Here is a 57,671-nt window from a genome sequence, read left to right as displayed (position 1 = left end):
ACAGATTTCATCAAGATTGTATTGATTTACAACACTAAAAACACCATTATCATTAGATAATAGTAAATCTCTATAGTAATCATATTGTTTTAATCTCTTATTCAGCTCCGCTGTCAGCTCCGCTGTCAGCTCCGCTGTAGATGATTGAAAAGTATCCAAAATCTCGACAATCTTTTTTTGTACCTCCACAACAGGTATGGCTATTTCAATTTTTATTAAACTTTGAAAGTTCATGTACTTAATAGAAGATTTGATTACATTAGTCCTTACTTTTACATTTTCATTATTTTTTAAATAGTAATAAAGAAATTTAGTTAATATCAAATTTTCATCTTTGCTTTTCAGTATGTAACATAGTTTTCCTGCATAAAAATTTTCGTTTAAATATTTCACGTGCCCTGCGTTTTCACCATGCGAAGTAATTGAAATTCATTCTCCCGAGTTGTTGAATTTGTCGATTTTTCCAAAGTAATCAATTGACGAATTTACAACATTATATTTTCCATTTTTATTTAGATCTTTCTTTGCAATATTGCCTTTATTCCCAAAAACACAAATATTCTCGAGCAACTCTTTTTTTAATGTACAAGATGACATTAGTTTATTTATCTCTTTTTCAAACATTAGTTATTAAACCCTTCGATTTCTTCGATGATTTTGCTGATTTCTTCTCTCAACTTTTCTTGTTTAGCGACAATTTCAGCTATTTCTTTGTTCAAAACTTGTATATCGATTGGCTCTTTAGTATCTTTTGGTTCAACATAATTAGAAACTGAAAGATTGTACTTTTTATCTATAACTTGAGATTGCGGAACAATATTTGAAAAGTGTTTTGTAACTTCTTTATTTAAGTAAGTATTTAAAATTTTGTCAATATTTTCTTGACTTAACTTGTTATTATTTTTAACCTTTACAAATTCATTTGATGCATCAATAAACTGGATGTTGGTATCTTTTTTGGCTTTATTCAATACTAGGATTGACGTAGCAATAGATGTTCCAAAAAATAAGTTTTGTGGCAATTGAATAATTGCATCAACCAAGTTTTTTTCTATTAAATATTTTCTGATTTTTTGTTCTTCTCTAGCACGATGCAAAACTCCAACCGATAAAACTATTGCTGCTATTCCATCAGAAGATAAATAATGAATTGCATGCATTACAAAAGCTAAGTCTGCATACATTCTCGGAGCAAGTGCTCCAGCAGGGGCATAGCGTTCATCCTGGATAAGTGTTATATCTTTATTTCCGTCTCATTTAAGTGAGTAAGGAGGGTTAGACACGATAACATCAAAAGGGCCTTCATCTTTTAATACTGAGCCTTTAAGTGTGTCCCCTAATGCAATGTGGAATTGATTGAATGGAACTTTGTGTAAAAACATATTGATTCTACATAAGTTATATGTTGTTGGATTAACTTCTTGACCGTAGAAGCCATTAACCTTGTCAATACCTAGCAATTTAATTGCTTGTAATAAAAGTGAACCAGAACCACAACACATGTCATATATTTTGTTGATTTTCGTTTTGTTCTTGATTGCTAGTTTTACTAGAAGTTGACCAACTTCTTGTGGCGTATAGTATTCACCACCACTTTTTCCTGCATCTGATGCATACATTCCCATTAAAAATTCATATGCATCCCCAAATGCATCGATGGTATTTTCTGAAAATTCTCCGAGTCTCATGTCTCCAATACCATCTAACAACTTGATGATCTTGTTATTTCTTTCTGCGACTGTTGTACCAAGTTTAATGTTGTTAACATCAAAATCATCAAAAAGACCTTTGAAATCTTCTTCGCTACTTGTTCCTTTAGATGAATCTTCAATACTTTTGAAAATGTTTGCAATTAAGGTATTTAAATTTTCATTTTGTCTTTCGTTTTTACGAACGTTTGCAAAAAGATGCGAAGGTTTTATGTAAAAGCCAATTTCTTCAATAGATGCTTCTTTGAATTCTTCATCTGCAAGTTTATCATCATAGTTAGCATAATCAAAATTTGGATCGCTGTCTTGTTCATTTTCATTCCATCAGCTTGTGATATGCTCTGAAATGTAACGATAAAACATTGTTCCTAATACGAAGTTTTTAAATTCTCATCCATCTACTTGACCACGCAAGTCATTGGCAATTTTTCAGATCGCTTTATGTAATTCAGCTCTTTCTATTTCTTTCTTGTTATCCATAGTGTACTCCTAGTTTTGTAGGCTAATTTTTTGTAAAAAATTAGTCACAAAAAAGTTAACACTTTTTTTTTTTTTTTTGGAAAAGGTCTATTTTTTTGACTTTTTTCAAAAAAAATTAACCTATAGGTTAAAAAAACTACATTTTAAGTGTTTTTGTGTTCGGCAAAATAGCAACGTCTTGTTGCTATGCGATCCTCTTTTTTTGAAAAAAATGACAAAAAAGCAACCAACTGGTTGCTTAAAATCAGTAATTTATTAGTTTAGAAATTCATTTATTAGATCTTGTTCAGAAATGATTTTAGTGCCTAATTGCTGAGCTTTTTCATACTTAGAACCCGGATTCTCACCAACGACTAAATATGATGTTGATTTTGTTACAGTATTTGTTACTTTAGCACCCCTACTAATTAGCATTTTTTCAGTTTCTTTCCTACTTTGACTTAAAGTTCCAGTAATAACAAAAACTAAATTTGCTAATTCTAAAGACTTAATATTTTTTTGATGTTCTAAATCTAGTCCGCAGGCAAGTAAATTGTTAACCATTGCAACATTTTTTTCATTAGCAACAAAATTCTTTAACGAATCAACCGTTTTTTGCCCGATTTCATCAAAATTAATCAGCTTATCAAAATCAAAAGTCAAAAAGTTACTGAATTTTTGCACTTCCGAAGCAATAAAGTAAGCATTTTTTTCACCAATGTGTTTAATAGAAATACCATGTAACAGTCTTGCTAAAGAATTTTGGCAACTCTTTTCGATACTTGCTAGAATTTGGTCAACACTCTTTTTCCCATATCCTTCAATTTGAATCAATTCATCGTAATGATCTTTTAAAGAGTAAAAATCATAGTAATCAGTAACAAGATTTTTATTAAATAACATTTCTACTGTTTTTTCACCTAAAAAGTCAATATTCATTGCTCCTTTTGAAGCAAAATGAATCAATTTTCTTAGTCTAACCTCAGGACACATATCATTAGTACAAAATTGATCAATTAAGGTTTCGCTATCATCTAGCAGTGAACCACACTTAGGACAATATTTTTGTTTTTTGTAACTGGTCGAACCTTTTTGCTTCACTGTTCCAATGACTTTAGGAATAATTTCGCCAGCTTTTTTAATATAAACTAAATCACCAATGTCAATTTTTAACTTATTAATGTAATCATAATTATGTAAAGTTGCAGCACTGATAGTCGATCCTGATAAAAAGACTGGTTCAAGTTTAGCATTATAGGTAATAAAACCAGTTCTTCCTACTGTAGTAAAAATATCTAAAATAACAGTTGTAGCAACATCAGGTTCATACTTAAAAGCAATCGCTCAGCGAGGGAATTTTTGAGTTTGACCCAATAAGTCATACACATTAAACTCATTTACCTTTATAACTACACCATCAGTTTCATAGTCTAAAGTCTTTTTGACTTCTTTAAATTCATTAATCCAAGTCAAAATTTCTTCCAGATTGTAAACTTTTTTACCTTCTTTTGTGACTGGAAAGTTGTGTGTGTGTAAAAAATCACGAACTTCATCAATGGTATAAAGATTATGCTTGGTTGCGTCGTTTATAGCATAACAATATACTGATAATTTTCTTTGTTTCGTAATTTGACTATCTAATTGACGCAGTGTTCCACTTGCCCCATTTCTGGGGTTAACAAGAAGCTTCTTGTTTTCTTGTGCTAATTGTTTATTGATTTGTTCGAATTGTGAAAGTTTTAAATAAACTTCACCACGAACTTCTAATGGCTGTAAGTAATCAATTTGTAAAGGAATTTCTTCGTTTACCAATAAATTGTGAGTAACATCTTCACCAACTGTTCCATCTCCACGAGTTACTGCTCGAATTAATTTTCCATTTTCATAATGTAAAGAAATCGAGAGACCATCAATTTTAGGTTCAATGAAAAAAGTTGATTGCGAATTAGCCTTTTCAACATTTTCAATTCAACGCTTTAGTTCATCTTTTTCATACGCTTTTTGCAATGAAAGCATAGGTTTTGCATGCTGAAATTTAGCAAAAGCATTTGATACTGAAGCCCCAATGCGATTTGTGGGACTGTTTTTTAGTTCCTGTTCAGTTAATAAATAAGCGAACTGAGTTTCCAGTTCTTTAAGTTTAACTAAAGCAACATCATACTCAGCATCGCTTACTAATGGATCATCATTATCAAAATAGGCGTTGTTTCAAATTTGAATTTGTTGTTGTAATTCTAATATTTCCAGGCGAATATCTTTTTCTTTTTTTGTCATCATTATACCTTAACAAAAGTTTGTAATCATCAATGTGGTAATGATTGCGACTGTACTTGGAAGAAAATAACCATAGTTGAAATACCCATTAAAATTACAACTGCTAAAAAGTCAATTCAAACTGGTTTAATCAAACGATAGTGTGTTCTTTTTTGGTAAGGATTATAACCTCTAACTGTCATCGCATCACTCAAGTCGTTTGCTTTGGCAAAAGAAGAAACGAATAAAGGAATAATTAAGGTTAACATTGACTTAATTTTCTCTTTTGTTCTTCCGTTTTTAAAGTCAACTCCCCGTGAAGATTGAGCTTTCATGATTCTGCCCGCTTCATCTAATAAAGTAGGAATAAAACGTAAAGCGATGTTAATTATCATTGTAATAATTTCACTTGGAAATTTTAATAACTTCAAAGGATAAAGTAAGTCATTAATTGCTTTTGTAAGTAGAACTGGTTTAGTTGTAAAAGTTAGGATTGTAGTTGAAAGAATGATTCCATAAATTCTTGCTGTGATACTTGCTGCTCGCATTAGTGAGAAACGAGTAATTTGGAAAGCACTATTAGGTCCGCCTGGTGCTCAATATGTGTCATTTACCAAAATCAAACCATTGTAATTTACATAAGCATCAACATTACTCTCACCACTCAAAGGAACATAATTTATACCTGCCCCTTTAATGGTAAAAAAGTTGATTAGCGCTAAGACTAGACCGATATAAATTGGTAAACGAATCTTTTTAATTAATGAGCGTACTGAATGAGTAGCCAGTAAATAAGCACAAGCAATGAAAACTAACAAAATCCCAAGAGTAACAAAATGATCGACTAAGAAGAATAAAATGATGAATAAAATGTTTGCAATAAATTTCAATCTCGGATCCATTTTGTGGATAGGAGTATTAAGATTGACATATTTTCCTATAATGGCATTCATTTATTCTCCTTTCAATTGTCTTTGTCTTTGTTTTCAGTTGTTAATTGCTTGAGCTAATTCATTAACATTAGTTACTTTTCCAACTCTTACTCCTCTTTGTTCTAATTTACGAACAAAAGTTAGCAATTGTGTTGAACGCAAATTGTTTTCAACTAAACATTGTTCATCATTTAGAATGCTGTAGGTGTCACCATCACGAATAATTTCACCATTCTTAAACAAAATGGTTCTTTTAGTTCAACGTAAAGCATTATCTAAATCATGAGTAACAATAATGATTGTTTTGTTTTCTTTAACATGTAAGTCATAGAAAAGTTGCAACATTTGTTCAACCCCAGCTGGATCTAGTCCAGCAGTTGGTTCATCAAGAATTAAGAATTTCGGTTCCATTGCCAAAATTCCAGCAAGGGCAACACGACGTTTTTGTCCACCACTTAAATTAAAAGGTGAACGAGTCAAATAACTTTCAGGCAGTCCAACAATTTTGATGTATTTTTTCGCTAATTCTTTTGCTTTATTAACATCCATACCCATTGAAACAGGGCCAAAAATAATATCTTTTTCAATAGTTTTTTCGAATAATTGATATTCAGCAAATTGGAATACTACTCCAACTTGTTTTCTCAGTGCTTTAATGTTTTTAATTTTGCGTTTAGTATTAACAATTTCAATATCCATTGTTACCAGTTCAACATCTTCTGGTTCAGGACTTGTTTTTGTTTTTCTAAATTTAGCAAACAAATTCTTTTTTGATTTTTTAAGACTTGTAACATCTTTAAAAGTAATTTTTCCACTATCTGGAATTAGTAATGCATTAAGGTGTTCGATAAAAGTAGTTTTTCCACTTCCTGTATGTCCGATGATAGAAATAATTTCACCTTCAGAAATATCTACGCTAATATCTTTTAAAACTTGAATGCGAGTAGGTAATTTTTTATCAAATTCTTTTGAAATATTGTCAACTTTTATTTGCATATTGCTTCAATTAACTCCTGTTCGTTATAAGTTGGTTCTACGCCATCAACTAACTCACTAAGCTTGTAGATAAAAGGTGAGTCAATTTTTGCAATTTCCACAATTTCTTTGTTATTTAAGATATCTTTTGGACTTCCTGAAGCAATTAGTTTTCCACCGCTAAAAACTAACAATTCATCACACAATATTGCTTCATCCATATCATGAGTAACAGAAATTAAAGTTTTATTAGTTTCACGATGCAAATTATGAATAATTTCCAAAATTTCATGTTTTCCTTTAGGATCAAGCATTGAAGTTACTTCGTCAAAAATAATAACATCAGGATCAAGAGCAAGAGTTGAAGCAATGGCAACTCTTTGTTTTTGTCCACCACTTAAATTTTGTGGCTCACGATCTAAACTATCCTGCATTGAAACCAAAGTTGTGTATTTTTCAATCTTTTCTTTCATTTGTTCACGCGGAACTAGTTTGTTTTCTAAACCAAAAGCAATATCATCTTCAACTGTCGCTCCAATAAATTGGTTGTCTGGGTTTTGAAAAACAATTCCGATTTTTGAACGAATCTTTTGCAAGTTTTCTTTTGAGTACAAAATATCGTCAATGTAAATTTGACCTTCAGTAGCTTTATAAATTGCACTTATTAGTTTCGAAAGAGTACTCTTTCCACTTCCATTGTGTCCTAAAATACCCACATAGTGGCCAGTTTTAATTTCTAAATTTACTCCTTGTAAAGCGAAAGAATCACTTTCAGGATATTTATAATACAAGTCTTTAATTTTTATCATGACTAATATTATACAAGTTATACTCTTTTTAAGAGTATACAAGCAATAAAAAAGTTGCTAGACTTGCTAGCAACAACTTAGTTAGTTTTGATTCTAGTGAATAAGATTTCGCTAACTAAGCATTTTTTGTTGTCAAACTTGCTAAAATCATATATTTTTTCAAAACTTAACTCGTTCTGAGCTAAAAATTTGTTGATTTTCTGACTTTTATTGTTTAAAACAACACTTAACATAACATTAACTGCATACACTCCATTTAAAAGTACACACAACACATCATTTAAACGTTCTAAATTGTCTTTTAGTTTTCAAGGTGTAGTCTTGTCAATATATAAATTCAATTCTTTTGAAAGTGCAATTGCAGCTTTTAGTGCTTTATCAGACTCAAAATTATCAAAATGTTCTTGGTATTCAACAAAACTTGATGCAATTTGTTCATACATTTCTAAATCAATAGACTCTAATGATTGCTTTTTGTAAACAATTCCATTGTCAAAAGACTGATTTAGCATTGCTACTGTACGGTTTAATAAGTTACCAAAGTTGTTAGCAAGATCAGCATTTAGTGTATTAATGAAGTTGTTTAGTTCAAACACTCCATCGTTATTGATATTAATTTGCGACATGAAGAAATATTTTGTTTCTTCGACACCATAGTTTTCAATTAAAAAGTAAGGATCTACAGTGTTACCTTTAGATTTTGACATTTTTCCTTCAGGAGTAACAATTCAACCATGAGTCAAGATGCAAGTTGGCAATCTTAAATCTAAACTTTTCAAAAAGATAGGTCAATAAATGCAGTGAAAACGAGTAATTTCTTTACCTACAACATGGACAATTTCATTACCGTTTTGTCAGTATTTAACATAGTTTGTCTCATCATCTGTTAAATATCCAAGTGCAGTTAAATAGTTAAATAAAGCATCTAATCACACATAGATAACGTGTTTAAACTGTGAAGGAGTAACAACACTTATTCCTCAATCAAAAGTAATTCTTGTTACGCTCAAGTCTTCTAAACCTTTTTGAATGAAATTATTTAAAAGTTCATTTTTAACCTTATTTGAAGTCATAAAGTTAGGATTTTCTTGGTAAAAAGCCTCGATTCAAGTACTGAATTTTGACATTTCAAAAAAGTAAGTTTCTTCTTCGATTTCAACTAATTCATGTTTTGAAGATGGGTGATAGAATTTACCATCAATTTCAAGTGCTTGTGAAGGTGTAAGGTATTCTTCATCACTTATTGAATATAACCCTTTATATTTTCCTAAACGTATTAAACCTTTTTCTAGCATTTTTGCAAAAATCTTACGAATTGCGTTTTGGTGATTTGGGGCAGTAGTTCTTGAGAAAAAATCGTATTCGATTTGACTATCTTTTCATAACTTTTTGAATTGTTCAGCTTGTAAATCAACAAAGGCTTGAGGCTCAATACCTTGAGCTTGAGCACTTTTTTGAATTTTTTGACCGTGTTCATCGATACCAGTTACAAAAAATGTGTCATATCCTTGCATTTTTTTGTAATTTGCCAAGGTTTTAGCAATCGTTGTTGTGTAAAAATGACCGATATGTAAATTTCCATTAGGATAATAAATAGGTGTTGTAATGTAAAATGTCTTGTTTTTCATTGCTTTCTCCATATTCTTTTAATTATAGATTAAAACGCTAGTTTATAAACTAGCCAGGATATAAAAAAATAGGCTTTTTGTGCCTATTTTAAAAAGGTTTTTACATCCAATTTTGATTTATTCTTTGAATGAAAATTTTTGTAATTTACTATTGCGTATCAAACATTATTAGCAACAATTAAACTTAACAAAACTGGTAAAATTACAATCTGATATGATAATCAAAAACCATTAGTAAAAAACATTATTGGTTTCAAGATTACGGCTAAGAATAACATCAAGAATGTAGTTGGATAGTAAATAAGATCGATGATTTTTAACTTATCTGTTACATCTCAAACTGTTGGACGACGATTTTCGCGCACTTTTTTAACAAAGTATCAAATCAAAATTGCCAATACTAAGATCATTACGACAAAAGCAAAGGTACTAAAAATTTGTGTTGCTAAAAGTCATTTATCTAGTTTGTCAAAAAGTATGGCTTGTAATACTAAGTTAACAAGTTTGATAACAAAAAAGCTAATTAAAAATACTAAGAATAAATTAGCGATAAGTGATTCCGTTTTTCTTCAAACGGTAGATTTTTTCACTTTTAGTGTTTCAAAGGCTAGAAATGAACCTAACACCGAGTACGCAAAAATTGCGATTATTGGTGCAAAAATTCCCAAAACAGCCATTGGTTCGAATATTAATATAAAAAACAAGCTGATGTTGATAGCTAAGATACTAATTCAATTAACTTTAAATATCTTACTTAGATCAATTTTTGTAGTGTGCATTTATCTATTTATTTTTAGCAGCACGTGCAGCTCTTCTTTGGTCACGAGCACGTTCTTTAGCTAGTTTTTTAGCTCTTTTTTCAGCTCTAACTTTGTTTCTTTGTCTGATTTCAATACGCATTTTCCCTCCTAATGTTGTTAATTTATTTAAAAATTATACTAATTTTTTTTGTTGTTTTTTTCGAGATTGTTGGCTTTTTCAATTAAGGCATCAACATTAAATCAATCTATTATTCCGACATTATCCTGATTTGATTTTTGGTGTTTTGGCTCGTTTTCTTCTTTTTGTTCACTTGCTATTTCTTCACTTGATAAAGGCTCATCAAAAATGAATGTTTCCATAACATCTACATCTAAATTATCATTTTCAGATTCATCAAGAATTTTAGTTTTGGAATTTTTATCTGGACTAATAAATACATTTTTAATAAATCTACCAACGTTTAAATCATTAATTTTGACAGCACCAAAACTTTCTTTTGGCTGTGAAGCGGGAATATCTTCAACTAATCATCTTTGCAATTTATTTTCTTGCGATGTGTACCAGAACTCAATTCCTGATTCATAAGTAGCAATATCTTGAATTACAATTGGTTTGTTTTTTAGGATGTAGTAGAAAACTTTTGGTACATTGACTCTTTTAACATCAACAATATTTTTAGCCAATGCTTTTTTGAATTGTCCTTGTGAAGTTGATAACAATAACTTGTCATTTTCGTTCATTACTAGCACTTTGGCAACATAATTATCGTTTAGTTTAGTCATTTGCACTCCACTTGCTTTAAGACTATATAGAGGTATTTGACTATTTTCAAAATATTGGTATAGTCCGTCGGAAAGCAAGACAAAAATATTGCTTTGTGGACTCACAATTTGAGCTGCAACTAATTCATCACTTTCATCTTTTAGTTTGATAGCAAGGAATTTACGATTAGTTTGTTGACTCAATTCTTCAAGGTTAATTTGCTTTGCTACTCCATATTTTGAAACTAGTAAAACATTATTATTTTGACGGGCATTTTTGAGATTATAAATAGCAACAATTTTTTCACTGCCTTCTAAACGAGCATAGTCACTTGCATGGGTACCCAGTTCTTTTCAACCGTTTTCTTTTAGGTCGAAACCATTGATAACAAAATAATTACCTTGTGATGTGAAAAATAATAATTGTGATAGTGAGTTAATTTCTTGTCCAAAAATAACAAAATCGTTTTCTTTTAAATTGTAAGTATCAAAAGAGTTAGCATTAAAAATTTTGCTGCTTAAACGTTTTATATAACCATCATTTGATACAAAAACATAGAAATCTTCATTTTTTGCCAGTGCTTTTGTGTTTATTTCTGTTTCAATCTTGACATGCGAAATTTCACTTCTTCGTGGTAAAGCATATGTTTTCTTAATGTCGTGTAAAAGATCAATTAAGAATTTTTTGAATTCTTGCTCATTAGTTAGAAGTAAGTCTAGGCGATTAATTTGTTCTTGAAGTTCCTGGCGTTCTTTTTGATACTCTAATTGATCCATTCTAGACAATTTATATAAACGCAATTCGGCAATAGCTGTTGCTTGTAATTCAGTAAATTTAAACTCACGCATCAAGGCTTCAATTACACCTTTTTTGCTGTTGTCTGACTCACGAATCAGCTTGATTACTGCATCACTTATTTCACTAACTCTAATCAATCCTTCAACAATTTCTAGACGGCGCGAAATTTTTTCAAAATCATATTTTAAAGCGTCTGTTTTACAGCTAAATAAGTGTTTTAAGAAGATATCAAGAAGTTGTCTAATACCTAAAAGTTTTGGCGCATTATCGCAAATTGCCACCATGTTGTAATTGAAATATTTTTTAAGATCAGTCTTTTCAAACAAATAGTTAAGAATTGCTTGTGCATTTGATTCGGTTTCTAACTCAATATAGATACTGATTCCATTTCTTGAAGACTGGTCACGAACTTCTTTGATTCCATTGATAGTTTTATTAAAAATAAGATTATCAATTTGCTTAATTAATTCAACCTTAACTACTCCATAAGGAATTTCTAGAATTTCAATTGCTTCAACATTATTATTTTTGTCATAAACTAAACGATGTTTAGCATAAATTTCAACTCTTCCTTTTCCGGTTTCAAATGCTTCTTTGAAGCCATCAATATCACTAATAATTCCACCAGTTGGAAAATCAGGACCTTGAATGATTTGTAACAATTTTTCATTTGAAATGTGTGGATTTTGAATGATTTTGACACAAGCATCAAGTAATTCATTTAAATTGTGAGGCGGTATTTCGGTTGCATACCCTTCAGCAATTCCTTTAGCTCCGTTGGCTAGTAAATTAGGAAAATAAGTCGGCAAAACAGTTGGTTCATATTCAGTGTCATCAAAGTTAGGTGCAAAAGAAACAATTTTTTTATCGATTTCGCCCATTAAAGGATTGGCGATTTTTTCCAGTCTTGTTTCAGTATAACGCATAGCAGCGGCTGGATCATCATCAATCGAACCTTTATTACCATGCATTTCAATTAATGGTAAAGCCATTTTTCACTCTTGTGACATCCTGATTAGTGCTTCATAAATTGAACTATCTCCGTGTGGATGAAAACGACCAATAACATCTCCTACTACTCTGGCTGATTTTTTGAAAGGTTTGTCATTTGTTAGTGACATTTCTCACATTGAATAAAGAATTCTTCTTTGAACTGGTTTTAATCCGTCTCTTGCATCGGGCAATGCTCTTTGTTGAATAACATATTTTGAATAACGATTAAAACCATTAGACATGATGATGTCTAAGCTTTCATTGATGATTTTTTCAATAATTTCATCACGATTTTTAGCCATAAAACTCCTTAATCGATTTTATAGTCATCTTCTAGAGAAAAGTCAATGTTATTTTCAATTCAGCGTTTTCTTGCTTCAGCATTTTTACCCATAAAAGTTGAAACTCTTTTTTCAGCTAAAACTACATCTTCTAAACTTACTTGAATTAAAGTTCTTGTTTTTGGATTCATAGTAGTTTCCCATAACTGATCGGCATTCATTTCCCCTAACCCTTTATAGCGTTGCACTGTATAAGAAGAAAATTCAGCTAGTATTTGACGCAATTCTTCATCACTTCAGGCATAAGTTACTGGATCGTATGTTTTAGATTTTCCACTAATTTTGTATAAAGGCGGCAAAGCGATGTAGACATGACCATTTTCAATTAATGGTTTCATGTGTCTAAAGAAGAATGTGAGTAAAAGAATTTGGATATGTGCTCCATCAGTGTCGGCGTCAGTCATAATGATTATTTTGTTATATTGAAGATTTTTAAGATTAAAATCTTCTCCAATTCCAGCTCCTAAAATGTTAATTATTGTGGCTAGTTCTTCATTTTTTAGAATGTCAAGTAATTTTTCTTTTTCTGAGTTAACAACTTTACCTTTTAGTGGCAAAATAGCTTGAATTTTAGCATCACGACCTTGTTTAGCACTCCCACCAGCCGAATCTCCTTCGACTAAGAACAGTTCTTTTTCAGTCGAATTTTTTGATTGGGCAGGAGTTAATTTTCCGCTGATAATCTTTTTGTTTTGTAATTTATCTTTTACTTTTCTTACTTCATTACGAGCGTTACGGGCAGCAGTTCTGGCGTCGAATGCTTTCTTGATTTTGTTAAGAATTTTTTCTGATTCTTGCTTATTTTCGTTTAGGAAAATTTTTAAATTAGAACTTAATGCTTCATCTACTGCTTCACGTCCTTCTGGAGTTCCTAATTTATCTTTAGTTTGTCCCACGAATTCCAAAATAGCTTCAGGAACTTTTAGACTAATAATTGCCGTTAAACCTTCACGAACATCACTTCCATCATAACTAGTTTTACCTTTAGCAAAACCTTTTTCTTGTGCATATTCGTTAATTGTTTTAGTTAATGCAGTTTTGAAAGCAGTTTCGTGGGTTCCTCCATCTTTAGTTTTAATGTTATTAACAAATGAAACAATAGTTTCCGAGTAGCTATCAGTATATTGGATAGCAATTTCAACGTCAATTCCTTTAAATTGTGATTTAAAAAAGATGATGTCAGTTATTAAGTCTTTGTTTTCATTAACAAAGCGAACATATTCTTTTAAACCATCCTCATATTTAAAAGTTTCACTGGTTTCAGTATTTTCATCAATGAACGTAATTTGTAATTTTGAAATCAAAAAACACGATTCACGAATTTTTTCAATGATTGTTTGGGGATTAAACTTAACTTTTTTGAAAATTGTAGGATCAGGTCAAAAATGAACAAGGGTTCCTTGTTTTGTGGTTGGGCCAATGATTTTTGTTCTTTGAACTATTTCGTCTTGTTTAAATTCAGTTTGATAAATATTTTTGTTTTTATAAATGGTTGCAACCAAGCGTGAACTAAGGGCATTAACTACAGTTGAACCTACTCCGTGTAGTCCTCCACTGGTTTTATAGACTGAGTCGTCAAATTTTCCTCCGGCATGAAGTTCTGTGAAAACCAACTCAACTCCAGTCTTTTTGAACTCTTCACGATAATCAACAGGAATTCCTCTTCCATTATCTTCAACACTGATTGATTGATCTTTATGAAGAGTAACGGTAATTTCGGTCGCAAAACCCGCTAAAGCCTCGTCAATTGAGTTATCAATAATTTCTCAAACTAAGTGATGTAGTCCATTGATATCTGTAGAACCAATATACATTCCTGGTCTTTTTCTGACTGGTTCTAAACCTCTAAGTACTTTTAAGTCTTTTGATTCGTAATTTGTATTCATTGTTAAATAATTATACATTATTCAACTTTTAAAGGTTTTTAGTCAATATAAAAATGAGATTTTGCTGAATTTTTAAAATCCAAAAAAATGCTTATTTTGAGTACTTTTTCAGTCTTAGACAAGTTTAAAATGTTTTGCTTTTTAGTGCTTTGATGTTTGGGGACAGAAAAGATAAAAAAAACAGCCCAAAAATTGGGCTATTTAATTATTCTTCATCGATTTCATAGCTATCTTCATCAGTACTTGAATCATCGAAATATTCATAAATATTTTCAATTTCTCTTTCTTGGTGAATTTGAGTTAATTCTTCTTCTAAATCTTTATTTACTGTTTGTAAATCTAAATTCATTTCGTCATCGTTTTTGAAATAGCTAGCAAATGAACGAATGTTGTATTTTGAGTTTTCTTCTACTAGTAAGAAGTTTGTTCCAGCAGGAATTTTCTTACCAACAATGATGTTTTCTTTTAGTCCTTCTAATGGATCTACTTGGTTAGAAATTGCTGCATGAACTAAAATCTTTGTAGTTTCTTGGTATGAAGCAGCTGCTAAGAATGAATCACTTAGTAAAGGAGTTTGTTTTGCTCCTTTAATGATGATATTTCCATATGGAGGACGTTTGTTTTGTGATAATAATTTTCCACTTTCACTTTGGTAGTCAAAAATGTCAACAATTGCTCCAGCAAAGAATTTAGAATCTCCTGGATCAGTAATTACAACTTTAGACATCATTTGACGAACAATGATTTCGATATATTTATCACTAATTGCAATTCCTTGTGAACGGTAAATTCTTTGAATTTCTTTTAGCAAGTAATTCTGTACGGCATGAGCATCGGCAATTTGTAGTAAGTCTTTAAGAATAATTGGACCTTCTGAGATTTTTTGCCCGATACGAACATTGTCACCAACTTCAACACGTAGTTTTTTCTTAGTTTCAACGTGTTGAGTAAGAATTTGTGATTCTTTGTTACTGTTAGTGTATTCAATTTTAACTAGATAGTGTCCTTCTTTTCCTTCTTGAGTTTCAATTCCAACTACTTGTCCTTCAACAGGAGAAATAACAGCTGGAGTTCCTCAAGGTTGTTCATAAGCATCGATTAATTCAGTTAGACGGGTAAATCCACCAGTAATATCTTCAACCCCAGCAACCCCTCCAGAGTGGAAGGTACGCATAGTTAGCTGAGTTCCTGGTTCCCCGATACTTTGAGCAGCAATAATTCCAACTGCTTCTCCGATGTTTACAAGACGGTTTGTTGCTAAGTCTTTTCCAAAACAGTGTTTACATACCCCATTACGTGTATTACATCCAAAAATTGAACGAATTTCAATTTCTTTAATTTCAGCTTTACGTAATTTAGCTACATCAGCTGGAGTAATAAGTTGGTTTTTAGCAATTAATAATTTGTTGTTATTATCATAAACATCTTGGTTAGAGAAACGACCTTCAATACGGTCTAACATTGACACGATTGTTTGCTTTGTTTTTGTGTCAGTAATGTCTCTAATTAAGAATCCGTAATCTGATCCGCAGTCTTCTTCTTTAACAACAATGTTTTGTGCAACGTCAACTAAACGACGGGTTAGATATCCAGATTTTGAGGTGTTAAGAGCAGTATCGGTTAGTCCTTTACGAGCCCCGTGAGTTGATGAATAGAATTCGTATGCTGTTAGTCCTTCAAGGAATGAAGATTTAACAGGAACTTCAACAGTTGAACGAACTACCCGGTCGTTTTTAGCATCGGCTTTTAGGGTTTTGGTATTGTTTGCCATTAGTCCCCGCATACCTGCTAATTGAACGTAGTTATTAATTGTTCCCCGAGCCCCTGAGTCAATCATCATAATAACTGGGTTGTAAGTATTTTGTTTAATAACTTCACTTAGTTGACCTTGAATTTTATCCTTAACTTCTGTTCATTTACGGATAGTTAAGTTATAACGGTCATCATCAGTTAATTCTCCAGAGTTATAGAATTCTTTTAGTTCGTTGATATATTTATCTCCTTCATCAATGAAATCCGATTTTTTGTCAGTTCCGATGATGTCACTAATAGCAATACTAATACCACTCTTTGTTGAGTACTCAAATCCTAGAGCTTTAATTTTGTCTAGAATTGAAGCTACTTTGTTTGTGTAATCAAATCAAACACCATCTAAAATGCGAGCTTTTTCAGCACTTGATAAATAGCTGTAGTAGTTACCGTTTGCGTCTGTTTTTGCTTTATTAAAGCAGTGTTCAAAGTGTTTTTCTGTTAGTTGTGCTAATTCATTAGCGTGTAAAGCATTAATGTTTTTACCATTGTAATCTAGCAATTGAATGTATTCTGATAAGGTTTGTTTGTAATTTTCAGGAGTTAATTTATCAATCACTGTTGCAATATCTTTAATTGAAACAACTGAAACATAACGATCGAATACTAAACGAACAATTTTGGCAATGTTTTTCTTGGTAAATGCTTTTTGAATTCCTAACTCATATTTAATGTAACTTTCAATATCTTGACCACTTCTTAGAACAAAACGTCTTGAGTTTTGTTTGATTTCTTCATTTGTTGTTCCAAAATCAGCGTGGTGAATGAATGGGAATGAGCGTGGGAATACTGAGTTAAAGATGAATTTTCCAACTGAAGAAATGATGTATTTGTCTTCAGGATTATAAATTGATTCAGATTTATCCTTAATTGCCTCGATTGGCATAGCAACACGAGCATGTAAGTCTACTCTTTTAGCTTCATAAGCACGCATCATGTGTTCAAAGTCACGGAAAATTCTTCCTTCTCCTTTAGATCCTGGCTTTTCTAAAGTTAAGTAGTAAAGACCTAAAATCATATCTTGTGAAGGGTTGATGATAGGTTCTCCATCTTTAGGACCTAGAATGTTTTTATTAGCAAGCATTAGTTCACGAGCTTCTAGTAATGCTTCATCACTAACTGGAACATGGACAGCCATTTGGTCCCCGTCGAAGTCAGCATTGAAGGCAGTACATACTAGTGGGTGTAATCTAATAGCTTTCCCCCGAACTAAAACTGGCTCAAATGCTTGAATACTTAGACGGTGAAGGGTTGGTGCCCGGTTAAGAAGCACTAATCTTCCTTTAATTACTTCAGCAACATGTGGTCAGATTACTGGGTTTTGATCTTCAATCATTTTTTTGGCTTGTTTAATGGTTGAAGCGATTTCTTTTCCAATTAAAACGTTAATAATTCATGGTTCAAATAGTTTCGCAGCCATTTCACGTGGGATACCACATTGGTGCATTTTTAGATTCGGACCAACAACAATAACACTACGACCCGAGTAGTCAACACGTTTTCCCAACAAGTTTTGTCTAAAACGTCCTTTTTTACCAGTTAGCGCATCACTAATTGACTTAAATGGACGGTTATCTTTTGAAAGGACTGGGCTCGGGCTACGACGAGCATTGTCAATTAAAGCATCAACTGCTTCTTGAATCATCCGTAATTCGTTTTGGATAATCAAGTTAGGTGCTTCTTTTTCAATTCATTGTTTTAAACGGTTATTTCTGATGATAATACGACGATATAGTTCGTTAACGTCACTAGTTGAGTGACGTCCTCCATCTAATTGAATCAATGGACGCAAGTCAACAGGGATAACTGGTAGATTGTAAATCAACATTGAGGTTGGTGATTGACCACTTTCAATGAATGAATTAATTACTTGTAAACGTTTGTAAAGTTTTTCACGATTAGTTTTTTGAGTTGAAGAAATTACTCCATTTGTGTATTCTTCGTGATTGATTTCTCTAATTGCTGCTTCAACTTCACTTTGTTCTTGTTCTAGATTAATGTTTTTTAGTAAATACTCAATAGCTTTTGAACCGGTAGCGATTTTAGCATTTGAGTACTCTTGAATAATGTCATTGAATTCATAGAAGTCAATCCCATAGTCTTGACCGATTTTTGATTCCCCTTTTTCAATCAAGTTTTCGATTGCTTCTTCAATATCTAAACGTTCTTCACTACCTTCTTCAAAACGATATGCTAATTCTTGTAAAGCATCACGGTAGATAGGTCCAGCGTTATTAACTTCAATGATTTTGTTTTTTGGTAGGCTTTTCAGTCCGTCTGATTCTAAAACAATGTGTGATTTGTAGTAAATTAAGTTTTCATAATCCGCACGACGAACATATTCACTAGTATTTTCAACTCTTAAACCTAACAATTTTGCCAAAATTGAGTGGTCAACTTTGTAGTATCAAAAGTGAACAACAGGAGCGGATAGTTCAATGTGACCCATGTGGTTACGACGAGCCATTTTTTGCAAGATGACTGGTTTTTCTAGTTTACACAAGTCAGTTTTTGAACAGTTTTGTCCTTCATTAATTTTTTTGTATTTGTGACCACAGATTGGACAACGGAAGTCAATCATTGGTCCGAAAATTAATTCATCAAATAATCCGTGGCGTTCTGGTTTGTAACTTTTATAGTTAATAGTTTCAGGTTTTGTTACTTCACCATTACTTCAGTTTCGAACATCTTCACTAGTTGCAAGTGCAAGTGAAATATGTGAAATTGAGTCATGATTACCTTTGTAATTTTTTGCCATAATTAGTATTCTCCTTGCGCTTCTAGTGGTAATTGTTCACCAACATGTTTATTTTTTTCTTGCTCACTAACTTCTAATTTAATTCCTAATCCTCTTAGTTCATAACTTAGAACGCTGAATGATTCTGGAGTACCTGGTTGTGGTAGTTTTGAACCTGTAGCAAGAGCATTGTAAAGTTGGTTACGTCCAATAATGTTATCTGATTTGTATGTCAATAATTCTTGCAATACGTTTGTTGCTCCATACGATTCGATAGCTCAAGTTTCCATTTCTCCGAAACGTTGTCCCCCATTTTGACTCTTTCCTCCAAGAGGTTGTTGAGTAATTAATGAGTAAGGACCAACACTACGAGCATGCATCTTGTCATCAACCATGTGGTATAGCTTCAAGTAGTACATGATTCCAACTGAAATAGGGTTATCAAATGGTTCTCCGGTTTGTCCGCTGTAGACAGTCATCTTTCCACTTGGATCAATTCCTGCTTCTTGCTGGATTTTCTTGATTTCTTGGTAACTAATTCCATCAAAAATTGGTGAAACAAATTTAGTATTCAATTTTCTTGCAGCCAGTCCTAAGTGCAATTCAAGAACTTGTCCAATGTTCATCCGTGAAGGAACCCCTTGTGGGTTAAGAAGAATATCAAGTGGTGTTCCGTCTTCTAGATATGGCATATCTTCTTCTGGTAAAACGATTGAAACAACCCCTTTATTTCCGTGCCGTCCGGCCATTTTGTCCCCGACTTTGATTTTACGTTTTTGTGCAATTGAGACCTTAACGATTTTTTCGATTCCATCTTCTAGCGAATCACCATTTTCGCGACTTAGAACATCAACAGCAACAACTGTTCCTGCGTGTCCGTGTTTAACTTTTAGTGATGTATCTTTGTGAGTTGATGTTTTTTGCCCAAAGATAGCAGCCATTAGTTTTTCTTCAGGACTTGGGTTTTCTTCAGCTTTTGGTGAAACACGTCCTACAAGAATGTCTCCAGCACTAACTTCTGATCCAACTCTAACAATTCCTTCTTCAGTCAAGAAACGTTTTGAACGGTTAGAAACGTTAGGGATTTCACTGGTTAGAATGTCGTCTCCAGCTTTTGAACGACGGAATTGAATGGTTTGTTCTTCAATATGAATTGATGTATAAACGTCATCTTTAACTAATCTTTCGTTAAGAATAACAGCATCTTCATAGTTGTATCCAAATCAGGTACTGAATCCAACAAGTACGTTTTTACCTAGAGCTAATTCTCCGTTTTCCATACTTGGTCCATCAGTTAGCAAATCACCTTTAGCAATTTCTTGTCCAACTTTAACGATTGGTCTTTGGTGAATAACTGTTCCTTGGTTTGAACGCTCAAAAGTGCGTAATCAGTATTTGATTGCTTGTTTTTGTCCGTTTGGTTTGATGTCAATTCTTGAAGCATCAACGAAAGTTACAACTCCATCGTGGTTTGAACGAATGTTAGCAGCTGAGTATTTGGCAATATCTGCTTCAACTCCAGTTGCAACTAATGGCGCTTCAGGTTTAATCAATGGAACTGCTTGACGTTGCATGTTTGATCCCATCAGTGCCCGGTTAGCATCGTCATTTTCCAAGAATGGAATAGCTGAAGCAGCGATTGATGTCATTTGACGTGAACTAACTCCTAGGTAGTTAACATCTTTAGCATCAACTTCAATATAGTCATTGTTTTTACGAACAACAACTTTAGGATCTAAAATTTTTCCATTTTCATCGATGTTAATTGATGATTGGGCAAATGAGTAATTTACTTCTTCAATTGCTGATAAGTAACGAACATCGTTAAAATCAACAACTCCGTTATTTACTTTAAAGTATGGAGTTTGAATGAATCCATGTTTATCAATGTTGGCATATGAAGCCATATTTAAGATAAGTCCGATGTTTGGTCCTTCAGGTGTTTCAATCGGACAAATACGTCCATAGTGAGTTGAGTGAACGTCACGAACATCGAATTGTGCTGTATCACGGTTAAGTCCTCTAGGTCCCAAACTGGTTACCCGACGTTTATTCGAAATTTCTCCTAGTGGGTTAACTTGATCCATGAATTGTGAAAGTTTTGATGAGTTGAAGAATGTCTTCATTTGGTTGTAAATAGGCTTGTTGTTTGTTACATTTTTAGCAGTAATTTTTTCAATGTCTTTTCCAGAAATCTTTTCACGTGAAACTTTTTCAAGTCTTAGTAATCCAATTCTGAATTGGTTTTGTAATAATTCTCCAATTGTAACAATTCTCTTATTTACAAGCGAGTCATTATCATCACTAGTTCCTACTCCTTCTAATAAATTAAAGTAGTATGAAACAGCAGCAATAATGTCAGGAATGATTAAGTGTTTATCTTCTGAACTTTGATCATTTCCGATAACTAAAACAGGTTCACTATTTAATTCCATTGCTTTTTCAGTAGGTCAAATACGAACCATTGAAACATTTAGTTTGTTTGCTAATGATTTTGTTGGGGTACTTAATTGATTTGCATAGATTGTTTCACTAATATCTGGTAATCTTGTCAAATCAATGTTTCCATTTTTAAAATCATCATTAATTTTGGTTGCTAGATCAGGAGTAATGAATGTTCCTTTTTTATAAACTACACTTACTACTCCGTCTTCATCAGTTTTGATTAAATCTTGAGCTAAATATGAGTTTACGATACGATCGATAACACTTAGTTTACGGTTAATAGTAAAACGTCCAGTGATTGCTAGATCATAACGTTTTTCGTTGAATAGTACATTTGGTAATAGATTTCTAACACTATCATCAGTCATTCTATCCCCACGACGGATGATACGGTAAATTTGTTCCTGTGAAAGCCTTATAGCTTCTTCACGGTCATCTTCTTTTACCTTGTCTTTTCTTAAAGTTTCAGCTAAAACATCATTTGTACCAAACAAATTAGTAATTGATGCTTCAGTTAATCCTAATGCTTTTAAAAATGTAGTTAAGTAAATTCCTTTGTTTTTGTCAATCTTAATTTTTACTGAGTCAACACTAACTCCAGTAACTTTGTGGCTAATTTCTAATCATGAACCAACGTGTGGGAAGATTTCAAGTTTGTTGAACAGGTCGTTAGCTTGTTTGTTCCGAACTCCTACTCCGAAATATGCTCCGGTTGAACGAATTAATTGGCTAACAATAACTTTTTCACTTCCGTTGATAATGAATGTTCCACCATCAGTCATAATTGGAATTTCTCCAAAAACAACTTCATAGTCTTCAGTCTCACCAGTTGTTGTGTTAGTTTGACGAAGAGTTGCTTTTAATTTTCCAACGTATGAAGAACCTTTTTGCTTAGCGGTTTTTATTGATTCGAATTCTGATTTACTTGGTTTTTCAAAAACACGTGAGTTTTTCTTATATTCAATTCTTACTTTGTTAGGAACTTCGATAGGGTAAACTGAGTTTAGTTCTTCTTCAATTCCTTGGTCAATGAATTGTTCAAAAGAATCACGTTGCATTTTTAAAAAGTCTGGGGTTTTAAAAACTTTAGGAGATTTTGAATAATCACGCCGAGTGGTAATCGGCCCGAATTTTCTTTCAATAAATTTTTGGTGGTTTTGTTCCATATTTAACTCCTCAGAAATAATGCTTGGCTTAAGCCAAATTTTTTGTTTAAAAAATGTTTTTTGTATACAAAATTTATTCAGTTTTGAGTGGTTTTGGTGTTTTTAGGCGAAAAATAAAAGTGCCTTAATAAAACAACAAAAATGGCATAGAGCCATTTAATGTTTATAGAAAATTATTAATCGATTGAAACTTCTGCACCAGCAGCAACAAGTTTAGCTTTGATTTCTTCAGCTTCATCTTTTTTAACGTTTTCTTTAACAACTGCAGGAGCTGATTCAACTAATTTTTTAGCTTCCATTAGTCCTAATCCCGTTGCTTCTTTAACAGCTTTAATAACGTTAACTTTTTGGTCTCCAGCTGATTTTAGAGTAACATTGAATTCTGTTTTTTCTGCTGCACCATCTGCTGGAGCGGCTGCTGCTACTGCAACTGCTGAAGGGTCAATTCCGAATTCTTCTTTTAGTCCTTCAACTAGTTCCATAACTTCTTTAATGTTCATTTCTTTTAATGCAGAGATAAATTCTTCTTTTGTTAATTTTGCCATAGTTTTTACCTATCCTATCCTTGTAATTTGTTTTCTTTTACTAACATATCTAGACCAATTGAAAGATTTCTCAATGGTGCAAGTAGTGAGTTTCCAAGTAACATAAGTGCTTCTTCGTAGCTTGGTAGAGAAGCAACTACTTGAACTTCTTGGGCATCAATTACCCGGTTTTCATAAATTCCAGCCACAACTTCTAGTTGAGGGAATTCTTTAGCAAACTTAGCGATAACTTTAGCTGCTGACATATCATCGTTATTTGAAAATGCATAAATGTTAGCACCTGTTAAGTAGTCGTTAAGAGCTTCGTGACCTAAAGCAGGAGTAGCTTGTTTTACTAAACGGTTTTTGTAAACTTTTAAAGTTACACCTAGAGCTTTAGCTTCTTTTCTCAATGTTTGTAATTGTTCAACGTTTAATCCTTGGTAACGTGCAACAACTAGAGCATGAGAATTTTTTAAAGCATTAGTAATTTCGTCAACTACCAAAACTTTAGCATTTCTTAAGTCGCTCATTTTGTCTCCTTTTAAGATTTGGATACAATACATCAAAACTTCTATACTCGATAACAAATTAAGCTTTCGCAGTTATTGTCTTCATATATTGCTTTTCAATTTTATCACATTTTAATTAATAATTAACATAAGTTTTTAGCTTATTTTTCAGCATTAAATTTCTCAATGTCATCGTCTTTTTTAACTAGGATTAAACTTTCGAAAGCATCTAGTTGCTCTGGTATTGTGGTGTAGGTTTTATCTGAGTAGCTAGAAGCAAAAATTTGTCATTTTTTACCTACCTTGTAGTGACGAGGTTTTTTGCTTAAATTAACAACAAATATCATTTTTTGATTTTGGTGTTTACGGATAACTTTTAAAATTTTGCGATTTAGTGAGATTCTAAAATGAGTTGAACCATACTTCATTAAATCACCTCAATCATCATCATTAACAAGACTTAGTAAGAAGCGATAGAAATTAAGCGGTGAATTTTTATTGTTTGCTTCTGAAGTAAAGTTAATTTCCTTAAAGTTTTCTGGTTTTGTAAAACTAATTTCTCTTTGTTGTGAAAATCCAGCATTAAGTTGATTAGATCAGCTCATTACCCCATTAGTACTAATTGGGTGTTGATAGGATATTGATTTTAAAAACTTTTCGTTACTAATATTTTTTGATTCAAGATTACGTTTAATTTCATTAAAATTAGCAATTTTGTACTGTGAATTATCAGAAATCTTTGCTTTTAACATTCCAAGTTCATCACCATAATAAGTTGATGTTGAGTTAGCACTAGAGAACAACAACAAGGCCAGTGACTTAGCAGACTCAAATTTGTAAGCATTTTCATCACCCCAACGTGAATTAATTCTTCCTGTTTTATCTGATGCAAGTGAAATAATAAATTGATGCAATTTTGAGTATTTTTTGATTTCTTTAAATAATTTTGCTGGCCGGAAAGTTCGCATCAGGTAGTTTTTATAATTTTTGTCTCTTCCAATTAAAGCAAAGTAATTTAGAAACACATAATCGCAAATAGTAGCATCAGCTGAAAGAAGTTTTTTTATGAATTTATGAGATACATTGTTGGCTGATAAGACTAATTTAATCTCACCATCATAACGTTTTGTCATGATGTAAATTTCTTTCAATTTTTGAATCAATTCAGAAGAAAAAGTGTCGCTTTTTTGTACTTGTAAAACTTCAGCATTTTCAATAAAAATATACTTAAATCCTAAACGTCCATAAAATTTCAGGATTGTTTCATAATAGCTTAAGATGTTCGAGTTTAGATCAATTTTGTTTTCACGAACATGTTCGAAAGATACATAACGTTCTAAACTTGATAATTCTTTTTGTTCTTCAAGTGTTTTGTTGTTGTCATAAAATTGATTAGCACGTTTAAAGTTCGTGTAAGTTTGTTGAATTTTTTTAATGTCTATTGTGACAGCTGAAGCAATATTTTTCTCTGCTAATAATTTCACCATTCTTCGCAAGTCATAAAGAGATCCATAGCGATTATGGATTTCATTGATGTTGTCTAATTCCTGGTAGTAGTCAAGGATATTGTTGAACAAAATGACATTAAAATTCATTTTTTCAAAATATTCAATTTTTCTTTCTACTCCTTGATAATCTCCAAAACCAGAATTATTTGTGTCTAAAAATTTGTCAACTTTTAGCTCATAGAAATTTAATTTTGGGTATTTTTTATTCAAAAAATCATTATTCATTTTTACTCCATTAAAACAGTTATAAACTTGCTTAAACAAACTTCTTCAGATAAAAAACCTTCTTTTAAATCTAAATCAAGTTGGCTTACTTGTGACATTCAGCTTTGAATTTGTTCGATTTTATGAAAATTTAAAAAGTTATTGATTAATTTGAAACGAAAGGCATGTAATTTCAGAATCATTATAATTTCTGAATCTGACAGCTTATTTTGCCTTAAAACGTGGATTTTTATTGCTTGTTCTAAGATATTTACTACTCAAGTGTTAAGTAATGCAAAAGGAGTCCCCATAAGCATTTGCTCTTCAAATTTTTCGTATAGTTTTTCATTGCTTACACATTTTAGAAAGGCATCACCAAATGCAAATTCAGGATTTTCAGAAAACATTATTTCATCATTTTCCATTGTTTTAAGAGTTATTGGTTGTTCTTTGTTAACTAAGTATTTATCTAAATCTTGGCAAATTAAGAATAAATTCGAACCATAACGAGCAACGATATCGTTTATTGCATCAGGAGTAATAGAACCCTTGTTATCTTCGACATATTTCTTGATAAAAGCATTCATTTCATATGCTTTTAGTTTATTAACTTTTTTGACATTTGCTTTTTTTGTTAGATATTTGAATATTTTTGATTGACTAATTTTAGCTTCTTGTTCACTATATAAAGAAATCAAAACTTCAACTGTTGGCGATAAATTATCAAGAACCTCAATAAATTTGTCGATGTCTTTTTTTTGATTTTTTAAGTCTTTAAATAGCACTAAATTTTCAATAATTACCAATCTTTTTTCATCGAAAATATCAACTGAAGAAAGTGCATCAAAAATATCTTCCAAATCAGAAGATTCATCAAACTTACGACGGTCAAAAACATCCTTGTTTGCCTTTATAAACTTTTTAATATAAAATTCGACGAAAAATTTTTCGTCACCATAAACAAAATTCATAATTCTAATTATACCCATTAACTTTTTTGCTGAAAAGTGATATTGTAAAAAGTTGACTTTTTCTTATAGAAAGAAAGGTTATCCAGTCGAAAAAATGCACAGATTTTCACCAATATTGATTAAGTGTATTTAAGAGTTGTGAATTCTCATTTTGATTTTACTTTTTGTTGCTTTTGAAAATAAAATCAAGGTAGGCAAAATAAGTAGAAATATAGAAACGATGTTGTACCAAAACTAAGGATAGGAATAGTGGAAGGTAATGATGTTAAGAAATTCAAAATTCAATTCAAAGAATTAAAGATCAAATAATTAGTATATGGTGACCAAAAGAAAAGAAGTGAATTCAGATAAATGAATGGAATTATTGCGCTAAAGAGCAATTGATAAAATAAAGCCAAAACATTTATTCGTTTCATTATTGATGAAAATAAAACGAGACTGAGAATATAAGCAAGTAGATTAATTTTAATAAACTTCAATCGTGTGTCTTTTGTTGCGACATTCAAACACATAAAAGTTAAGCTATAACTAGCTATTGCACCAATGTTGTAAAAAAGAGTAGGCATGTAAACAAAATTAATAAAGAGCGTTAAATAAAAAGCTAAAACTTTATTTGATTTGTTTGGTTTTTTGCAATCCAAAAGATAAAGAATTACAAAGTAAACAAAGCACCTTAAACCACTGATTGAAAAATTCAGTAAACACAACAATAAAAACAAAATTACAAATGTTGAAAAGTAACAAATGTGGTTATTGATTTTTAACTTTTTAAACATTGTCATTAAACCAAATCCTACTAGTCCAAAATGAAATCCGCTAACCACAAAAATATGACTAATATTCAACTTATAAATGTGCTGAACCACAATGTCATTTTTATCTTTAATACCAAGTAATAAAAGCTTAAGAAACGTTTGGGAAACAACATCGTTTCTTTCAATGTTGTGAATTAAAAAATTGTAAATTTTATTATTATTAAAGACTGAAAAAGTACTGGTTTTAAGTACAAAATCAATTTTTAGTTGGTCTAGAAAAGATTGAGTGTTTTCATTCAAATTTTTTTCAATACAACCTTGTATAAAATAATAGTTTTGAGGCTTAATATAATTTACGTTTTGAACTAAAAAAGTTTTGTTTAAAAACTGGAAAACAAGACCTCTTCTGAATATTATTTTTGGCCTGACAATAACACTAAAGTGCTGGGCATTTTGTCACGCGAGATTAGAAATTAATAGTGCTAACAATAACAAACAAGATAATATCAAAATGGATTTTCAAAAACCTAAACTTGCTATTTTTGATGCTATTAAAAGAATAATAATTGGAAGTAAATAAAAGTTGTAATTTTGAAAAAAATAATAACCTAAAATCACAGTCAAGAGACTTACTCAACCATGCTTTACAAAATTAAATGCTCGCGCAATTTGGCAATAGTAATTTCACCAATTTGATCAAGTTTGGCAATATCTTCTCATTGATAATAAGTGTTTTCTTCGAAATAATTGAAAAGACTCTTAGCTTGTTTAGGTACAATGTTAAGGATTTTAAACTTCTCGATTGTATTAAAAAAACTCACAGGCAATTTAAAGTCCGGCTTAAAAGGGATTTCAACATTCATTTTGTCTTTTAGATGCATACTTAGATCAATTTTTGATCAATCAGCTTGCTTCATTATTCCGACTTTTTTCAAAACGGTTCTCAAAGTTGCATCTTTTTCGAAGTAGTATGTTCCAGGTAATTCTATTGCGCCACTGACAGTGATTTGAAAAAATTCGTTGTAATGCTTGTCATTGTTCCTTTTCTTAGATTTTAGAGTTGACTGGTTTTTCAAATGATTAATACTCAATAAGGAAGCAACCAAAACACTGCCTAGGGCAATGAAAATTAGAACGTTTTTAATCTTTTTAAACTTTTTCATCTACTTATTTAAGTAAATTTTGCTGCGAGTTTTTAAATCGAGTAGATATTCTTTTTTTCAAAAATTAATTTATAATTCTTAATGGCTCGTCGATTGCTGCATTTGTAAAAAATGTAGAGGAAAATCCCGGCTAGCACTTTCTGCGATGAAAGTAGTGTTTGTGCTGAATCTAATAAATTCAGGCAGCATTTGATGCTGACGACTAGTGACACAGAAACTAAGTCTGCCCGTTAGGGTAAGAGTGCAAAGGTTAAACTCCGCAAGCTAGAAACCTAAATTATGGTAAGGGAGCTTGGTTAAGGGAATTGAACCAAAACCGAGAAGAATATCAATATTCTTAGATAAATAATCGACATCAATTTACATTGATACAAAACCGGGTTTAAGAGCAGGCACCTTCGGGTGCTTTTATTTTATCTACTCACTTTAATTTTACTATATCGATTTTGTTGAGTCAAGGGATGAGAAAAATGTGGGAATCAAGCTAGCTTGGGCTAAAAAAGACTAAGATTGCTTATGTTATAATTTTAGAAGTTATTAATTCATTAATAAAAGGAACTAACATGCAGAACAATCAATTACTAATCAATTTTGCTGAAGCAACAAACACTCAGCAACGACCAACTAGCGCAATGTCATGAGTGACTTATGCAATTTTGGGTGGTATTCTAGTTATTTTGGTAGGTTACATTATTTTCAAAATTATTAAGCACTTTGTTGATAAAAAACGGGAAGTAAGAAAACGTATCAAAAGAATCGAAGTAAACAAAGAAGTTTATCGTGAATATGTTGTAACTATCAATGAAATTATTGATTACTCACTTGAAGAATTAGACAAATTCCAAGTTAGTGTTGGACAAAGAAAAATGTCTGAACTAAAAAATGGAGCTGCTAAACTTTTACAAGTTTTATATGAAAGAGAAGACTTTAAAGATTTTAAAGAAAGTGAAAAATATCAATATTTTGTAAAAGCTTTGGTTACTCTAAATAACACTTCATTGAATACTTGACACAAAAAATGTCAGGAAGAAATGAACTATTTTAAACAATTGCAGACTGAACTGATTGATGATGATGTGCTGAAAACATATCGTCAAAATGCTAAACAAAGTATTAGAGAAAAATTTTATGACGATGAAGATTTAGAACTTGAAGAGGCAAATGATGGAAAACAATAATATAAAAACAAAAATTCCTAATTTTTTAACCCTTTGTCGTTTGTTTTTAATAGTTCCTTTCATAGTTTTAATGATTGTTCTTAGATACGCTAACGCCATGCATTCAACGAAATGAATACCAATTTACTTCACCAACGTTGCTATCTTTATTTTCTGTATGATCACAGATTTTCTAGATGGTTTTTTAGCAAGAAAATGAAAAGTTGTATCAACGTTCGGAAAGATTTTTGATCCTATAGCCGATAAAGCAATAACAGTGTGTATGCTTCTATTTTTAGCATCAGCAGGGCTTACATATATTCCTTTAGTACTTGTTATTATTGTTCGTGACATTTTTGTAGACGGCGCAAGAATTTGAGCTATTAGTAAAAATAAAGAAGTATCTGCTTCAGTTTGAGGCAAAGTTAAAACTATTGTTATTTCTTTAGCATTGATTGTATTATCATTTGCAATATTTGCACCAACAGGCTTAAATATTTTATTATTCAATATTCCGTTAATAATAGGAGCAATTATTGCCCTAATTAGTGGAGTTATCTACTTAAACAAATACTTAAAATAATCAAAAAGCTCCTTGCATTAAACAAGTGAGCTTTTTATTTTATTAATTCTTTTTTGAGAGTTCCAATATATGGAAGGTTACGCATTTTTTCTTGATAGTCAAAACCAAATCCAACAACAAATTCATTGCCTATTTCAAAACCACTTTTATCGACTTTAAATTCACTTTCACGACCAATTGGTTTATCAAGTAAGCTTAAAACTTTTAAACTCTTAGGATTACGTTGTTTTAGCATAGCAACTACTTTTGAAATTGTACGTCCTGTGTCAACAATATCTTCAACAATCAAAACGTCTTTGTTTTCAATATCAAAAGCCAAGTCTAAAACTACTTTTACACTACCTGAACTCTTAGTTGAACCATGATATGAAGAAATTGTCATAAAATCGAGAATAAAATCAACACTAATAGTTTTGATTAACTGAGCAACAAAAGGTATTGCACCCTTTAAAATTGACACAATAATCAAGTCTTTGGAATCTTGATACTGACTATTTACTCAATCACTCAATTCAGTAATTCGCGTTTCAAGTTGACTTTGAGTAAAAAGAACTTTTTCAATGCGTTTATCAATCATTATTTTTTAAAATCCTTGGCGTAATTGTCAATAATTTCGATTGCTTTTTGCATGACTTGTTCTTCAGTCATATTATTTGTATCAATAACAACATGTTTTAGATTGTATTTTTTACATAATTCCAAAAATGTTGAGTAGTAATTAGCATGCAAGTGTTTGAAATAGTCATAGTTTGCTTCTCAGTTATCAACTTCACTTGCTCGACCTCTTTGAAAAATTCTTTTTTGGAATGTATCAAAGTTGATGTCTAAATAAATTGCTATATCAGGTAGTTCATCTTCAGTAATTAAGTGTTCGAATAAAGCATCATATGCTTTTAGATATCTTTCACCTTTTTGTTGCAAAATGATTTTTGCAAAAATGTAATGTTCTAGACTAAAACGGTCTAAGAAAATGTGATCTTTTTGCATATTAGGATTACTTGCTAAATAATCCTTCATCATTTGATTGAATTTTGTTGAGTGACTTTCAACTATGTAAGATTGAAAACCAATCGTTAAATCTGGTTTTTTCTCGTATAGTCATTTTAAAAATGTGTTGAATACTTCATCATTCTCGTCAAATTCGTGTAGTAATTTGGCGTTTTCATAGTGTTTTTGTAGTTTGTCCGATAGTGATGATTTTCCACTTGAAATCATTCCACTGATACCAATAATCATAATGTGTCCTCCCGTTTTTTATGTTTCTATTTTAGAGTAAAAATTGGGACTTTGAAATAAAAAAATGAATAATTTTTGACTACCACTTTTTGTCAAAATTTTGACAAAAAAATCACCGAAGTGATTTGTTTTTTTATTCGATATTAATGATTTTTACGATGTATTTTTCGGGCGCGTCAACTTCAGTTTCTTCGTTAACTTTTTTACCTAAAACTGCTTTTGCTAGTGGGCTTTGGTTTGAAATTTTCTTTGCAAAAGGATCAGCATCAAGAGAACCTACAATGGTTAAAACTTTTCTTTCACCATTTTTTTTGTTTTCGATTGTTACTGTAGAACCAATTGAAACAATGGTTTTTTTGTTTTTTGTGTCAATTAAAACGTGATTTTCTATAATGTGTTGAATTTCGTTAATTCTTGATTCAATTTGGGCTTGTTTATCACGGGCTGCATCATATTCAGCATTTTCTGAAAGGTCACCTTGTCCACGTGCTTCTTTAATTTCGTCAATAACTTGTGGACGAACTACATTACGTAAATAATCTAATTCAGCAACATATTCGTCTAAACGTTCTTTTGATAAGTAAATAATATCTTTTTCTTCCATTTTATCCTCTTTATTTTTTTAAAGTAGTTTTGCTTTTGTCATCTTTTACTATCAACAATAGTGAAACAGAACGATAACCAACTTTTTCAAAGCGGTAGTGACGTTGTTCTAAAAGTTCACAAATATGCTTAACTTGTCTCTTGGTATAAGAATTATAAATTAAAACTGTCATACCACTTTGTTTTGCATAATTTAATTTTAGCAATTGTTTTTCATAATCATCATCAAGACTACTCAACAAGAGTAATAAATCATAGTCTTTTTGCAATGAGTCCACTTTGTTTACTGTATTTTGTGAGTCAATATCAACAAAACCTTCAGATTTTGGTTTAAGCATATCAACATTCAAGCCAGGATTGTTACGTAACAATATTTGTGCTACAAAATCATCCACATTATCTTCAAGATAAACGTCTTTAAATTGATTAATAAAGGTTGTGTTAACTAAGAACGCACTCAATAGATCATTAGCTTTTCAATTTTCAGTTTTTTGTTGTAAAGCAATCAAATGTTTTTCGAAATCTGGACTGAAGGTAGCAGCTTCAGCAAATGCTTCCTCACGCATTTTGGTTTCGTATTTTTTTCTAAGTTTTATTACTGAACGATGCAAAATGAAGTAAGCAACAGCGGCAATTACAATAACAACAAAAACACTAATTAAAAGTGGAGTTTTTCAAGAAGCTCATTCTTTATTCATAAATTTCGTTTTCTTCTAAAAATTGGTTTAAAACTTCTTCCATGATGGCAAATTCATCATCTGGTAAAGCTACCAATTTTCCTTCTGAACGTTTAAACACTATTGCTTCGTTTTTTTCATCATCAGTAACAACAAATAGATATTCGTCTCCATTTTCACTATATTCAAATAAAACTATAGCATCCTGACTTTGATTATCATCACTCATGATAGTAATTTTTCTTTCTGGGTCACTTAAATAAATTTTGGCCATATTACTTTTTAAAATAGTAGGTCAGATAATCTTCTAAAATTAACTGAGCTGCTAATTTATCTTTAACTCCTTTGCGTTTTTTTCTTGAATAACCGGCATTGATTAAGATTGATTCAGCTCCGATTGTTGATGAGTGCTCGTTTACTAAAATAACTTTTTGACTGAAATTTTGTTCTAGTAATGTTTTAAATTCTTCAACCATAATACTTCGTTCTGATTTAGAATTGTCTTTTCTTAATGGATAACCCAATACAAAAACATCAATATCGTTTTTATATTGCTCTAAATACAATTGCACGCGTTTTATAACTGCTTGAAAATTATTTTCTTCAAAGCGAAAATTTTCCAAACCACTAGCAATGATGCAATCCGAATCAGTAATTGCAAAACCACAAGTTTTTGTTCCTAAATCGAAAGCTAATTTACGCATTGTTAATAATTGATAAAAACATTTCTTCTAGTTGTGTGCTATCTTTTTCGGTTTCAAAACTTCCTTGCGCTGCTATTGCATTTCCACCACCTTTACCATTATTTTTGTCAAGAATGGTTTTAAGGATTAAATTTGAAGGTTTTTGTTTAGATGCAACAGTTACAAATACTTTACCTTCATTTAGACTGTAGGCAATAATTAGTGCTTCCTGGTATTTTTCTCTTAATTCGATAGCTGTCTTTTTAACTAGGCTTGCTTCATCTGCTTGCAAGATTAGATATTGAGTTCCATTTGAAGAAACTTTAAGTTCAACACCACTCAAGTCAAGACTCGCATTTTGCTTTTGTTTGTGTAGTTCTTTGAAGTCATTTCTTAGTTTATCTTCTTCGTTTTCCAATTGTTCTAAGTAAGCATGTAATTGATCGTTTGTGTAACTAGTTGTATCAAAAAGACTCAACTCATATTGATAATTTGCATCAAGTTCAATGTTTTTTGCTTTTAATGCATTTAGTAATTCAATTTGTTCTTGAATTTTTTGTTCATAGTATTCTTTAACTAATTTAGTTGATGTTATAACTCTTAAACGATAAATTCCAGTTCCTTTTGAGTCAACAGAAATAATTTTAAAATCTTCTAAAAATCCAGTGCTTGGAGCATGTGTTCCACCACATAAATCTTTAGTAATTCCATCAAAAACAACTACACGAACATGGCTTTGGTCATGATAATCACTTTCTTCAATAGTCATGTATGCACCGAATGCTTCTGCTTCTTTGACTGACATAATCTTATATTCACGTTTAACATCACGAGCAATGTATGCTTTCATTTTAGCTTCGATACTTTGAATTTGCTCTTTAGTTGGTTTTTTATCAGCAGGGAAATCGAATGTGAAGTATTCAGGCATAATGCTTGAACCTAGTTGTTCGATCTTTTCATCATTAAATGTTTCTCTTAAAGCATGGAACATAATGTGTGTTGCTGAGTGCCCACGCATGTATCCTTGTCTTTTTTCTACATCGACAAAACAGTCGACAGGCAAGTCTTTTTGAATTTTTCCTTTAACTTTGTGAACATGGTTTCAGTGTTTATCTTTGAAAACGTCCAAAATTTCAATTTCTTCACCATCTTGAACCATTTTTCCTCAGTCATGGAATTGTCCTCCACTGGTTGCGTAGAATGGAGTTTTATCTAAAATTACATAACTTACATCTTCACTGTTATTGGTTTGCTCGATTTCCTCAAATTCATTTAGTAAGTAAAGAATTTTAGCTTTGTTATGTTGAGTTTCGCTATATCCTGTGAATTCAGATTCTAATTTTGTTATTAAATCTAATGAAGCAATAACTTTTTGCATCCCGCTTGCTACTTGTGAACGAGATTTTTCCCGGTGCATTTCCAGGTATTTATTGAATTCTCTAATATCAATTTTTAAACCTTTTTCAGCCAAAATTTCGCTAGTTAATTCAATTGGGAATCCATAAGTATCAAACATTTTGAAAGCAATTTCGGTTGAAATATTTCCTTCTTTTTCTATTTCTTTTTCAAGTAATTTTTCACCTTGATTAATAGTTTTTGAAAATAACATTTCTTCGTCGTAAATTACTTTCGAAACCGTTTCAACATCAATGTCGTAAATTAATGAATCTTTAACAGCTTGGACTAATTTGTATAAAAAGGCGCTACCTTCAATTTTTAGCTTCAATCCTGAACGATATGAGCGACGAATTAGACGACGAATAATGTAACCTCTTCCAACATTCGAAGGTTTCACTCCGTCGTTAATAGCATTAACACTTGCCCGCATATGATCTGCAATAATCTTAAATTGACTGTTAATGATTGCTTGTTGTTTTTCTTTTGTGAAGTAATTATTTATATCGTAACGGTAAGGTGTGTATTTTTCAATTTCATGAATAATTGTTTGGAATAAATCAGTATCAAAATTAGTTGGCACATCTTGAATAATGGCACATAAACGTTCGAATCCTGCTCCAGTATCAATGTTTTTATGTTTTAATTCGGTGTAATTATTTTCTCCATCATTATTAAATTGACTGAAAACGACGTTTCAAATTTCAATAAATCTATCATTTTCAATGTCATCTTTAATTAATTCCACACCACGACTGTCATATTTAGGACCTCTATCGTAATAAATCTCAGTACAAGGACCGCAAGGACCTTGACCGATATCTCAAAAGTTAGTTTCTTTTGTCCCTTTTATCATGTGGTTTGGATCCACACCCAGTTCCACTCAACGACGGTAAGTATCCATATCTTCTTCGTAAAAAGTAATGTAAATGCGTTCTTTTTCAAATTTCAGAACATCAAATACAAATTCATATGCAAAAGCTATCGCTTCATTTTTAAAATAATCACCGATACTAAAATTACCTAACATTTCAAAAAATGTGTGGTGACGAGTTGTGATTCCAACGTTTTCAATATCATTAGTACGAATAGATTTTTGCGCATTAGTTAGTCTTGGGAATGGGGGAATTTTTTTACCGCTAAAATAATCTTTTAAAGTTGCTACTCCACTATTAATTCATAAAAGTGAAGGATCATTAACTGGAATAAGGCTTTTTGATTCAACTACCATGTGGTTTTTTGAAGCGAAAAAGTCTAATCACATTTGTCTTATTTGTTTGCTTGTTAACATAATTAGTCCTCATATAAAAATGTTTTTAATTTGTCTTGATAATAAATCTTATCAATTATTGCACCACCAACAACTTTTTGACCGTCGTAAATAACAACTTGCTGTCCTGGTGTTACTGCTTCAGTGGCATCGTAAATTACTTCAATTTGATTGTTTGCTAAAACTTTAATTCGACATTTAATGTCTTCTTGACGATACCTAAATTTAGCTGTTAAATTATCACTATTTCACTCGTGAGCAATTTGATTAAAATCATTTGCAATCATTTTGTCGCTTAGTAAGTATTCTTTATTATCTTCATTGGCAACATAAATTTCTTTTTTAGCAATATTGTGTCCTACTACAAAGTAAGGCTTTTCAAAACCACCAAGGTTCAGTCCTTTTCTTTGTCCAATTGTGTAGTACATTGCCCCTTTGTGTTTACCGACAATTTTCTTTGTTTCGATATCAATAATATTTCCAGGTTGGGCAGGAATATAATTTTCTAAAAAGTCACTGAATCTTCTTTCACCAATAAAACAAATTCCGGTTGAATCTTTTTTATCAGCAGTGATTAAATCTAGATCGTGAGCAATTTGGCGAATTTCACTTTTTAGATAATCTGCCAGTGGGAATAATGACTTAGCAATTTGTGAATTAGAAAGTTGGGCTAAAAAGTAAGTTTGATCTTTGGAATTATCCTTGGCTCTAAACAATTGATCACCTACACTTTTGGCATAATGACCCATTGCAATATAGTCAGATTTTAGTGTCTGGAAAGCATATTCAGCAAAAGCATTAAATTTAATGTATTTGTTACAGAAAATGTCTGGATTAGGTGTTCTTCCTGCTTCATATTCACGAATTAAGTAAGAAAAAACATTGTCTCAATACTCTTTAACAAAATCTACTCTATGTAGTGGAATATCAAGTTTTTTAGCCACAGCAAGAGCATCCTGATAGTCTTGTTCTTGGGGACAAATATCTTGTGAAATATCATCATTTCCTAAAAAATCATTGTTCAACATACTGTCCCAATTACGCATAAAAAGACCAACAACTTCGTGGCCTTGTTTTTTTAATAAATATGCTGCAACACTAGAATCTACTCCACCACTCATTCCTACTACAATTTTTGCCATCTAATTCCTTTCTAAATAAAATATTTATTTTATTTTTTCAAAGTTAATGCTAATATTATACAACACACGACTGCCACTACTAGCACTATTAATAAAATGAATCAAAATGCTTTGTGACCTTCAATCTCGCCAATAACTCTTTCAGCGGAGCGCTCATTAGTTCTGAGTAAAAGTTTTAGTAGTTTCTTGTCTTTTTGTTCCAATTCTTGCACCACCTCTCTTTGTCAGGCACGAAATTCTTGTTTATCTTTTTCTCAATATTTTTGTGCTTTCTCATCTCAATTGGTTGCTTTTCTTCTTAGATGATGTTTCTCATGTGCAACAATTGAGAGTTGATTCAATCCATATATCTGGGTTTTCAGTAATTTTATGTAGTGGTGTTCGCTTCGATTTAATTGTTCAAAAATTGCAACACCGTGAGACTCAAGAATGAAATACTTAGTTCTTTTAATCAATCAGTCAGGATCTTTGTGTGATCTACTGTAGTATTCAAAACACTTGGTATACATGTTAGTTTTTCCTGATTCTTTCATGCTTTTTCAATTCTTTGAGGCTTTTAAAAATTCTCTTCTATGAGAAGCAAAACGTGATTTAAAATTTTCACCAGTTTGACCAACATAAAGTAAGTTTTGAATTCTTATTAAATAAATTCCTTTTAGCGAACCATGTCGATATTCATCATAGGGTTCTAGAGTAACTTGTTTTAGTCATTCATCAATAAATTTCTTTGTCATCGCTTAAATTATACTTAATTGCTAGTAAGACTGAAAAAGTACTCAAAATAAGATATAAATTGAAAAACAAGAACCTTGTTAGGTTCTTGTTAAAATGATTATCTTTTGCATTTGTAGCTTCGAAACATCACTATTCACCAAAGACATCTGATAGCTCATTTTCAAAACTGTGTTCATCTTCGATTTTGTTAAATTCATTTAGCATTGAATGCGAGTCTTTACTTAAAATAATTTCTCTTGTTTTATCTGATTCGAACTGAATATTTGAACTCTTAATTCTTTCATTAATTTCTTCTGAAATTTCATGACTTGATTGTTTTTTATTTTCGACACCGGCAGCAATAATTGTAACAATAATTGAATCATCAGTTTCTTTATCACTTTGTGATTGTGAATTGTAACCGAAAATCATATTAACATCACTTCCAATGATTTCTTTCATTGTTTCGTTTACGTTGTTAACGTCGTTTAAAGTACCTTTTTTACCGATTGAAATTTGAACTATACATTCTGTTGCACCTAGTATACTTGATTCTAAAATTGGACTTTTTAGAGCAGCTGCAACAGCTTTTTGCGCTTTATCTGTTCCAGTTGCCTGTCCGATTCCAACCACAAATTCTCCTGGGTTAGAACGAATTAGGGTGTTTAAATCTTCAAAGTCTAGGTTGATGTATGAAGGTAAAACTGTAATATCAATAATTGAGCGAATTAATTGTTTTAAAACTCTGTTTGAATATTTTCAAGATTCATCAATAGGAATATTTCCATATTCTTCTAACAATTTTTCGTTCGAAACAACAACATAACCATCAACATTTTTTCTCAGTTCTTCTAAACCTTTGTCAGCTGTTTGTCTTCTTTTGGTTCCTTCAAAACCGAAAGGAGTTGTAACAACTGCTAAAGTTAGAGCTCCTGATTCTTTAGCTAATTTTGCTATTTCAGGTGAAGCACCAGTTCCGGTTCCTCCACCCATTCCTGCAGCAATAATTACTAATTCAGCATTTTTAATTCTTTCACGAATTTCTTCTTTACTATCAATGGCAGCTTGGCGACCAACTTCGGGATTGGCACCAGCACCTCTACCACTTGCGTGCCCGATTTGCAAGCAGATAGATTGATCGGCAATATCTTTTAAAGCTTGTTTATCAGTGTTAACAGCAATATATTCAACCCCTTCAATTTTAACCACATCGATTAAACTTTTAATTGAATTATTACCTGCTCCACCAACTCCAATAACTTTAATTTTGGCAATTGCTGAAAGTTCTTTTTGATCCATAATGCTCCTTATATTTATTAATTAAATAACATGCGAATACGATTGAAAATACTAGTTTTAGTTTTAACATCTCTAATAACGTTTGTATCAATAATAAAGGTGTTAGTAATATCTTGTTCGTAATCGTTAAAGCATAAGTAATTGATTATTGCTGAATTGTTTAGTTTTAGATTTTTGTCTACAAAGCTTTGTTTGTTTAAAGAAAATGTAAAGTCTTCGGAAATTGTTTTAAAAAACTGCATCATGTTTTCTAAATTGATTAAATTGGATTTGTTAATAACCACATTAACACCAATTAAGTCATTTTCTTGACTAAAAGCTTTGATTTCTTGATAAATTGTTTCTCAAAAATTATTAATTAATGAATATAGTTGATACGTTTTTAAATTATTTCTATAAGTTAAACTTTGGTATGCATCTTTTACCATTTTTGGATAACTTACTAAAATATTTTGTGCTTCTTGAAAACTTAAGTTGTGTTTTTTAGCAATTTGTTTTACTAAATTTGCTAGACCAAAATTAATTGCTTTGTAATTGATTAAATTTTCTTTTTGAATAAGGCTTAATTCTAAATGTTCTTTTCCTAGAGTAACGCTAATTTGTTTTTGAGAACTATAAACGTTGCTTGCTAAATAAATGGCATTAACTTCGTTTTGCGACAAGAATTTTTCGACTTTTAAATTCAACTTTTTAACTAAAGCTTGCATCATTTCAAAAGCCTCGCTATCAATAAAACTTAAACGAGATTCTAGCATTAATTGGTTTACATTTTTATTGATTAACTGTTTTAAATTTTTATATTCTTGGAAGTTGTTGTCAACATTAGCAGCTACTTTTAAGTCTCTTTTTGAAATTAGATAATCATTTCCTAAATTGTTAGCAAAATGATTTTCGATTTCTTTTAGACAAAGAGCATCAAATTTTTGGCCGTGATAATTTGCTTGGTAATTTATAACTTGAGTTTTTAGACTTTCTGGCTTATCAAAAACACAAATAACATTGTTAATTGTTTTTTTAACATTAACAATTCTTTGAATTTCTTCAAATGCATTTTTAACTTGCGCTAAAGCCTGTTTGAATTCAATATCTTTTTGGAAAAGTGTATAAAAGTTATTGTTAATGCACTCTAAGGCACTAACTTCAAAGTTTTTGCTTTTCAGTTTTAAAAAAACCAAAACTTTTCTTTCCATAACTTAAATTAATTTCTCCAATACTCGTAATGTTGCTGAACGTGAGCGATAATTTTCAGTCGCTTCTTGTTCGGTGACAGTAATTTTTTTAAATTTATAACCTTCGGTAATTTGCACCGGAAGTTTGTAAGTATCGCTATTTATTTTTAACGATTTAAAGTAGTTCTTAACTATTCTGTCTTCTAAAGAATGAAAACTGATAACTGCCAATTTACCATTTTTAGTTAGTAATTCAACAGCTTGTGGCAACATTTTTTCAATTGCCTCAAATTCCTGATTAACTTCAATTCTTATTGCCTGAAAAATGGCGCGATAAGGATTTTTTTGACGCAATATTGCAGCAGGATAAGCATTTTTAATAACCTCACACAATTGCAAAGTACTATCGATTGGACGAGATTTGCAAATGGCCTTCGCAACTTTTGAAAAAAGCTTAACATCAGCGTTTTTTTGCAAAATCTTTGCCAATTGTTCTTCACTAGTTTGGTTAACAATATCTCAAGCACTTATTTCTTGCTCTTGATTCATTCGCATATCTAATTTAGCATCTTTTGAATAGCTAAAGCCGCGACTAGCATCATCAATTTGCGGACTTGAAATTCCTAAGTCTGCAATCAATCCATCTATTTTTGTAACGCCATAAGTTCGCAATTGTTCTTTTAAAGAAGCAAAATCACTATGTATCAAGGTGAATTTATTTGATACTTTTTTCAAGCGCTCGTTTGCTTCTAAAATTGCTTGTTTATCTTTATCGAAACAATATAAATGGCCAGTTGTTAATTTTTTTAAGATTTCTTCACTATGACCACCCCTTCCCAAAGTAACATCAACATAAATTCCATTTGGTTTTATGTCAAGAGCTTCAATACTTTCATAAAGAAGCACAGGAATGTGGGTTATAAGCTAACTCCACTTTCAAATAATGTTTGGGCTAGTTTGTCAAAGTTCTCATCATCATCCATTGAACCTTCGGTCGCTTCATAAACTTCCTTAGCGAAAATTTCTGAATATTGACCCATACCAATGAACACAACATCTTTTTTGATAGCGGCACGAGTAATGAAACGTAGGGGTAGACTTAAACGACCTGACTTGTCTAATGTTACTTCTTCGGTATTAGCGAATATGTAACGAGCAAAATTACGGGCATTTTTATCTAGCATATTGGTTTGATTCAATTTTTGTTGTAATAACTCAAATTGTTCTTGACTACGAACAGTGATTGAACTATCTAGTCCGTAAGTTATGAAAAAAGTGTTTCCTAACTCATTACGAAACTTAGAAGGTACAACTAAACGGTTTTTTTCGTCTAATGTTCGGTCATATTTACCATACATTCCCATTTCCTCCCACTATCACCCATATTATAATACATTTGTTTCCACCTATATCAAAAATATTTTGATTTTGGTTAAGAAAAGTAATAAAAAAAATACCTTAATAATAGGTATTTATGTAAAAATGGTTATTTTTGCTTCTTGGTAACATCTTCAAGCGTATAAGTGTGAAGATTATGCATTTCGTAATAGTGGTTTAAAAGTCCTGCTTTTTTGAATTCAAATTTTGTAATTTTACCACTATTGTTGTCTAAATCTAGACTTAGATATGTTTCGGCGCTACCAAAAAGTGGGTCAATAAATGCTCCAGGGCAGATTGTGGTAAATTTTTCATTTTGTACTAATAACGGGTATCTTCCAAAACCGTGAATAAAAATGTTGTTGTCAATTTCAAGATTTTTGCTGGCTAAATACTCTTCTACCTTAGTTGCAACTGAGAGCTCTGAGTTGTAATCAACTTCTTTTGCTCCTGATGGTTGGTAGGTTAGGTATACTCTTTTCTGAATATTGTTGGCAAAATTTAAAGTAACAGTTAAAAAGTTATCCAACTTGCTATTAATATCTTTTGGACCACGTACTGCTCAGTCAAAATGATTTTTAATTCGACTATCGGGCATTTCGCTATTTCCACAACTGATAAATTTAACTACTTGATTATCTTTTTTGGCGAATGATTTTTCGAAATGAATAAAATCTTCAATACTGATGTTGTCCTGGTTGATATTGGCAAAAATTATTAAACGCATAATAAATCCTTTACTTTAATTGTAACCAAAAATAAAAAAACCTCTGCCGAAGCAAAGGTTTTAATTAAATTAATTATTTGTCAGCTTTAGCTTTGAAGTTTGCTACTTTAGCACCTTTGTAGAAACCACATTCATTACAGATTGTATGTGATAAAACTGGTGCTAAACAGTTTGAACAGCTTGATTGTGCTTTAACATCTAAAGCGTGGTGTGCACGACGTAGGTGTTTTCTTTGTTTTGAAGTTTTACGTTTTGGAACTATAGCCATATTCTAATCTCCTTTATTGCTTCTAATTTAATTTGCTAGTAATTAAACTAAAGAAATCATTGCCATTGGAGCACCGTCTCCACGACGAGGTCCAGTTTTGATAATACGAGTATATCCACCATTACGTTCTGCGTAACGAGGTCCTAAAACTTCAAATAAGTATTGCACAGCATCACGTCCATCTTTCATTTGAACATCTCTTAAGTAAGCTGCTGCTTGACGACGACTTGCTAAAGTATTTTTCTTAGCCAAGGTAATAACTTTTTCCACCTTACGACGTAATTGTTTTGCACGTGGTAAAGTTGTTTCAACTTTTCCGTTTACTAAAACATCTGTTACTAGTGAACGTTGTCAGTGACGTGTTCATTTTGAATTACGTCTAAAAACTTGAACAGGATTTGCCATTATTCATCTCCTTTATTGGTTGATTCTTTTCACATTTGAATTTTCTTAATAATATCGTCGACTGATTTTTTACCTAGATTTTTAATGTTACCTAATTCATCTTCACTTAATTTAACTAAATCATCGATGGTGTTGTATCCAGCACGGTGTAAAGCATTAACTGAACGAATAGTTAAGTCTAATTTTTCAATTGGAAGAATTAATTTATCGTCCACTGGTTTTTCGATTTTTTCATCTTCAAAAAGATCAATTTGTTCAATGTTTTGGACATTTCCAATTACTTGCAAGTGAGCAATTAAGATTTTAGATGCTTGACTTAATGCTTCGCGAGCTTCAACTGTTCCGTCAGTTTCTACTCTCATTAGTAATTCTTCTTCCACTAAAGCACTTGAAGAGTTAAGTTCAATAGTTTGGAAGCTAATTTTTTTAACAGGACTGAAATCACTGTCAACTGCTAAATATTGTCCTGATTTGATTTTTGAATCTAGACGTTGTTCTAATGTTTGGATGTAAGCTTTGTTGTCTTCGAAATCAACAAATCCTCTTCCGGCACGTAAGAACATATCAAATTCTAGATCTCCATCTTTTTGGATGTCAGCAATGTAGCAATCTTTGTTAACAATTTCTAGACCGCTTGGAAACTCGATATCACGAGCATAAACTTCACCAATTTTGTTTGAACGGAAGCTTACTTTAACAATTTGATTTTTGTTAAATAGTTCTTCATTGTATGTGAAACGAATTTTAGTCAAATTTTGTAATAGTGTAACAACATCTTCTCTGATACCGTCGATTGTAGAAAATTCATGTTCGACTTTATTGATTTTGATTGCGAATGGAGCGCAAGAAGTAATTGATGATAGCAATGTGCGACGAAGCGCTGTACCCAGTGTATTAGCGAAACCTCTTGAAAGTGGTTTTAAGCTAAATGTTGAACTAAATTCATCAACTCTTTCACTGTTTAATTCTGAATAATTCATTTTTGCCATTTTTTCCATAATTACTTAAGCTCTACTTTCTTTTTAAAATTTTCTTAGGTGGACGGGTTCCGTTGTGTGGAACTGGTGTTACATCTTTAACTTCTTTAATGATTAAACCAGAAGTTTCGATTTGTTTACGAGCTGTTGATTTTCCAGCTCCTACCCCTTTAACTAAGATTTTTACTTCTTTAAGTCCAAATTCTTTAGCTTTTTCTAGGGCTGCAGCAGCTGCTAAACCAGCTGCATAAGGGGTTTTTTTCTTGGTTCCTTTGTAACCAATTGCTCCTGATGAAGATCACGCGAAAACATTACCTTTGTCATCACTAAATGAAACAATAGTGTTTTGGTAAGTTGAGTGAATGTGGGCGATACCGCTAGTAATAACTTTTTTTTGTTTTTTAGCCATTATTATTTACCTTTCTTACCTGCAACTGTTTTACGAGGTCCCTTTCTTGTACGAGCATTCTTTTGTGTACATTGTCCACGAACTGGTAATCCTTTACGGTGTCTGATTCCACGGTATGATTTAATTTCCATTAAACGTTTGATGTTTAAAGAAACTTCACGACGTAAATCACCTTCAGTTGTGTATTCTTTAGCAATGTCACGAATTTTTGTAAGTTGGTCTTCAGAAAGATCTTTTACCCGGATATTTTCATCGATATCAGCTTTTTGTAAAATTTCTTGTGCCAAACTTTTTCCTATTCCATAAATGTATGTTAAAGAAATAACTACACGTTTATTGTTAGGAATTTCAACGTTTAAAACTCTAGCCATAATTTACTATCCTTGTCTTTGTTTGTGTTTTGGAATAATACAAATAATACGGTTTGTACCATTTCTTTTAATAACTTTGCAATCTTTGCAAATACGTTTGATTGAAGCACGAACTTTCATCGTTTTTCCTTTCGCTATTTATGACGATAAACGATTCGTCCTTTAGTTAAATCATAAGGACTCATTTCCACGTCAACACCATCTCCTGGAATAATACGAATATTGTATAAAGCCATTTTTCCAGAAATTGTAGCTTGAATTTCTAGACCATTATCAAGCATTACAACATAGGCTTTTGATGAGTGGACTTTGGTTACTTTACCAGTCATTTTAATTGCATCTTTTGCCATTTAAATTTTGTCTCCTGTTAAAATGATTGCTTGATCATTTTCAATAAGAATTGTTTGTTCATAGTGACTTGTCTTTTTATTATTGCGACTCACTATGGTTCAATCATCTTTTAAGGTTTTAACATTTGCTGAACCTTGCAAAATCATTGGTTCAATACAAATTGCCATACCATTGCGAATTAGTGGTCCTGTTCCTTTTAGGCCGATGTTTGGCACAAAGGGATCTTCGTGTAACTCAGTACCTATACCGTGACCGCTGAATTCTTCTGGAGTAAACATTCCATTTGCTTTGATGACTCTGTAAATAGCAGCTGAAATGTCTCCAATTCGATTACCGACTTTGACTTCATTAAAACCGGCATAAAAAGCATCTTTGGCGACTTTAATTAGTTTTTTATCTTCTTCACTTGGGTTTGAACCTACATACTTAGTAAAAGCTGAATCACTGTACATGCCATTTCAAATAACACCCATATCAACTTTGACTAAGTCTCCCTCTTGTAAAACTCTGTCGCTTGGAATTCCATGAATTAATTCTTCGTTAACACTTATACAACAAGTATTAGGGAACCCATATTGGCCTAAAAAGGCAGGTTTTGCTTTACGAGCAATGATTTCTTTAAAAGCGATGCTATCAATTTCTTTTAAAGAAACACTTGGTCTTATAAAGTCATAAACTAAGTATTTAACTTCTGCCAGGATAGCACATGATTTTTTTAAATCATCAATTTGTTGCTTATTTTTAATTTTAATATTCATTTGCAGCCTTTTGTTTCAATGCATCAACCACGTCTTGATAAACTTTTTCAATTTCTTGGTCGGCATTGATACTAATTAAAATTCCTTTTGATGCGTAGAAATCAATTAGTGGTTTTGTTTGCTGTTCATAAACATTTAATCTTCTTAAAACAACATCGCTTTGGTCATCTTTTCTTTGAACTAATTTCTCACCATCATCGTCACAGTGAATGTTATCTTTTGAAGGATTGTAAGACAAGTGATAGGTACGCAAGCATTTTTGACATACTCTTCTTTCGCTTAGTCTCTTGATAACACTTTCTGAATCGATTTCTAATAAGATTGCTCAGTCAATTTTAGTAAAGTCTAAATTGTCAAGAAAATTGACCTGGTCAACGGTTCGAGGGTAACCGTCTAAAATATAGTGGCGTTTTGCAAGTGTCAATTTTTCCAACTTGTTTTTAACTAATTGATTAGTAATTTCATCACTAACATATAGGCCATTGCTGGTCAATTCAACAACTTGTAAACCTAATGGCGTTTTGGCATTAATTTCTTCACGAAACATTGCACCGGTTGATAGGTGGGCAAAATTATCTTGAAGGGATAATTTTTCCGCAATGGTTCCCTTACCTGCTCCCGGAGCACCTAAGAATATTAGGTTAACATTGTTTCAGTCTTTTATCACAATAAATCACCTTCTTCACCATTTTGTTGTGAATATAATATTTTTTTACGTTTACGAGCAAGTTCTTGAGACTTGTAACGCGCTTGAATTTGTTGGATTGTTTCAATAGTTACTGAAACTAAAATCATTAATCCAGTTCCACCGAACGCTATTGATTGTGGCATTCCTAAAATTTCTTCGATGTAACGCATAGCCCCAATTAAGATTAAATAAATGCTTGAAAAATAACTTAAATTAAGAATTTTGGCAATTAAATAATCTTCGGTTTGTTCCCCTGGTCTAACACCAGGGATGAAGGTTGAATTTTTGGCAAAATCTTCACTAATTTTGTCAATTTTAGATTGTTGTAAACCAAATAGAAGTGTGAAAGCAAAGGTTATTACAACAAATAAGAAGAAACCGATTGGTTGGGTTAGTTGTAAATTAGTATAAACTCAGTGATAAAAAGCACTCGTTGCGGGATTGAATAATCCAGCAATCATAGTTGGTAAACTTAGAAACATTAAAGCAAAAATTACTGACATAATTCCAGCTGGATTGGCTTTTAAAGGTAAATATGAAAGTTCTTTTTCATTTCTTGAAAGCCCTGCTCCAACTTGTTGAATAGGAATGTGTCTTTCTGCTAGATAGAAGATACCGACTATCATTACAACTAATAAATAGCCAAGAACATAAACACCAAAGTTTAGTAATTCTTTTAGTGTAGCACTAGATTGTTTGAATGAAGGAACTAAAAACTCGAAAGCATTTCTGAATGTTGGAATCAAATTCGAAGCGATTCCAGCAAAAATGATTAAACTTGTTCCATTTCCTACACCCTTGTTAGTAATTTCTTCACCTAAAAATAAGGCAAAGAGGCTACCAGCAATCAGAATTAAAGGTAGTAAGAAGAATGCATAAGCATTAGTATTCAAACTATCAACAATTCTGATTCCGAACCCACTTGTTGGGTTTTTTAAGGCTCTTGTTAAAACAATAGCCTGAATAATTGCAAAGCCAAACGTTACAAAACGAGTAATAATATTAATTTTTATTCTCCCTTGTGGTCCTGCTTGACTTAGACGATAGATTGGTGGAAAGAGCTTAGTTTGTAAAATCATCATAATCAAACTAGCAGTAATGAAGGGGCTAATTCCTAAAGCCATAATGCTAAAGTTTCTTAGTCCTCCACCACCAACTAGATTCAAGATTCCTAAAAAGTCTCCACCATTTAATTGATCTCGGTTAACTAAATTAATTCCTGGAACAGTAATAGTTCCCGCTGCAACAAAGATTGTTAAAAGAAAAATAGTATACAAAATCTTTTTTACAAGATCATGGTTTTTTCAAAACTCGGTGTAACTATTTTTAAATTTCACTCACTTCGCATCGAAACGCACTTGGTTTTGTTTGCGATTGTTAGTGCTTGTTTTTTTCTTTGTTAAGGCCATTATTTAACCTCGATTTTTCCTCCAGCTGCAACAATTGCTTCGCTAGCTGATTGACTTAGAGCGTGAACATCTTCAACTACTAAAGCTTTTGATAGTTCTCCTCTTCCAAGAATTTTAACTGGCATATCGTATTTTTTGATTAGACCTTTATTGAATAAAGATTCAAAACTTACAACTTCATTTGCTTGGTAATATTCTTGTAATTGATCTAAGTTAACAACTTGGTATTCCACGTGGTTAACATTTTTGAATCCACGTTTTGGAATTCTTCTGAATAATGGGTTTTGTCCCCCTTCAAATCCTAGTCTTACTGTGTTACGTTTAGTTTGACCACTTTGTCCACGTCCTGCTTGTTTTCCTTTTCCAGCAGCGTGTCCACGTCCTACACGGTGTTTTTCTTTACGAGAACCAGGAGTGTATGATAAATTGCTTAATGTTTGTTTCATAAAATCTCCTTAATTATTGTAAATCTTCTACTTTAATGTCTCTAAGCTCAGCTACTTGTTGAGCGGTTCTTAGTTGTTTTAAAGCTTTAACTACAGCGTGAGCAACGTTTTGTTTGGTTCTTGATCCTAATGATTTTGTTGAAACATCAGTATATCCGGCTAATTCCATAACACTACGAACGGTATTTGAAGCTTTGAATCCTGTTCCTTTTGAGGCAGGACGTAGTTGTACTTTTGAAGCTAAGAATTTAGCTTGAATTTCATGTGGAACTGTTCCGTTTACAACAGGAACTTCAAAGATGTTTTTGTGTGCATCTTTAACAGCTTTTTTAATAGCGTCTTGAACTTCGTTTGCTTTACCGTGTCCAAATCCCACTTTTCCTTTTTTGTTTCCAACTACTACATAGGCTGAGAAGCTAAATCTTCTCCCCCCTTTAACAACGACAGTAACTCTGGCGATGTCAATAACTTTTTCTTCGAATTCTGAATTTAATTCACGATTAGAATTTTGACGATTTGGACGTCTTCTTTCTTCTTGATTATTTTCAGTATTTCTTGGTTTACGAACTGCTTTAGTTTCATCAGCGTTGTTTGGACGTGCTTTTTTAACTACTCTAGTTTTTCTTGCTTCTGCATTTGTTTCGGTGATTTCTTTTACGTTTTTATTTTCGTTTGCCATTAGAATTTAATCCCTTCTTCTCTTAGTGAATCAGCAAAAGCAGCAACTTTTCCGTGGTAAATGTATCCTGAACGGTCATAAACAACTTGTTCAACTTTTAGTTCGTGTAATTTTTTAGCAAATAATTTTGCTACTTGTTTTACCGCATCAATATTATTAGCATGTTGTGGTAAATCTTTGGTTGAAGCAGCTGCTAGTGTGGTGTGGTTTTCGTCATTAATTAATTGTGCATAGAAATTATGTAAAGATTTGTAAACAGATACACGAGGAACTGAAGCTGTTCCACTTAAGTGTTGACGGATTTTTAAGTGTTTTACTTTACGTCTGTCATTTCTTGATTTTTGCATATTTGTCTAACCTTTCTAGCTTCGATTATTTAGAAGCTTTTTTTCCTTCTTTACGACGAATAACTTCGTCTTTGTACATAATTCCTTTTCCTGAGTAAACGCTTGGACGACGAATGTCACGTAGAACTGCTGCGAATTGACCAACAGCTTGTTTATCAATTCCTTCAATAACAATGTTTGTTGGTTTTGGTAGACTTACTTTTAAGTTAGCAGGAATGTCTACTAAAACTGGGTGTGAGTAACCGGCGATAACTTCAATTTGGTTACCTTTTTGAGTTGCTTTATATCCAACCCCTTTAATTTCGATTTCTTTTTTAAATCCTTCACTAACTCCTTTTAGCATTCCACTAATTAAAGAGTTGGTTGTTCCGTGTAATTGTTTGGTGCTTTTTTCTTCGTTTAGGCGGTGTGTAGTAATTTGGTTGTTTTCGTTTTTAATTTCAATTAAATCTGAGAATTGAAAGCTTAGTGTTCCTTTTGGTCCTTTAACTTCAATGAATGATTTTTCGATTTTAACTTCAACGTTTGCTGGGATATTTAAAACTCTTTTTCCGACACGAGACATTCTTAATTCCTATCAAATGTAGGCGATAACTTCACCACCAACATTTGCCTTTCTTGCTTCTTTATCGGTCATTAGTCCTTGTGATGTTGAAATAATTGCAGTTCCAAATCCTGAAAGAACTTTAGGTAAGTTTTTAGCTGATGCATAAACTTTTAGTCCTGGTTTTGAAACTTTTTTAAGTCCACTAATAACTGGTTGTGAACCGGTGTATCCCTTGTATTTTAGTGAAATTGAAATTGCTTTATGGTTATCTTTTTCAACTTCTTTAAAATCAGCAATGTATCCTTCGTTTTTAAAGATTTCAAGGATTTTTACTTTTTTGTTTGAGTGAGGAACAACTACTTCACGGTGTTTACGAGCATTAGCGTTTTTGATACGAACAAACATGTCCGCAATTGGATCAATAATAATAGCCATATATTATCAACTCGCTTTCTTAATTCCTGGTAATTTACCTTCGTGAGCTAATGTACGGAAGCAAATTCTACAGATTTTGTATTTTCTTAAAACTGCATGTGGACGTCCACATAATTCACAACGTGTATAGAAACGGGTTGAGAATTTTGGAGTCTTTTTAGCTTTAACTTTTAATGATTTTTTTGCCATTAATTACTCCTTATTCAGCCTTCGCAAAAGGCATTCCTAAACTTTTTAGTAAAGCGTAAGCTTCTTTGTCATTTTTAGCACTTGTAACGATTAGAACATCTAGTCCTTTTAGTTTACGGATTTTATCGAAACTAATTTCTGGGAAGATAATTTCTTCTTTAACTCCGATTGCATAGTTTCCATTACCATCGAAGCTTTTTGGATTTGTACCGTGGAAATCACGTACCCGAGGTAGTGCTACTTCAATTAGTTTTGCTAAGAATGATCACATCCTTTCTCTTCTTAAAGTAACTTTTCCTCCCATTGGCATACCAGCACGTAATTTTCAAGAAGCTAATGATTTTTTAGCTGTGGTTTGGTATGGTTTTTGTCCTGCGATTAAAGCAAGTTCATTCATAACTTCTTCAATTGCTTTTGAGTTTGAAACTTCATTTCCAGCAGTCATGTTTAAAACGATTTTTTCAATACGTGGGATTTGCATATCTGATTTGTAGTTGAATTGTTGTTTAAGTTCAGCTTTGGTTACATCATTATAGTGTTTTTGTAATTTATTCATAATGTCTCCTTAATTAGATAGCTTTTTGAGTTTTCACAACAATTCTTTCTTTTTTACCGTTTTTATCAACTTTAAATCCTACTCTTGAATATGTTGCTGGGGTTGTTGCTGTTCCTTTTTTAACTAGAATAGCAACATTTGAAATGTGGATAGGGAATTCTTTAATTTCAATTCCACCTTCATTTTTTTGTTGGCTTGGTTTGTGGTGTTTAGTTTTCTTGTTAACGTCTTTTAAAGTAACTAATTGTTTAACTGGATCGATTGCTAGAACGGTTGATACTTTACCTTTTTGAGCTCCACTGATAACTACAACTGTGTCATTTTTACGAATTTTTTGACTAGCCATTATAGTACCTCCGGTGCTAATGAAACGATTTTTAAGTATCCTTTATCACGAAGTTCACGCGCTACTGGTCCGAAAACACGAGTTCCACGTGGGTTTTTATCTTCTTTAATGATTACTACAGCATTATCATCAAAACGAATGTTTGAACCGTTTTTACGTTGAATTCCGTATTTAGTTCTTACAACAACAGCTTTAACGATTTGTCCTTCTTTAACGATTCCGTTTGGAAGAGCTTTTTTAACAGAACAGATAACAACATCACCAATGTTTGCAAATTTCTTAACACTTCCTCCTAAGTTACGAATAATTCCGACTTCTTTAGCACCTGAGTTATCAGCTACTACAACTCTTGATAATTCTTGTAACATTAGTTTTCTCCCACTAGAGCTTTTTCTTTAATTGCAACTAGACGGAAATGTTTGGTTTTTGAAAGTGGACGAGTTTCTTGAATTCTAACTACATCATTTAAATTTGCTTGGTTGTTTTCATCATGTACTGCAAAACGTTTTGATTTTTTGAAACGTTTTTGGTAAATTGGGTGTTTTACATATGTTTCTACTAAAACGATAATGGTTTTATCATTTTTGGTTGAAACAACTTTTCCAGTTAAAACTTTACGGTTGTTTGATCTTTCCATTATTTAACTTCCTTTGATTTTTTTTCATTTAATGCTGTTAGTGCTCTTGCGATATCTTTTTTAACTTCTCTGATTTTGTGGTTTTGTTCTAATTGTCCAGTTTTTGATTTGAAACGAAGAGTGAATAAGTTAGCTTTGTAGTCAGCTACTAATTTTTCTAGTTCTTCAACACTTTTAGCTTGAAAATCTTTGAATTCCATTAGTTTTCTCCTTCTGTTTCTTCACGTTTAACAATTTTTACTTTAACTGGTAGTTTGTGTCCACCTAGACGTAGTGCTTCTAGAGCAATTTCTTCTTTAACACCTTTAACTTCAAACATCATTGTGTCTTCTTTAACAACTGCTAGTCATTGATCTGGAGATCCTTTTCCTGATCCCATACGAACTCCAATAGGTTTAGAAGTTTTTGACATATGTGGGAAAATTCTAATTCAAACTTGTCCTTCACGTCCCATTTTACGGGTAATAGCGATACGGGCTGCTTCAATTTGACGAGCTGAAACTCAAGCAGAAGTTTTAGCTTGCAATCCGTATTCTCCAAAACTTACTTTGTTTCCACGAAATGCTTTGGTTTTGTCGTGACGGATACGGAACATTTTACGGTGTTTAGTTCTTTTTGGTTGTAACATCGTTAGCTCCTTTTTCTAATTTTTCTCCCAATGATACTCAAACTTTAATTCCTAGTGCTCCATATGTTGTACGAGCTGTTGCTGTTGCATAGTCAACATCTTGACGAAGGGTGTGAAGTTTCATTTCACCTTCGTTGTATCCCTCTTTACGAGCCATGTCAACTCCATTTAGACGTCCTGAAACTGCAGTTTTAACACCTTTAGCTCCAGCTTTCATAGCAGCCTTGATAGCTTGTTTTTGAGCTAGTCTAAAGCTTCCACGGTTTTCTAATTTAACAGCGATTTGTTCTGCTAGTAATTTAGCATTTAAATCTGGTTTTTTAAGTTCAACAACTTCAATGTTGACATTTAAATTTTTATTTCTTAACGCTTTTTTCAAATCAGCAGTAAGTTGTTTAATGTTGTCTCCGTTTGTCCCTAAAACAACACCTGGTTTTGCTGTGTGCAATAATACTGAAATGTGTTCTTTGTTGTCTCTTTTAATTTGTACATTTCCAATTTGGTAGTTACGAACTAATTTATTGAAGAAACGGTAAATTGCTTGGTCTTGTAATAAGTTAGCAGCATATTGTGCTTTGTCAGCATATCAAGTTGAGTTGTGGTCTTTAGTAATTCCGTATCTAAAACCATTTGGATTAACTTTTTGTCCCATAGTAAACTCTCCTTAATTAATATTCACTTACTTCAATAAAGAAGTAGCTTGTTCTCTTTAAGATTGGATATGCTCTACCTTGTGAGTGAGGTTGGTAACGTTTTAAAGTTGGACCTTCATTTACAAGTAGTTTTGAAATGTATAACTTATCAGCATTTAGACCGTGGTTGTTGGTTGCATTAGCGATAGCACTTTTTAGAAGTTTTAAAAGAATGTAAGTAGCTTTTTTATTAGTAGTTTTTAGAATAGCGATAGCTTCTTGAGTTGATTTGTTACGAATTAAGTCAGCAACTAGACGGGCTTTACGAGCAGAAATTCTTTGTGTTTTAACACTTGCGTTTGCTGATTTCATTATTTCTTCTTCCCTTTATCTGCACCATGTCCTGTGTATGTACGGGTTGGTGAGAATTCTCCTAATTTATGTCCGACCATGTCAGCTGTTACGAAAACATCGTTGAAAACTTTTCCATTGTGAACTTGGAATGTTAATCCAACAAATTCTGGGAAGATTGTTGAACGACGACTTCAAGTTTTAATTGGACGTTTTGGTGCTTTGTTTTCTAGAATAGCAACAACTTTTTTCATTAAATGGTCATCAACAAATGGACCTTTTTTTAGTGATCTAGCCATTATTTACTTGCCTTTCTTCTTCTTATAATCAACTTGTTTGAAGCTTTCTTAGTTGAACGAGTTTTAACTCCAAGAGCTTTTTTACCTCATGGTGTAAGTGGAGCTTTACGTCCGATTGGTTGACGCCCTTCTCCCCCTCCATGTGGGTGATCGTTAGGGTTCATTGCTGACCCACGTACTGTTGGACGAATTCCAAGGTGACGGTTACGTCCTGCTTTTCCGATATTTACTAATAAGTGTTCTTCATTTCCGACAACTCCAATAGTTGCACGACATTCTCCAAGAACTTTACGTACTTCACCACTTTTTAGTCTTAGAATAATATATTTACCTTCTTCATCTTTACCTAAAATTTGGGCGCTTGTTCCAGCACTACGGGCAATAATTCCCCCTTGTTTAGGCTGTAATTCGATGTTGTGAACGAATGTACCTTCAGGAATGTTTTTTAGTGCCAAGCTGTTTCCAACTTTAATGTCAGCACTGTCTCCTGAAACAACAACACTTCCAACACTTAGTCCTTTAGGGTGAAGGATGTAACGTTTTTCTCCATCACGATAAACAACTAATGAAATGTTTGCACTACGGTTTGGATCGTATTCGATTGTTTTAACAATTCCTTCGATTCCATCTTTGTTACGTTTGAAATCGATAATACGATATTTACGTTTAGTTCCACCTCCGTGGTGACGAGTTGTTATAACTCCCCGATTATTTCTACCAGCATGTTTTTTTAAAGTAACTAGTAGAGATTTTTCAGGAGCATGACCAGTTAGATTTTTCTTGTAATCTAACGATGTCATGTGTCTACGACCATTAGAGGTTGGCTTGTAATGTTTAATAGCCATCGTATTCTCCTTTAATGATTGACCTAAAAATAATGAGATTTTGTCTTTTAGGTGATTAATTCTGTTTTAAAACTTATCTTATGGTTAGCAAGATAAATTATTTAGCAGCTTTTTTAGCTAATTTTTCAGCAACTTTTGCTTCTACTGCTTTAGCGTCTTTTTTGTTTTCTGCAACTTCTGTTTGTGCTGCAGTTTCTTCTTTTTCTTCAGCTTTAGATTCTTCTGGGAAGAAATTGATGCTGTATCCATCTTGTAGATATACTAAAGCTTTTTTGTATTTGTTTGTGTATCCTGCAAAACGTCCTAGTCTTTTTGGTTTGGCAGCAACTGTTAGAATGTTAACACTTGCTACTTTAACGTCAAAAATGAATTCAACAGCTTTTCTTACTTCAACTTTGTTTGTACGACGATCTACTGCAAATGTGTAAATATTGTCTGACATTTGGTTGTAGCTTTTTTCAGTTAAAATTGGATATTTAATTACATCATTAACGTTCATTATTTAACCAACCCTTCTAATACTTTTACATCGTTTTCACTAATTACCATCACATCAGCTGCTAATAGTCTTTCAACGCTTAGTGAGCTTACTTTAACAGTAACTACGTTTTGTAAGTTTCTTGCTGATAGGAAAACATTTTCATCACTAGTTACTAATAAAACGTTTTTAACATCAGCTAGACCCGTTGCCTTTAATTGACTAACTAGTTCTTTAGTTGAAGGTTTTGCAAGTTTGTATTCGTGAACAAAAACTTGTTGTGCTTGAGCTAATTGGCTTAAAGCACTTTTAACTGCTAGAGCACGAACTTTTTTGTTTACTTTTAATGAGTAGTTTTTAGCTGTGGTAGGTCCAAATGCTCTTCCCCCACCTACTCAAATTGGTGAACGCATTGATCCTGCACGTGCACGACCAGTTCCTTTTTGTCTTCAAGGTTTTTTACCTGTCCCTGAAACTTCTCCACGATTTTTAACTTTGTGAGTTGAAAATCTTCTTGAAGCACGATCACTTAAAATAGTGTCGAAAATTGCTTGTGCGTGAACTTCTTCTAATCCGAATAATCTTTGTGGTAATTTATCTGAAGCAAATTTTAGACTTTGAGATTGTGTTTTAACAACATCAACAGCTGGTTTAGCTTCTTTTTTAGTTGTAGCTTTTTTGTTTTCTGCCATTATTAAACCTCTTGTTCTTGTTCTTTAGCTTCTTCAGCTTTTTGTTTTGCTTCTTCTAATAGTTGTTTCATTTCATCTAGTGACATTGATGATTCTAATACCACACCATATTTTTTAGCTTCTTCGAATAGTTCATTTTTAGCAATTGCAACTTTTAGATCAACTAATTCAATAGCTGGTCTTTTAGCAATATGTTTTGCATTTTGTTTAACTGTTACAAATCCTTTGTTTGGTCCTGGTACTGAACCTTTAATAATGATTAAGTTGTTTTCTTTATCAGTAGCAACAACTTCTAAGTTTTGTACAGTAGTTTTAACGTTTCCTAAGTGACCTGGCATGGTCATTCCTTTAACAACACGGTTTCCAGAAATGTCCCCGATTGATCCAGTTTGACGGATAGGTTTGCTTCCTCCCCCTCCCCCGTGAGACTTAGGTCCGATTTTTTGATTGTGACGTTTAATGGTTCCTGCAAACCCTTTTCCTTTAGAAGTTGCTTGTACGTCAACGACTTCTCCTGCTTCAAAAATAGTTACATCAACCATTTGCCCTAATTCGTAACCTGACATGTTACGAATTTCTTTTACGAAGCGCTTAGGTGTTGTGTTGGCTGCAGCGAATCTATTAACTTCAGGTTTTTTGATTCTTGATTGTTTTTTGTCTTCAACAGCTAATTGCACAGCAACATAACCGTCTTTATCAGCTGTTAGAACTTTAGTAACAACATTTGGTTTAACTTCAATCACAGTAACAGGAATTGCATTACCTTCAGCTGTGAATAATTGAGTCATCCCAACTTTTCTTCCTAAGATTCCTTTCATCTTGATCCTTTCATTTTGTTATTGAAATTGATATTTATATGTACGCACGGGCGCATATATAAAATAAAAACAAACTGTTAATTACTTAACAGATTTGATACTTAATTCAACTCCAGCTGGCAATTCTAAAGATTTGAATCTATCAGCTAGTTTTTCACTTACGTTATCAATAATGATTAAACGTTTGTGAGTTCTTGATTCGAACTGTTCACGTGATTTTTTGTTAACGTGAACTGAACGCAAGATAGTGATGATTTCTTTTCTTGTTGGCAATGGAATTGGTCCACTTACATTAGCTTTCTCGCTTTTAGCTAATTCAACAATTTTCACACTAGCTTGGTCAACTAAAGCATGTTCGAATGATTTAACTTTGATTTGTAATTTCATTTGTTCTCCTTGTTCATTAATTTTGAACTGACTCCACATAAAAACTAATCTCCGAGAAGAACAACTAAGCTCGGAGTATTACAACCTTATGTATCACAGTCGTAGTTGCTTATTAATTATAACAAAAAACGATTTTTTTACAAAACGATTTTTTAGCCTTTTCTTAAACAATAATGACAAATATTACCGAGGCTAAAATATACAAAACAAGACTAAACCAAGCAAATATTTTAATTGCTACTCAACCTTTTTTATAATTTATAAAATCATAAGTTGCACAACAAAGACTAACTAATATTACAGCAATTAATCAATACGAAATAACTAACTTATTCTTGAAGTATTGATCGTTGTTTATATATTTTCCCATCATCATAAATAAAGCAAAGATAGCTACAATCAAAAAATAAAAAAGTAGCAATTGCAAAGCCTTAGTGATGTCTTTAATATGATAGTTTTTGCTTTGTTTAGTGATTTGTTTCATATTCATATATTGTACTAAAAAGATAAATAAAAAAGCCCAAAAAGGGCTTTCCTAGATCTCTGAAAACTGAATAGAAAGACTAATCAACATATAGAATTAAACTATT

64 protein-coding genes, 1 other RNA gene and 1 pseudogene (1 of these 66 running past the window's edge) are annotated in these 57,671 nt (G+C 32.0%); 3 read left to right on the top strand and 63 right to left on the bottom strand.

The features are described from left to right. The 18 genes from ACWXVT_RS01910 to ACWXVT_RS01825 all read right to left on the bottom strand — a co-directional run. Nucleotides 1–624, bottom strand: partial view of a restriction endonuclease subunit S gene (locus ACWXVT_RS01910; protein ID WP_455967851.1) — the 5' portion only. 549 nt of this gene lie to the left of the window's left edge; the window shows 624 of its 1,173 coding nt (coding positions 1–624); it begins with the start codon at nt 622–624; the stop codon falls past the left edge of the window. Continuing rightward, entirely contained in the window at nt 624–2,189 is a 1,566-nt protein-coding gene (locus ACWXVT_RS01905; RefSeq protein WP_438341251.1) for a type I restriction-modification system subunit M, read from the bottom strand. The genes ACWXVT_RS01910 and ACWXVT_RS01905 overlap by 1 nt, the downstream gene beginning before the upstream one ends. A 255-nt stretch (nt 2,190–2,444) precedes the next feature. Then, nucleotides 2,445–4,442: an NAD-dependent DNA ligase LigA gene (gene ligA / locus ACWXVT_RS01900; protein WP_455967849.1), complete on the bottom strand. Its 1,998-nt coding sequence runs from the start codon at nt 4,440–4,442 to the stop codon at nt 2,445–2,447. Nucleotides 4,443–4,444: 2 nt separating this feature from the next. Next, nucleotides 4,445–5,374, bottom strand: a complete 930-nt coding sequence (locus tag ACWXVT_RS01895; protein ID WP_438341253.1) for a CbiQ family ECF transporter T component — start codon at nt 5,372–5,374, stop codon at nt 4,445–4,447. Then, a complete protein-coding gene (locus tag ACWXVT_RS01890) occupies nt 5,375–6,349 on the bottom strand; it encodes an energy-coupling factor transporter ATPase (protein ID WP_455967847.1) in 975 nt (324 codons plus the stop codon). Further along, a complete protein-coding gene (locus ACWXVT_RS01885) occupies nt 6,340–7,137 on the bottom strand; it encodes an energy-coupling factor transporter ATPase (protein ID WP_438341255.1) in 798 nt (265 codons plus the stop codon). The genes ACWXVT_RS01890 and ACWXVT_RS01885 overlap by 10 nt, the downstream gene beginning before the upstream one ends. Nucleotides 7,138–7,214: 77 nt before the next feature. After that, the gene (gene metG / locus ACWXVT_RS01880) at nt 7,215–8,765 is read right to left on the bottom strand and encodes a methionine--tRNA ligase (RefSeq protein ID WP_455967845.1); all 1,551 of its coding nucleotides are present in this window, start codon (nt 8,763–8,765) and stop codon (nt 7,215–7,217) included. Nucleotides 8,766–8,848: 83 nt separating this feature from the next. Beyond that, a complete protein-coding gene (locus ACWXVT_RS01875; RefSeq protein ID WP_455967843.1) occupies nt 8,849–9,442 on the bottom strand; it encodes a hypothetical protein in 594 nt (197 codons plus the stop codon). Between the two features lie 261 nt (nt 9,443–9,703). After that, nucleotides 9,704–12,382, bottom strand: a complete 2,679-nt coding sequence (gene parC / locus ACWXVT_RS01870) for a DNA topoisomerase IV subunit A (RefSeq protein ID WP_455967842.1) — start codon at nt 12,380–12,382, stop codon at nt 9,704–9,706. Between the two features lie 8 nt (nt 12,383–12,390). Then, complete coding sequence (gene parE / locus ACWXVT_RS01865; protein ID WP_455967841.1) at nt 12,391–14,325, bottom strand: DNA topoisomerase IV subunit B; 1,935 nt, start codon at nt 14,323–14,325, stop codon at nt 12,391–12,393. A 187-nt stretch (nt 14,326–14,512) separates the two neighbouring features. Beyond that, on the bottom strand, nt 14,513–18,874 hold the full coding sequence (locus ACWXVT_RS01860; protein WP_455967839.1) for a DNA-directed RNA polymerase subunit beta': 4,362 nt from the start codon (nt 18,872–18,874) through the stop codon (nt 14,513–14,515). Nucleotides 18,875–18,876: 2 nt separating this feature from the next. Then, nucleotides 18,877–22,464, bottom strand: coding sequence for a DNA-directed RNA polymerase subunit beta (gene rpoB, locus ACWXVT_RS01855; RefSeq protein WP_455967838.1), 3,588 nt, complete (start codon nt 22,462–22,464; stop codon nt 18,877–18,879). A gap of 176 nt (nt 22,465–22,640) precedes the next feature. Beyond that, entirely contained in the window at nt 22,641–23,009 is a 369-nt protein-coding gene (gene rplL / locus ACWXVT_RS01850) for a 50S ribosomal protein L7/L12 (protein ID WP_455967837.1), read from the bottom strand. A 14-nt stretch (nt 23,010–23,023) separates the two neighbouring features. Then, nucleotides 23,024–23,521: a 50S ribosomal protein L10 gene (gene rplJ, locus ACWXVT_RS01845; RefSeq protein ID WP_455967835.1), complete on the bottom strand. Its 498-nt coding sequence runs from the start codon at nt 23,519–23,521 to the stop codon at nt 23,024–23,026. A 140-nt stretch (nt 23,522–23,661) separates the two neighbouring features. Further along, nucleotides 23,662–25,233, bottom strand: a complete 1,572-nt coding sequence (locus ACWXVT_RS01840; RefSeq protein ID WP_455967834.1) for an alpha-amylase family glycosyl hydrolase — start codon at nt 25,231–25,233, stop codon at nt 23,662–23,664. A gap of 2 nt (nt 25,234–25,235) precedes the next feature. Further along, nucleotides 25,236–26,183 (bottom strand): DNA polymerase III subunit delta, encoded by a 948-nt coding sequence (gene holA / locus ACWXVT_RS01835; protein WP_438341265.1) that lies wholly within the window; start codon nt 26,181–26,183, stop codon nt 25,236–25,238. A 119-nt stretch (nt 26,184–26,302) separates the two neighbouring features. Continuing rightward, nucleotides 26,303–27,238 (bottom strand): ComEC/Rec2 family competence protein, encoded by a 936-nt coding sequence (locus tag ACWXVT_RS01830; protein ID WP_455967833.1) that lies wholly within the window; start codon nt 27,236–27,238, stop codon nt 26,303–26,305. 344 nt (nt 27,239–27,582) lie between these two features. Then, nucleotides 27,583–28,101 (bottom strand): MAG0490 family ComEA-like DNA-binding protein, encoded by a 519-nt coding sequence (locus ACWXVT_RS01825; protein ID WP_455967831.1) that lies wholly within the window; start codon nt 28,099–28,101, stop codon nt 27,583–27,585. An 81-nt stretch (nt 28,102–28,182) separates the two neighbouring features. Here ACWXVT_RS01825 and rnpB point away from each other — a divergent pair. From rnpB to pgsA, 3 genes are all read left to right on the top strand, one after another. After that, an RNA gene (gene rnpB / locus ACWXVT_RS01820) (RNase P RNA component class B) lies at nt 28,183–28,491 on the top strand. Nucleotides 28,492–28,664: 173 nt separating this feature from the next. Continuing rightward, nucleotides 28,665–29,279 (top strand): MHJ_0274 family protein, encoded by a 615-nt coding sequence (locus ACWXVT_RS01815; RefSeq protein ID WP_438341268.1) that lies wholly within the window; start codon nt 28,665–28,667, stop codon nt 29,277–29,279. Next, nucleotides 29,266–29,841 (top strand): CDP-diacylglycerol--glycerol-3-phosphate 3-phosphatidyltransferase, encoded by a 576-nt coding sequence (pgsA, locus tag ACWXVT_RS01810; RefSeq protein ID WP_455967829.1) that lies wholly within the window; start codon nt 29,266–29,268, stop codon nt 29,839–29,841. Before ACWXVT_RS01815 ends, pgsA begins: the two co-directional genes overlap by 14 nt. A gap of 34 nt (nt 29,842–29,875) precedes the next feature. Here pgsA and hpt read toward each other — a convergent pair whose 3' ends face one another. The 45 genes and pseudogenes from hpt to ACWXVT_RS01585 all read right to left on the bottom strand — a co-directional run bounded on the left by hpt (nt 29,876) and on the right by ACWXVT_RS01585 (nt 57,571). Then, nucleotides 29,876–30,418: a hypoxanthine phosphoribosyltransferase gene (hpt, locus tag ACWXVT_RS01805; protein WP_438341270.1), complete on the bottom strand. Its 543-nt coding sequence runs from the start codon at nt 30,416–30,418 to the stop codon at nt 29,876–29,878. Then, nucleotides 30,418–31,077, bottom strand: a complete 660-nt coding sequence (locus tag ACWXVT_RS01800; RefSeq protein ID WP_438341271.1) for a deoxynucleoside kinase — start codon at nt 31,075–31,077, stop codon at nt 30,418–30,420. The genes hpt and ACWXVT_RS01800 overlap by 1 nt, the downstream gene beginning before the upstream one ends. Nucleotides 31,078–31,210: 133 nt before the next feature. Then, a complete protein-coding gene (greA, locus tag ACWXVT_RS01795) occupies nt 31,211–31,681 on the bottom strand; it encodes a transcription elongation factor GreA (protein ID WP_455967828.1) in 471 nt (156 codons plus the stop codon). 10 nt (nt 31,682–31,691) lie between these two features. Beyond that, nucleotides 31,692–32,378 carry a BC85_0335 family putative methyltransferase gene (locus tag ACWXVT_RS01790; protein ID WP_438341273.1) on the bottom strand — a complete coding sequence of 229 codons (687 nt, stop codon included), beginning with the start codon at nt 32,376–32,378 and terminating at the stop codon, nt 31,692–31,694. Next, nucleotides 32,371–32,631, bottom strand: a complete 261-nt coding sequence (locus ACWXVT_RS01785; RefSeq protein ID WP_438341274.1) for a hypothetical protein — start codon at nt 32,629–32,631, stop codon at nt 32,371–32,373. The genes ACWXVT_RS01790 and ACWXVT_RS01785 overlap by 8 nt, the downstream gene beginning before the upstream one ends. A 1-nt stretch (nt 32,632) precedes the next feature. Next, nucleotides 32,633–33,061, bottom strand: a complete 429-nt coding sequence (gene ruvX / locus ACWXVT_RS01780) for a Holliday junction resolvase RuvX (protein WP_455967826.1) — start codon at nt 33,059–33,061, stop codon at nt 32,633–32,635. After that, on the bottom strand, nt 33,054–35,726 hold the full coding sequence (gene alaS / locus ACWXVT_RS01775; RefSeq protein ID WP_455967824.1) for an alanine--tRNA ligase: 2,673 nt from the start codon (nt 35,724–35,726) through the stop codon (nt 33,054–33,056). Before alaS ends, ruvX begins: the two co-directional genes overlap by 8 nt. A gap of 2 nt (nt 35,727–35,728) precedes the next feature. Next, the gene (gene mnmA / locus ACWXVT_RS01770) at nt 35,729–36,847 is read right to left on the bottom strand and encodes a tRNA 2-thiouridine(34) synthase MnmA (protein ID WP_438341277.1); all 1,119 of its coding nucleotides are present in this window, start codon (nt 36,845–36,847) and stop codon (nt 35,729–35,731) included. 29 nt (nt 36,848–36,876) lie between these two features. Then, nucleotides 36,877–37,581 carry a hypothetical protein gene (locus ACWXVT_RS01765; protein ID WP_438341278.1) on the bottom strand — a complete coding sequence of 235 codons (705 nt, stop codon included), beginning with the start codon at nt 37,579–37,581 and terminating at the stop codon, nt 36,877–36,879. Between the two features lie 130 nt (nt 37,582–37,711). After that, on the bottom strand, nt 37,712–38,860 hold the full coding sequence (gene ftsZ, locus ACWXVT_RS01760) for a cell division protein FtsZ (protein WP_438341279.1): 1,149 nt from the start codon (nt 38,858–38,860) through the stop codon (nt 37,712–37,714). A gap of 17 nt (nt 38,861–38,877) precedes the next feature. Beyond that, a complete protein-coding gene (locus ACWXVT_RS01755) occupies nt 38,878–40,050 on the bottom strand; it encodes a hypothetical protein (protein WP_455967822.1) in 1,173 nt (390 codons plus the stop codon). A gap of 3 nt (nt 40,051–40,053) precedes the next feature. After that, a complete protein-coding gene (gene rsmH, locus ACWXVT_RS01750; protein ID WP_438341281.1) occupies nt 40,054–40,935 on the bottom strand; it encodes a 16S rRNA (cytosine(1402)-N(4))-methyltransferase RsmH in 882 nt (293 codons plus the stop codon). Nucleotides 40,936–40,946: 11 nt separating this feature from the next. Then, on the bottom strand, nt 40,947–41,387 hold the full coding sequence (locus tag ACWXVT_RS01745; RefSeq protein WP_438341282.1) for a division/cell wall cluster transcriptional repressor MraZ: 441 nt from the start codon (nt 41,385–41,387) through the stop codon (nt 40,947–40,949). A 128-nt stretch (nt 41,388–41,515) separates the two neighbouring features. Beyond that, a complete protein-coding gene (locus ACWXVT_RS01740) occupies nt 41,516–42,133 on the bottom strand; it encodes a hypothetical protein (RefSeq protein ID WP_455967820.1) in 618 nt (205 codons plus the stop codon). 73 nt (nt 42,134–42,206) lie between these two features. Beyond that, a complete protein-coding gene (rpmF, locus tag ACWXVT_RS01735) occupies nt 42,207–42,401 on the bottom strand; it encodes a 50S ribosomal protein L32 (protein WP_438341284.1) in 195 nt (64 codons plus the stop codon). Between the two features lie 42 nt (nt 42,402–42,443). Further along, nucleotides 42,444–42,806 (bottom strand): 50S ribosomal protein L17, encoded by a 363-nt coding sequence (rplQ, locus tag ACWXVT_RS01730; protein ID WP_438341285.1) that lies wholly within the window; start codon nt 42,804–42,806, stop codon nt 42,444–42,446. Continuing rightward, nucleotides 42,806–43,804: a DNA-directed RNA polymerase subunit alpha gene (locus ACWXVT_RS01725; protein WP_438341286.1), complete on the bottom strand. Its 999-nt coding sequence runs from the start codon at nt 43,802–43,804 to the stop codon at nt 42,806–42,808. The genes rplQ and ACWXVT_RS01725 overlap by 1 nt, the downstream gene beginning before the upstream one ends. A 13-nt stretch (nt 43,805–43,817) precedes the next feature. Then, a complete protein-coding gene (rpsK, locus tag ACWXVT_RS01720; protein WP_438341287.1) occupies nt 43,818–44,192 on the bottom strand; it encodes a 30S ribosomal protein S11 in 375 nt (124 codons plus the stop codon). A 2-nt stretch (nt 44,193–44,194) separates the two neighbouring features. Then, nucleotides 44,195–44,563, bottom strand: coding sequence for a 30S ribosomal protein S13 (rpsM, locus tag ACWXVT_RS01715; RefSeq protein WP_438341288.1), 369 nt, complete (start codon nt 44,561–44,563; stop codon nt 44,195–44,197). 6 nt (nt 44,564–44,569) lie between these two features. Then, nucleotides 44,570–44,683 carry a 50S ribosomal protein L36 gene (rpmJ, locus tag ACWXVT_RS01710; protein WP_438341289.1) on the bottom strand — a complete coding sequence of 38 codons (114 nt, stop codon included), beginning with the start codon at nt 44,681–44,683 and terminating at the stop codon, nt 44,570–44,572. 14 nt (nt 44,684–44,697) lie between these two features. Continuing rightward, nucleotides 44,698–44,913, bottom strand: coding sequence for a translation initiation factor IF-1 (infA, locus tag ACWXVT_RS01705; protein WP_438341290.1), 216 nt, complete (start codon nt 44,911–44,913; stop codon nt 44,698–44,700). After that, nucleotides 44,914–45,672 carry a type I methionyl aminopeptidase gene (map, locus tag ACWXVT_RS01700; RefSeq protein ID WP_455967819.1) on the bottom strand — a complete coding sequence of 253 codons (759 nt, stop codon included), beginning with the start codon at nt 45,670–45,672 and terminating at the stop codon, nt 44,914–44,916. It abuts the gene before it with no gap. Then, the gene (locus ACWXVT_RS01695) at nt 45,662–46,339 is read right to left on the bottom strand and encodes an adenylate kinase family protein (protein ID WP_455967817.1); all 678 of its coding nucleotides are present in this window, start codon (nt 46,337–46,339) and stop codon (nt 45,662–45,664) included. The genes map and ACWXVT_RS01695 overlap by 11 nt, the downstream gene beginning before the upstream one ends. Then, entirely contained in the window at nt 46,333–47,769 is a 1,437-nt protein-coding gene (gene secY / locus ACWXVT_RS01690) for a preprotein translocase subunit SecY (RefSeq protein WP_438341293.1), read from the bottom strand. Before secY ends, ACWXVT_RS01695 begins: the two co-directional genes overlap by 7 nt. Continuing rightward, entirely contained in the window at nt 47,769–48,215 is a 447-nt protein-coding gene (gene rplO / locus ACWXVT_RS01685) for a 50S ribosomal protein L15 (protein WP_438341294.1), read from the bottom strand. Before rplO ends, secY begins: the two co-directional genes overlap by 1 nt. Before the next feature lie 13 nt (nt 48,216–48,228). Continuing rightward, nucleotides 48,229–48,894, bottom strand: a complete 666-nt coding sequence (gene rpsE, locus ACWXVT_RS01680) for a 30S ribosomal protein S5 (RefSeq protein WP_455967815.1) — start codon at nt 48,892–48,894, stop codon at nt 48,229–48,231. After that, the gene (rplR, locus tag ACWXVT_RS01675) at nt 48,894–49,241 is read right to left on the bottom strand and encodes a 50S ribosomal protein L18 (RefSeq protein ID WP_438341296.1); all 348 of its coding nucleotides are present in this window, start codon (nt 49,239–49,241) and stop codon (nt 48,894–48,896) included. Before rplR ends, rpsE begins: the two co-directional genes overlap by 1 nt. Before the next feature lie 25 nt (nt 49,242–49,266). Next, nucleotides 49,267–49,806 (bottom strand): 50S ribosomal protein L6, encoded by a 540-nt coding sequence (rplF, locus tag ACWXVT_RS01670; protein ID WP_455967813.1) that lies wholly within the window; start codon nt 49,804–49,806, stop codon nt 49,267–49,269. A 9-nt stretch (nt 49,807–49,815) separates the two neighbouring features. After that, nucleotides 49,816–50,217 carry a 30S ribosomal protein S8 gene (gene rpsH / locus ACWXVT_RS01665; RefSeq protein WP_438341800.1) on the bottom strand — a complete coding sequence of 134 codons (402 nt, stop codon included), beginning with the start codon at nt 50,215–50,217 and terminating at the stop codon, nt 49,816–49,818. A gap of 9 nt (nt 50,218–50,226) precedes the next feature. Further along, a complete protein-coding gene (locus ACWXVT_RS01660) occupies nt 50,227–50,412 on the bottom strand; it encodes a type Z 30S ribosomal protein S14 (RefSeq protein WP_438341298.1) in 186 nt (61 codons plus the stop codon). Between the two features lie 10 nt (nt 50,413–50,422). Continuing rightward, complete coding sequence (rplE, locus tag ACWXVT_RS01655) at nt 50,423–50,971, bottom strand: 50S ribosomal protein L5 (RefSeq protein WP_438341801.1); 549 nt, start codon at nt 50,969–50,971, stop codon at nt 50,423–50,425. 10 nt (nt 50,972–50,981) lie between these two features. Further along, nucleotides 50,982–51,314, bottom strand: a complete 333-nt coding sequence (rplX, locus tag ACWXVT_RS01650; RefSeq protein ID WP_438341299.1) for a 50S ribosomal protein L24 — start codon at nt 51,312–51,314, stop codon at nt 50,982–50,984. Next, entirely contained in the window at nt 51,314–51,682 is a 369-nt protein-coding gene (gene rplN, locus ACWXVT_RS01645; RefSeq protein ID WP_438341300.1) for a 50S ribosomal protein L14, read from the bottom strand. The genes rplX and rplN overlap by 1 nt, the downstream gene beginning before the upstream one ends. Further along, nucleotides 51,682–51,951, bottom strand: a complete 270-nt coding sequence (gene rpsQ, locus ACWXVT_RS01640; protein WP_438341301.1) for a 30S ribosomal protein S17 — start codon at nt 51,949–51,951, stop codon at nt 51,682–51,684. The genes rplN and rpsQ overlap by 1 nt, the downstream gene beginning before the upstream one ends. Then, entirely contained in the window at nt 51,951–52,151 is a 201-nt protein-coding gene (gene rpmC, locus ACWXVT_RS01635) for a 50S ribosomal protein L29 (RefSeq protein ID WP_438341302.1), read from the bottom strand. Before rpmC ends, rpsQ begins: the two co-directional genes overlap by 1 nt. After that, nucleotides 52,151–52,579, bottom strand: a complete 429-nt coding sequence (gene rplP, locus ACWXVT_RS01630; RefSeq protein ID WP_438341303.1) for a 50S ribosomal protein L16 — start codon at nt 52,577–52,579, stop codon at nt 52,151–52,153. The genes rpmC and rplP overlap by 1 nt, the downstream gene beginning before the upstream one ends. Then, nucleotides 52,557–53,231 (bottom strand): 30S ribosomal protein S3, encoded by a 675-nt coding sequence (rpsC, locus tag ACWXVT_RS01625; protein ID WP_438341304.1) that lies wholly within the window; start codon nt 53,229–53,231, stop codon nt 52,557–52,559. Before rpsC ends, rplP begins: the two co-directional genes overlap by 23 nt. A 16-nt stretch (nt 53,232–53,247) precedes the next feature. Beyond that, complete coding sequence (gene rplV / locus ACWXVT_RS01620; protein WP_455967810.1) at nt 53,248–53,583, bottom strand: 50S ribosomal protein L22; 336 nt, start codon at nt 53,581–53,583, stop codon at nt 53,248–53,250. Next, nucleotides 53,583–53,861, bottom strand: a complete 279-nt coding sequence (gene rpsS, locus ACWXVT_RS01615) for a 30S ribosomal protein S19 (RefSeq protein ID WP_455967809.1) — start codon at nt 53,859–53,861, stop codon at nt 53,583–53,585. Before rpsS ends, rplV begins: the two co-directional genes overlap by 1 nt. Continuing rightward, nucleotides 53,861–54,706, bottom strand: coding sequence for a 50S ribosomal protein L2 (rplB, locus tag ACWXVT_RS01610; protein WP_438341307.1), 846 nt, complete (start codon nt 54,704–54,706; stop codon nt 53,861–53,863). The genes rpsS and rplB overlap by 1 nt, the downstream gene beginning before the upstream one ends. 97 nt (nt 54,707–54,803) lie before the next feature. Then, nucleotides 54,804–55,205: a 50S ribosomal protein L23 gene (gene rplW / locus ACWXVT_RS01605; protein ID WP_438341308.1), complete on the bottom strand. Its 402-nt coding sequence runs from the start codon at nt 55,203–55,205 to the stop codon at nt 54,804–54,806. Continuing rightward, entirely contained in the window at nt 55,205–55,876 is a 672-nt protein-coding gene (gene rplD / locus ACWXVT_RS01600; protein ID WP_438341309.1) for a 50S ribosomal protein L4, read from the bottom strand. The genes rplW and rplD overlap by 1 nt, the downstream gene beginning before the upstream one ends. A 143-nt stretch (nt 55,877–56,019) precedes the next feature. Continuing rightward, nucleotides 56,020–56,694: pseudogene (rplC, locus tag ACWXVT_RS01595) on the bottom strand (50S ribosomal protein L3); the annotation flags it as partial. An 81-nt stretch (nt 56,695–56,775) separates the two neighbouring features. Continuing rightward, nucleotides 56,776–57,081 carry a 30S ribosomal protein S10 gene (rpsJ, locus tag ACWXVT_RS01590; RefSeq protein WP_438341310.1) on the bottom strand — a complete coding sequence of 102 codons (306 nt, stop codon included), beginning with the start codon at nt 57,079–57,081 and terminating at the stop codon, nt 56,776–56,778. A gap of 163 nt (nt 57,082–57,244) precedes the next feature. Then, nucleotides 57,245–57,571 (bottom strand): hypothetical protein, encoded by a 327-nt coding sequence (locus ACWXVT_RS01585; RefSeq protein WP_455967807.1) that lies wholly within the window; start codon nt 57,569–57,571, stop codon nt 57,245–57,247. Nucleotides 57,572–57,671: the final 100 nt, after the last annotated feature.

The organism is Mycoplasma sp. 1573 (assembly GCF_053851775.1).
This window is presented reverse-complemented; position numbering and strand designations above follow the sequence as displayed.